Raw genomic sequence first — 56782 nt, 5'->3', positions numbered from 1 at the left:
GGTTCCGGCGCGAGCGCCCGCGCGATGGCCACCCGCTGCTGCTGACCCCCCGACAGCTGCCGTGGAGAGGCGTCGGCCTTGTCGCCCAGCCCCACCCGCTCCAGCAGCAGCCGCGCCGCCTCCACCGCCTGCTTCCGTGGCCGTTTCAGGGCGGACACCGGTGCCTCGACCACGTTCTCCAGGACGGTGAGGTGCGGAAAGAGGTTGAAGTTCTGGAAGACGAACCCGATCCGGGTGCGCTGCCGGAGCACCTCACGCTCGGGCAGCTCGTACAGCTTGTCCCCCACGCGCCGGTACCCCATCAGCGAGCCGTCGACGCTGATCTCGCCCCCGTCGACCTTCTCCAGATGGTTGATGGTGCGCAGCAGCGTGGACTTGCCGGAGCCGGAGGGGCCGAGCACGACGGTGACCTCGCCGGCGCGCACCTGGAGATCGATGCCCCGGAGGACGTGGAGCGGGCCGAAGTGCTTGTGCACCGACCTGATGTCGACCATGAAGCTCATCGCGTGGGTTCCTTTACGAGTGACGTGCCCAGAAAGGCCAGCACCGCCCGCGCGGTGGCGTCGTTCTGCCGGAACGCGGCCCCGCCGGTGCGCGGCCGGGTGAAGGCGCCGGGGGTACGGGCGTCGGTGTACGGGCCGAGCGCGAAGCGCCGGGGATGCGGGCGGCCGGCGCCGTCGAGGATCCGGCCGTCGCCGGGGTCGACCCGGAGCAGTCCGTCGGGGGTCTCGGCGGCACCGTCGGCGTGCAGTTCGCGCAGCAGGCTGTCGCGGGCCCGCCCCACGGTGGGCTCGGGCAGCCGGGCCTCGACCAGCGCCCGGGCCTCGATGCGGAAGCCCGGCACGGTGGGGCTGGTGGCCCGGAACACCCCGTCCTCGGCGGTGAGGCTCATGTCGGCGCCCACGAACGTGAGCAGTCCGGCCCGGGACAGCGCGAGCATCTGCCGCAGCCGGGGTCCCGGCGGCCCGGACGCCAGGTAGCTGAAGAACCCGTGCCACCAGGGGCCGATGTTCCCGAGCCGCACGAGCTGCCCGTAGACGGAGAGCAGCCCCAGGAAGACCCCCAGATCGGCACTGTGCGAGGAGTCGTGCCGGCGGATCAGGTCGCCGGCGATGTACGCCCGCATGCCCTCCTGGAAGTCCTCGTGGGAGGCATGACGCACCCCGTCGAGCGGGTGGTCGAGCGCGGCGAGGTCGAGCCGGTCGGCCGGAGCGGGCACGGCGGCGGCGACGAGCGCCCTGGTCTCGGCGGGGCCGTCGGCGGCCGCGTACTTCTCCTCGAAGTCGGTCCAGCTCATCGCCGTACGCTCGGCGTGGGCGGTGAACAGCCGGTGGTAGTGGGCGAAGCCCAGCTCCTTCTCCACCAGCGGCCACACATGGCGCCGGAAGTCGAAGCCTCCGGGTCTGGCCAGCAGGTCCTCCACCTGGGCCGGCCCGAGGAAGCGGGGCAACGGGGGCCGGTCGCCGGTCCAGCCGTAGCCGATCTTCGAGTGGTACGGCACTCCGCGCCGCGAGCCGACGTGGAGCACCGGCTCCCGCCCCGAGGGAACGTAGGTGCCGCCCTCGTACCGGCCGCCGCGGCCCTCGGTGAGCAGGACCATCAGGTCGACGAAGGCCAGGCCGAAGCCGCGCACGAGGACGGGTTCACCTGCCTTCAGCGGGGACAGGTCGCTGTCGGCGGTGAAGTCGGGCGGCAGGTGCACCAGGCCGTGCTCGCGGGCGTAGGCGGCCAACGCGGTCTGTTCTCGGTCGGGTTCGGCGTCCAGGTGGCCGATCGCGAGGATCACGAGGTCGGCGAGGAGAGGGCGGGACAGTCCCTCCAGCCACACCTGCTGACGGCCCTCGCACGGGCCGCTGATCCGCAGGGCGCGCCGGGGGTGGTGGTGGACGGTGACGCCGGGCGGCAGGTCGGCTCGGGCCCGCTCGTACACCCAGCGCAGATAGCGGCCTTGGAGCTGCCGGTCGGCGAAGGTGCCGCCGTCCACCGCGGCCCACTCGTGCAGGGTGGGGCCCTCGCGCACCGGGCCGGCCATGGTCACCGTCTCGTCGGTGAACATGGTGACGTCCTCGGCGTGCGAGTTCATCCACAGCAGCGGTGACTGCTCCTGGCGCCAGATGCGGCCGCCACCCGGCGGATGCGGGTCGACCAGATGGATGTCGAGGCCCGAACCGGCGTACAGTTCCGGGGCGTTGGCGGCGAGGCGCTCCAGGATTCCGGTCCCCCGCGGCCCGGCTCCCACGATCACCAGCTGCGGCCTCATCGGGCGTGCTCCGTGCCGCGGGCGTAGTACTTCTCGATGTAGTGCTGGCCGAAGCCGAGCACCGAGGTGACGACCGCGTACCAGAGGGTCGCGACCATGAGCAGCGGGATCACCTGGTAGGTGCGGTGGTAGATCAACTGGGCGGAGAACAGCAGGTCGTTGACGGCGATGACGCTGACGATCGAGGTGCCCTTGAGGGTGCCGACGAGCATGTTGCCGGCGGGCGGCACGATGGCGCGCATGGCCTGCGGCAGCACGATCCGCCACCAGCGCCGCGAGCGGCTGAGTCCCAGCGCCTGGGCGGCCTCGATCTGCCCCCGGTCCACGGAGAGGATGCCGGCCCGGACGACCTCGGCGGCGAAGGCCGCCTCGTGCAGGGTGAGTCCGACGATCGCGACGGCGACCGGGGGGAGCAGGTTGACGGTCTTCACGCCGAGGACCTGCGGGTACAGCGCCCCGATGTTGAACCACAGCAGCAGCTGCACCAGGATCGGGATCGACCGGAACAGCCAGACGTAGCCCCAGCCGACCGCCCTCAGCACCGGGTTGGCGGAGAGCCGGAACGCGGCGAGCAGGGTGCCGAGGGCGAAGCCGAGGACCATCACCACGACGGTCAGCCACAGCGTGAGCCACAGTCCGCGCAGGATGGAGTCGGAGGTGAAGTAGTCGGCGACCACGTCCCACTGGAACGCCGGGTTGCGCACCACGGAGGTGACGGCGAGTCCGAGCAGCACGAGGACGACGACGGCTGCCGCCCACTGCCCGTACCGGCGCTGCGGGACGATCCGCGGGACGTCAGCGGGCTCGGGTATCTCCGGCGCGGTGGGGACTTTGGCGAGGGTGTCGGATGACATGCGAAGGCTCCGTGACGTGACAAGTCAGGGTGGTGCCTTCACACGGCCGAGCCCCTCAGCAGGGCCGTCCATCGAGAGTACGCGGGCGTTTCGGTGCGTTGTCAAGGCTGTCCGAACTCCGAGCCGTACGTCTCACGTCAGTTGACGCGGAACCGGATGCCTGTTCCACTTGGCCCATGCATCCACAGCAGTGGCTGGTCACCCGCTCCCACATCGACTTCGGTCGCGTGTGGTCCTCTTCCTGTTGAGCTGACCCCCCTGCAGCGCCTGCCCTCCGGGCGGGCGTGCTCGCGTTCTTCCTCTTTCTCCACCTTCTTCCTCGCCTTCACACGCGCATCCCTCCCCTCGCGCTCTGCACCCTTTCTGCTCCCAGGAGACCGCTACCGATGCGTACGCGAAATTTCGCGGCTTTTGTCAGCATTACGTCCGCCGCTCTGCTCCTCACCGCCTGCGGCTCGGGCGGGTCGGCCGCGTCCGCGGTGGCGGCCAAGTCCGACGAAGTGCCCACCACCGACGTCGTATCCACCGAGAGGAAGGACGACGCCGCGGCCCGGTTGCTCCCCGCCGGCACGACTCACCTCACCGTCGCGATCAGTGTCGGCGGCACCCCGCCGGGCACCACCTACCTGTCCGACGGCAAGACGCCGACCGGCCAGGACGTCGACTTCACCAAGGCGGTCGCCAAGGTGCTGGGCGTCGGGCTCACGGTGGAGCAGGCGAGCTTCGAGGCGATCCTGCCCGCGCTGGACAGCGGCAAGTACGACTTCGGTGCGAGCAACTTCGGCGTCACGGACGAGCGCCGCAGGACCATCGACTTCGTCACCTACATCAACGACGGCCAGGGCTTCGCCGCCCGCAAGGACAGCAAGCTGACGAAGATCACGGACCTCGGTCAGCTCTGCGGGCTGAACGTGGCGACCGGCGCCGGCACGACCTTCGAGGCCACGCTGGAGGAGAACAAGCACGTCTGCACCGACGCCGGCAAGAAGCCGTACCAGGTGCAGACGTACTCCGAGCAGAGCGCGATCTGGTCCTCGGTGCAGCAGGGCCGCAGCGATGTGGTGATGTCGACGATCAACGGCCTGCGCTATGCCGTGGCGCACCAGCCGGGCCTGAGGTTCCTCAACGAGTACCACCGCCTGGACGTGGGCTTCGCCTTCAAGAAGGGCACCAGGCTGGCCCCCGCTTTCCAGGCGGCGGTGAACAGGCTGCTGGCCGACGGCACCTACGACAGGATCCTGAGGAAGTGGGGGACCACGGGTTCGGCGGTCCACACCTCGCGGATCTCCCCGCCCGAGCTGAGGAACTGAGCGGGACGGTCACAGCCCGCAGTCGCAGCACGAGCAGCATTCACAGCACTCGCAGACCTCGCAGCACGACGGGTCGCAGTCACAGTCGCAGTTGGCGCAGCAGCCCTCGCGCCTCTTCCGCGACCAGGGCCCCTCGAACTCGTCGGCGCAGCACACCTTGCAGGTGCAGCACAGGCCGAGGGCGGCGGCGCAGCCGGCCCAGAAGCCCCCCTTGTCCGGCAGCGGCGGCTGCCCGCCGAAGGGATTGCCGTGCGGGTGGCCCGGCGCCTCGGGTGCCTGGTGACCCGGCGGCGGTCCGAACGACCCCTCGGGCTCGTGTCCGCACGCGCGCGTGCCGAACGCGCGATCCACGGAGCGCCCCAGCTCGTGCACGAGGAGCAGGTGGACCAGCCTGCCGTCGGCGAACTCGGCCTCCCGCAGGGCGAGCCGGATGCCCCGCAGGGCGTCGTCGGCGAGCCTACGGGCCTCGGTCCGTGACGTCCCCGTGGCGGCGAGGGGGTTCCAGGCACCCGACAGGGCGTCGGCCTGCTGGTCCTCCACGGCGTCCAGCAGATGCGCGAGCCGGCCGAAGAGCCGTCCGGCCTCCGCGAGCGGAGTCGCGTTGCCCGGCCGTCCGGCCAGTACCGCGGTGTGGGCGAAGGCGGCGGCGGTCGCGGTCTCGGTCGGCTCGGTCACCGTCAGGATCGGGGTGCCGGGCCCGGCGAGGGTCTCCAGGCCGAGCTGCCGGTCGACGGCCTCGACGAGGACGCCGGTGTCGAAGCCGACCGTGGCGCCGCTGTGGGCGCCGGCCCTGCCCCAGCCGGCGGCGACCCGGCGCGCGGCGGCGGCCATGGACCTGCGGGCCAGCAGCCCGTCGCGGTCGGCGACATGGTCGCGCACCTTCGCCGCGGCGAGCACCAGCGAGACGGCGGCGGCGAGCCGCGCGCCCTCACCCCGGGCGACGGACGCGGTGCGCATCCCGCGCAGCGCGCACGGCCCGGCCGTACGGCGGCCGTCGGGGGTCCGTCCGGCCTGAGCCTCCGTCAGAACCGAGAGGAGAAGGCCGTCATAGTTCGTCACGATCCGCGCGAGCTGGCCGTGGTCGCGGCGCAGGGTGAGGCAGAGCCCGCACAAATGCGCCATCCACTCGGTCTTGAGACTCTCCCCGAGCCGATGAGAGCACGGTCTGACGATTCCGAACACGACGATCCCCCGTGATGTGGTACGACGTTGACGTTCACCCGTACGCAGTGATCTTCACCCATCCGCAGCTGACAATCATATTTCACTCTCAGTCAGCAGCCGTATGAGTCAGGACCCTTGGGGCACAAGGACTCTCGACGGATCGGCTGTGCACCAGTACCGTCACAAACCCCCCGCGCGGCGTCTATCCACTTGGCGCGCCGTCCGCATCATGGATGACCATAGAGACGCGGAAAGCAAGAAAGACCGCTGTGAGAGGAGGCGTCCATGGGATCGGTACGCAAGGCGAGTGCGTGGCTCGGCCTCGTCGACGACAACGATGACGAGCGTTACTACGACGACGAGTACTCCGAGGGCACCGAGTCCGAGGGCGCCTGGGTCACGGACCCCCGGGTGAAGGTGGCCACGGACACGGCCGAGGAGAAGGGCCGCCGGATCGGCACGGTCACCCCGGACAGCTTCCGGGACGCCCGCGCCATCGGCGAACTGTTCCGGGACGGTGTCCCGGTCATCATGAACCTCACCGCGATGGAGCCCGCCGACGCCAAGCGCGTGGTGGACTTCGCGGCGGGGCTCATCTTCGGTCTGCGCGGCTCGATCGACCGCGTGTCCAACCGGGTGTTCCTGCTGACGCCCGCCGACACGGAGATCATCAGCGGCGAGGCGTCAGGCCGCCGCGAGGACGGCTTCTTCAACCAGAGCTGAGGCAGGGCCGCTCACCGGCCCTGCCTCCTTGTGGGGCTCACCGGAAGGCGTCGAGCCCGGTGAGCGCCTTGCCCAGCACGAGCTGGTGCATCTCGACGGTGCCCTCGTAGGTGAGCACCGACTCGAGGTTGGTCGCGTGCCGCATCACGGGGTATTCGAGGGAGATCCCGTTGGCACCGAGGATCGTCCGCGCCGTACGGCAGATCTCGATGGCCTCGCGGACGTTGTTGAGCTTGCCGAAGCTGACCTGCTCGGGGCGCAGGCGGCCGGCGTCCATCCGCCGCCCCAGATGGTGGGCGAGCAGGATTCCCTTGTGCAGTTCGACCGCCATGTCGGCGAGCTTGGCCTGGGTGAGCTGGAAGCCGCCGATGGGCCGCCCGAACTGCTCCCTCGACCGCGCGTAGTCGAGGGCCGCCTCGAAGCTGCTGCGCGCCGCGCCCATCGCGCCCCAGACGATGCCGTACCGGGCGTGGGACAGACAGCTGAGCGGTCCGCGCAGCCCGGTGACCTCCGGAAGTACGGCGTCCGCGGGCAACCGTACGTCGTCCATCACCAGTTCGCTGGTGACGGAGGCGCGCAGGGACCACTTGTGCTTGATCTCGGGCGCCGAGAAGCCGGGACTGTCGGTGGGGACGACGAAGCCGCGGATGCCCTCCTCGGTCTGTGCCCAGACGACGGCCACCCCGGCGACCGACCCGTTGGTGATCCACATCTTGCGCCCGTTGAGGACCCAGTGGTCGCCGTCACGCTTGGCGTGCGTGCGCATGGAGGCGGGGTCCGAGCCGTGGTCCGGCTCGGTCAGCCCGAAGCAGCCTATGACCTCGCCGGCCGCCATCCGTGGCAGCCACTGCAGCTTCTGCTCCTCGCTGCCGAACCGGTGGATCGCGTACATGGCGAGGGAGCCCTGCACGGAGACCAGGGACCGGATGCCGGAGTCCGCCGCCTCCAGTTCCAGGCAGGCCAGGCCGTACTGCACGGCACTGGCCCCCGCACAGCCGTACCCGCTGAGCGACATCCCGAGCGCCCCGATCCCGCCGAGCTCCTTCGCGAGCTCACGGATGCCGGGCAGCTCCCCCTTCTCGTACCACTCGGCGACGTGCGGCAGCACCCGGTCCGCCGCCCAGGCCCGCACGGTGTCCCGTACGGCCAGGTCTTCCGGTTCCAGCAGGTCGTCGATCCCGAGCGGGTCGGCGGGATCAAAGGGGGGCAACTTCGAGGACGCGGACATGGAACACCCTCCGGCACACAAGAAAACTAGCACCGCTAGTCATTGTGAGGCCGACGTTACGGTGCGGTGTCCCCCACGTCCAGTGCGTCAGGCCGAGACGCGGGTCTGCGCCACTTCCCTCGGCGCGGGCAGCTCCACCGCCGCCGCGGGCTCCGCGCACTGCATGATCCGCGGCAGTCGCAGCGCGATCACCGCGCCCAGCAGCAACAGCCCCGCGCTCACCACCAGCGTGACATGCAGGCCGTGCACGAAGGAGTCCCGCGCGGCCCGGCGCAGCGCCGCCCCGGCGGATCCGCCGAGTCCGCCGGCGATGTCGTAGGCCTCGCCGAGCGAGCGGCCCGCACGGTCGGAGGCGTGGTGCGGAACGCCCGGCACCGAGCGCAGACGGGGGGTGTAGGCCGCGTTCATCACGCTGCCGAGCAGCGCGATGCCGATGCCCGCGCCGAGCTGGTACGACGTCTCACCGATCGCCGCCGCGCCACCGGCCTGGTCCGCGGAGCATTCGCTGAGCATCGACTCGTACGCCCCGAAGAGCGTGGTCTCCAGGCCGAAGCCGAGCAGCACGAAACCGGACAGCAGCAACGGCGCGTTGTCGGTGCCGCCCATCGCGGTGAGCGTCAGGACCGCGGCGGCGGTGAGACAGAAGCCGAAGGAGACCATCCGGCGCGGCCCGAAGCGGCGCAGCATCCGCGCGCCCGCCAGACCCGCCGCCATCGCCGCGACGGTCAGGGGCAGCAGCCTGAGGCCGGTCTGCAGCGGGGAGAGCCCGAGCACCAGTTGCAGGTACTGGGCGGCGATCAGCTCCAGGCCGACGAGCGCCAGCATCGCCAGCACGATGCAGCCCACCGAGGTGCTGAAGGCGGGCCGGCGGAACATCCGCAGGTCCACCAGCGGGTGCGCAAGGCGCCGTTGCCGCCGCACGAAGAAGAAGAGGAGGACCGCGCCGGCCAGCAGCGGCAGCACGGTGAAGGGCCTCGCCGGTGCCTCGTGGCCGCCCAGTTGCTTCACGCCGAGGACGACACCGAAGAGGCCGCCGGCCGCCATCAGGGCGCCTACGACGTCCCAGGGGCCGTCGCCGGCACCGCGGGACTCCGGCAGCAGGATCCGCCCGACCGGCAGGCTGACCAGCATCAGCGGGATGTTGACGAGGAAGACCGCGCCCCACCAGAAGTGCTCCAGCAGGAAGCCGCCCAGCAGCGGGCCGACGGCCGCGCCGACGGCGGCCACCGCGCTCCAGATGCCGATCGCCAGCGCGCGCTCGCGCCGGTCGGGGAAGACCTGACGGAGGATCGACAGGGTCGCCGGCATGATCATCGCACCGCCGACACCGAGCAGCGCGCGGGCCAGGATGAGCATCTCGGCCGTCTGCGCGAAGGCGGCCACGGCGGAGGCGACGCCGAACAGTCCGTAGCCGAGCAGCAGGACACGTCTGCGGCCGACCCGGTCGCCGAGCGTGCCGAAGAGGATCAGAAGCGAGGCGCAGACCAGTGGATAGACGTCGACGATCCAGAGCAGTTCCACGGCGCCGGGCCTGAGGTCCTCGGTGACGGCGGGGACCGCCACGTGCAGCACGGTCGCGTCCAGGGCGACCAGCAGCAGGCTGACGCAGAGGACGACGAGGACGACCCAGCGGCTCGCACCGGCTCCGGCCGCCCGAGGGCACGGCCGTGCGGCAGCCGTGGTCGTCCCGGACATGTACCTACCTCCCAGATGTGCCTCGCGCGGGGCGGACCGACGGGGTGGGGACTCCCTGTCGTACGGCCGGAGAGGAGCGGGGTCTCCGGCCCGCGCGAACCCACGCGGGTGACTCGTCAGCGTACGCGAGTTCGCCACCGGGGCACGTGGCGGACCTCTCACACGCATGACGGAACCCGTGTGGCGTACGCCACGCCGTTCTCTCTCGACCACGTCCCGGGGTCGGGTCCGGTTCCGCCGCCGGTCGATAATCGAGTCCGTGACCGATCTTGAAACGCGCGTGGCGCCCTCCCGCGCCCCCCTCCCGCGCCGGGCGGCGCCGGCCCTCCTGGGCTATGCGGCGGTCCGCGCCCTGGGGCTGGTCGTGCTGGCGGTGTGGAGCGCCGCGCGCGGCAAGAGCGCGTACACCGTGCTGACCGCGCGCTGGGACTCGCTGTGGTACACGCGGGTCGCCGAACTGGGGTACGGCTACGAGGTGCGGCTGCCGGACGGGGACGTCCACTCCGACCTGGCGTTCTTTCCGCTGCTGCCCTGGCTGGAGCGGCTGCTGCACGCGGTCCTGCCGCTGTCGTACGCGGACGCCGGTTTCGTCGTCAGCCTGCTCTCCTCGCTCGTCGCGGCCTGCGGGATCTTCGCCGTCGCCGACCGGGTGTACGGCCCCCGGGTGGGGGTCTGCGCGGTCCTGCTGTGGGCGGTGCTGCCGGTCGGGATCGTGCAGTCGATGGCGTACAGCGAGTCGCTGTTCACGGCGCTGGCGGCCTGGTCGCTGTACGCGCTGCTGACGGACCGGTGGCTCACCGCCGGCGCGCTGGCGGCACTGGCGGGGCTGACCCGGCCGGTGGGGGCGGCGGTGGTCGCGGCGGTGTGGGTGGCGGGTGTGACCTCGTTCGTGCAGGACCGGAGGGCGATGCGCACCCCCGGCGCGGAAGCCGACCCGCACGCCCCGGCGCACGCGCCTGGCGTATCTGACGGCACGCAAGCCCCGGCGCTCACTCCGGGCGCACCGTCCCCTTCCGCACCGTCTGCCCCACCAGCCCCCGCCTGGCGCCGGGGCCTGGGCATGCTCATCGCCCCCCTCGGGGCCGCCGGTTATGTGCTGTGGGTCGGTCACCGCACCGGCAAGGGCCCGCTCGGGTACCTGGACGTGCAGGCCGGATGGCGCAACGGGTTCGACGGCGGCTATGCATTCGCGCGCTTCGTGGCCGACAAGTTCACGTCATTTCCGTCCGCGCTCGCCGGCGTCGGCCTCATCGTCGGGGTCGCCCTGCTGCTGTGGCTGTACGTGACCGGGGTCCGCCGGCGCCAGCCCGTCGAACTGCTGGTGTACACGGGTGTCGTCCTGGCGCTTGCCCTGTGCGCGTCAAGCTACTTCGGCTCCAAGCCGCGGCTGCTGCTGCCCGCCTTCCCGGTGCTGCTGCCGCTCGCCTGCGCCCTCGCCCGGCTGCGCACCCCTCGATCCGTGCTGGTCACGGCCGTGTTGGCGGTCGCCTCGGCGATCTACGGCGCCTTCTGGCTGAACGGCTCCGGTCCCCCATGATCGACATCGACGGGCCGGTGACGCCCCGGAGAATTCCGCACCAGGACCGGGTTAACGCATTCATAAGCGCCATATAAACAACGCCCGGCATGATCAAAGGAATTGAACGGAACAGCCTCACAGGATTGCGGAATCCCTGGAATTCGGACCGTCCTTGAGAGGTTTGCCACATCACATCGTCATCACAAAGCCGCTGTTTCGACAGGGTTCACACCTCACTCGCTGTAACGTCGATTGGGTGCGTACCGAACGAAACCTCACCCGGCGTCTGGACCGGGTGTTCGCCAGACTCGACCGTGAGCCGGAACGACCGGCCCACATCGATGTGCCAAGGATGAGCCGGCACCGGGTCGTTCTGTTCACGGCGACCCTGGCTTTCTACCTGGCGATCGTGTGGGCCGTGGTGATCACGTCCTGGCTGGTCCGGCTCGACTGGCAGGTCATGTTCTTCCGGCCGTACCAGCAGTGGCCGCAGATCCACGCCTTCCTCGACTACTACGTGGTCCTCGGTCAGCGCGGTCCCACCGCGGTGATGGTCGCGGCGTGGCTCGGCTGGCGCTCCTGGCGGCAGCACACGCTCCGCCCGCTGCTCACCCTGGCCACCTCGCTGCTGCTGCTGAACATCACGGTCGGCGCCGCCAAGTACGGCATGGGGCGCCTCGGTCCGCACTACGCGACCGTGATCGGCTCGAACGAGATGATGCGGGGCGGCGATATATTTCCCAGCGGCCACACTGCCAACGCCGTCGTGACCTGGGGAATCCTGGCCTATCTGGCCTCCACCCCGAGAGCGCGCCGCTGGCTGTCGGCGCTGTCCGCGATCACGTCACTCGGCGTCGGCCTCACCACCGTCTACCTCGGTACGCACTGGCTGAGCGACGTGCTGCTGGGCTGGGCCGCGGGCCTGCTGATCCTGCTTGCCCTGCCCTGGTTCGAGCCGCTGATCGCCAAGACCGAGACCGCGCTGTTCGATCTGCGCGACCGCTGGCGCGCCCGCCGCGCCCGCCCCGTGCCCGAACCGGCCGTTCCGGTCACCCCGGTGGTGCTCAGGCCGCGCGGCGCGGCGGCCGAGCAGCCGACCCCGGCTCGCGAGCCGGTCGCCTCGACCCGCGCCTCCAGAGGGCCGGCGCATCTGGCCCCGGGACCGCACACGACCCGTTCGGAACGCACTCCGGTCACCCCGGTGGGCAGTCGCCGCCCGCCGCACACCGACCACCGCGTGCCGCGCGGCACGGCCCAGCCCGCCCGGCCCCTTGCGGGCGGCTGACGGCCGGCACGGCGGCGGAATCGGTACGCACAGCCGCTCCGCACCACGTCGAAGGCCCCGCTTCCCTCCTCCGGGAAGCGGGGCCTTCGGCGTGCCGAGCGCCGAAAGCGCCCCTTCGGGGGCGCGGGGCCGAGTCGAGAGCGGCCACCGCAGCGTGGGCGCGACAAGCCACGCCGGAGCCGCAGCCGAACGGGTCGGGCCCCGGCACGCCCCCTGCGGGCGGAATCCGGCGGAGCGTCACCCCTTCCAGGCGCGGACCACCAGACCGTCCCGCACCTCGAAGTTCAGCCGGCCCATCCGGTACTCCATGGTGATGATCGCGCCGGGCGGCAGCGACCGTACCGTGGACCACCCGCGTTGCCGGGCGAGTCGCTCGGCGTTCGCGGCGTCGAGGCCGACGTAGCCTTCCGGGCTGTCCTGGGGCTCCGCCGGCGGAGTGGGAATCGGTGCCATGCCGCCACGCTAGGCCCCCACGGGCGGCGACGGAAGCCGGGCACGGGCGGGTAAGAGCCGCATCCGGCTCCCGTCACACTTCTGTCACAGCTTCCCGGCGCCCGTTTCCTCGCCGCGTCATTAGCCGCTGTCGCGGCGGCCGTCACACGTACGAGGGTTTCCGTAGGGCCCTCCGGGGTAATCGAACGGAATTCACATACCCCGGTGCGGCCGTCCGAATTACCGGCGGAAAGGTCCGCCGTGGGGATCCGGATGGGCCCGGTGAAGTGATTACGCGCGCAATCCGGCACGATGCCCCGGCAGCTGACGCCGCATAGGAATTTCACGGATTCAGCACATGACGGCCGTTTGCCCCCTGTCGGAGCACCCGGCCCCGCGCGCGTCACGGCGCCGGCTCGCGGGTACGCGAGCCGGGGCGGGCCCGGCGCGAGGATGCGGAGGGGCGGGCGAGCGACGGGGACCGAGACCGCAGGAGCCACGGCAGGACCGGTGCGCCGCGGGAACCGGGCCGGCCGGCTGGCTCACCACCACGGACCACAAGAGAGCCGCCCCGGCGCGACTTCGTCACGCTGCCCCGGATCCGCTCGGAGCCCCCGGCGTACGACCCGCGTCACCCGGAGTACGCGGAGCGGGCGCGGCGGCCCGAGCCAGAGCCGTATCGAGCCGGTCCCGGACCGTCCTGATCGCCTCCGTCAGCTCGGCGGGCTCGATCACCTCGAACGGAAAGCCCAGCATCATGATGTGAACGACCATCACCTCGAGATTCGCCGCGCCGGAGCGCAGGATGCAGGTGTCCGCGCCGTCCGCCTCCAGCGTCCCGGCGGACGGTGAGATCCGCTCGGCGGCCTCGTGCAGCGGCACCAGCAGCCGTACGGCGGAGTGGGTGGCGTACGCGCGCGTGGAGACGCCCTTCGAGACATAGGCGGCCAGGTCCTCGGCGGGCGGCTCGCGCGGGGTGAAGCGGGGCCCGTGCGGGGGCCTGGGGGTGATGCGGTCGACGCGGAAGGTGCGCCAGTCCGCCCGCTCGACGTCCCAGGCGACCAGGTACCAGCGCCGCTCGGTGCACACCAGCCGGTGCGGCTCGACGGTACGGCGGCTGTCCGCACCGTCGTGGGCGCGGTACTCGAAGCGCAGCCGCTCGGTGTCGCGGCACAGGTTGGCCAGTTCGGTGAGGAGCGCCGGGTCGACGTCCGCGGCCGGCGGGCCGCCGCGCAGCATCGGCACGGTGAAGGCGCCCAGGGCGCTCACCCGGCGGCGCAGCCGGTTCGGCAGCACCTGCTCCAGCTTGGCGAGGGCGCGTACGGAGGTCTCCCCGATGCCCTCGATCCCCTGGCCCGCGGCGGTGCGCAGGCCGACCGCAACGGCGACGGCCTCGTCGTCGTCCAGCAGCAGCGGCGGGAGTTCGGCGCCCGCGCCCAACTGGTAGCCGCCGCCGGTGCCGGGGCTGGCGTTGACCGGGTAGCCGAGCTCGCGCAGCCGGTCGACGTCACGGCGGACGGTGCGCGCGGTGACGCCCAGCCGGTCGGCCAGTTCGGCTCCGGACCATTCGCGGTGGGCCTGGAGCAGCGAGAGCAGGCGCAGCAGGCGGGCCGAGGTCTCCAACATGGGGCCGAGTCTGCCAGGGGATGCGGACAGCCGCTGTCCTCGACGGACAGCGGCTGTCTGCGGGGGTGCTCGGCGGTCAGAGCGCGAGGCGCTGGCCGGGCACGATCAGGTTCGGGTCGTCGCCGATGACCTTCTTGTTGGCGGCGTAGATCCGCTGCCAGGTGGTCCCGTGCCGGGCGGCGATGACGCTCAGCGTGTCGCCCTCGCGGACGGTGTAGTCACCGCGGGAGTCGCTGCGTCCGGTGCGGACCGCGGGGCGTTCCGGCGCCTTCGCCGGGGCGGAGTTCGTCGGGGCGGACTTCGTCGTCACGCTGCCCTGGGAGGCCGCGGTTCCGGAGGAACCGGTGCGCTCCGCGGCCGGGGCGGCGCCGGAGGCCCCGGCGCGGCCCGAACAGACCGGCCAGGCGCCCCAGCCCTGGGCCTGCTGGACCTTGGTGGCGACGGCGATCTGCGCGCTTCTGGAGGCCTGGTCGGCCGTCGCGGCGTAGGCGGTGCCGCCGTACGCGCGCCAGGTCGAGGCGGAGAACTGCAGCCCGCCGTAGTAGCCGTTGCCGGTGTTGATGTGCCAGTTGCCGCCGCTCTCGCACTGGGCGATGCGGTCCCACACTCCGTTGTCCGCGGCGGCGGCGTTGCCGGTGGCGGCCAGCAGGCCCAGCGGGGCCAGCAGGGCGGCTCCGGCGAGCACGGCCTTCGTGCGGCCCTTGCGGGCGCTGTCGGTACGGGCGGTGGTACGGCTGATATCGGCACACTCGGACATGTAATTCCCTCTCCACGAACCCGGGCTCCCCCGGGCGGAGCACGCCTCCCCGCGCTTGAGCGCGGCTGCTCGTGCCCGCCCCGTCCGTGTGGCCGGTGCCGGCGTCGGTGCTCTGCCGGTGCCGGCCGTCGGACGTACCCGAGCGGTGCTCGTTGCACACGGCGGAGGAATGTAGGGAGAAGGAGCGGCCGGAATCAACCAACTCCCCGTCATTCCAGGCCAGTTGCCTGTTACCCCGGGTATCGGCGATTTTCGGCCACCCACTACATCCCCTGATTTCGTGATTTGTCGACCAACGACTGAAGTGATCTGTGACCCACTTCACCGCCTCAAGTTCCTTGACACCACAACGAGTTGACGGGGAGTGCCCGGTTCCGCACTCCTGGTGACCGTGTGCGCCGGTTGGTTCGAACCGGTTGTCGTCGGGGCGTGACTCCCACCACAGGACGCCCGTTGTCTTCTTCATGAGCCCGGAACCCCGCCGGCTCATCGGCCGGGAGCCACCCGTCCGACCCAGCACCGCATCCCGAGGGAGCCACCGTGCCGCGCATGCTCGACGTCAGTGACGCCGTACGCGCCGAGATCGGCGACGAAGAAGCCGACCGGCTGCTCGCCGGAGAGAACGCCCCGGGCAGTTACGACTGCACGTCCTGCCGCACCCCGGGCGACTCCGAGCAGGAGCGCACCAGCACCGTTCTGTTCGTCGGTGACGAGACCGCCGTCCTCGCCTTCGCCCACGCCAGCTGCCTGCCCTCGCAGGTCGTCCAGGTCACCGAGGAGCAGTTGCAGGGCGCCGTCCGGTCCATCAGCGGCGTCGGCGGTGGCGAGGCCGCCGCACCGGGTGCGCCGCAGAAGGCCGTGCCCGAGCAGGCGGTGCTCGGCGTGACCAGCGGACTCGTCCTGATCGAGGGCGAGTTGCACCCCGGACTCGTCGTCGAGCCGACCTCGCCGATCGTGCGCCCGGGCTCCACCGGGGCCGGCGACGACTTCCTTCCGCTCCTCATCGAGCAGGGGTTCATGCCGGTGACCGAGCTGACGTCCGTGCCGCCGGTGCTGCACGGCTGGTCGGTGCTGCTCGCCATGGGCCAGCTGCACGCGGTGCTGCAGCCGTCGGCCCAGGGCGGGCAGCCGGTCGCCTGGTGGCAGGCGCACCAGCCGCTGCAGGTGACGGACAGCTGGCGGGCCGCCGCCAACAAGCACCAGCAGGTGCTGATGTACGCGGCGCCGGTGGGGTCCATCGGGCGCCAGCCCCGGGAGGATCTGCTGCGGGAGTCCCTCGACAGGGCGGCGGCGCAGGGCAAGCTGGTCGCCGCGGCGCTTCCGCTCGCGGGTACGTGATCCTTTCGCCACCTCCCTTCGACGGCGCCCGTATCTCTTCAAAGGCACCGTCGTTTGGACATACGTGCACGCATACGACGCTCCCTCTCCCCGCCGGTCCACCTTCGTCTCCGTCCCGTCCGCCCGGTTGACGCAGGACGGGGTCGTGGCCTCCGCCACGCCCATCTACGACATGCTCTACGCGGAATGGGTCAAGACCTTCCGCACACTGCCGGGGGACCGCAGCGGGGAGGAGGGGCTGAGGTTCAGCCCCTTCGGGGAGCTTCCCGGCGGCACGGGCTCGTACGGAGGCCACCGGGCGGGGTCGTTCAGCAGCTCGTACAGCGCCTACAGCGCCGGGGCGTACAGCGCGCGGCAGCAGTCGCAGTGGCAGCGGATCGGCACGCTCGGGCGGCAGCAGGACACCGGGATGCTGCACGTTCCGGCGGCGCTGCCGCCGGGGCCGCGTCAGGGGATGTGACCGGCGCACGGTGAAGGGCGGCTCCCGGATCTCCGGGGGCCGCCCTCCGCGTCGTGGAGCCGTTACTTCTTCTTCGCGCCGCGCTTCTCGCGTACCCGCACCGAGATGTGGATCGGGGTGCCCTCGAAGCCGAACTCCTCGCGCAGACGGCGCTCGATGAAGCGCCGGTAGCCGGCCTCGATGAAGCCGGAGGCGAACAGGACGAACCGCGGGGGCTTGGTGCCGGCCTGGGTGCCGAACAGGATGCGCGGCTGCTTGCCGCCCCGGATCGGGTGCGGGTGGGCGGAGACCAGCTCGCCGAGGAAGGCGTTCAGCCGGCCGGTGGGGACGCGGGTCTCCCAGCCGGCGAGGGCGGTCTCGATGGCCGGGACCAGCTTCTCCATATGCCGGCCGGTGCGCGCCGAGACGTTCACGCGCGGGGCCCAGGCGACCTGGCCCAGCTCCGTCTCGATCTCCCGCTCCAGGTAGTAGCGGCGCTCCTCGTCGAGGGTGTCCCACTTGTTGTAGGCGATGACCACCGCGCGGCCCGCCTCGACGGCCATGGTGACGATCCGCTGGTCCTGCACGGAGATGTTCTCGGAGGCGTCGATCAGGATGACCGCGACCTCCGCCTTCTCCACGGCGGCCGCGGTGCGCAGGGAGGCGTAGTAGTCGGCGCCCTGTTGCAGGTGGACGCGCTTGCGGATACCCGCCGTGTCGACGAACTTCCAGGTCACACCGCCCAGTTCGATCAGCTCGTCGACCGGGTCGCGGGTGGTGCCCGCGAGCTCGTTGACGACGACGCGCTCCTCGCCGGCCACCTTGTTCAGCAGGGAGGACTTGCCGACGTTCGGGCGGCCGATCAGGGCGATCCGGCGCGGGCCGCCGATGCCGCCCCCTCCGAAGGTCTCGCGCGGCGCGTCCGGCAGCACCTCCAGCACGGCGTCCAGCATGTCGCCGGTGCCGCGGCCGTGCAGGGCCGAGACGGGGTGCGGCTCGCCGAGGCCGAGGCTCCACAGGTAGGCCGCGTCGGCCTCGCCGCTCGGGCCGTCGACCTTGTTGGCGCACAGCACGACCGGCTTGCCGGCCTTGCGCAGCAGCCGTACGACCGCCTCGTCGGTGTCGGTCGCGCCGACCTTGGCGTCGACGACGAAGACGACCGCGTCGGCCGCCTCGATCGCGTACTCGGCCTGGGCGGCCACGGAGGCGTCGATGCCGAGGACGTCCTGCTCCCAGCCGCCGGTGTCGACGACCTTGAAGCGGCGACCGGCCCACTCGGCCTCGTAGGTGACGCGGTCGCGGGTGACGCCCGGCCGGTCCTCCACGACCGCCTCGCGGCGGCCGATGATCCGGTTCACCAGGGTCGACTTGCCGACATTCGGTCGGCCGACGACGGCGAGCACGGGCAGCGGACCGTGGCCCGCCGCCTCGATGGCGCCCTCGACGTCCTCGATGTCGAAGCCCTCTTCGGCGGCGAGCTCCATGAACTCCGCGTACTCGGCGTCGCCGAGAGCCCCGTGCTCGTACTCGTGCTCAGCCGAGTCGCCGGGCTGGATGTCGTCGTTCATGAAGTCCGTACCTCGTCGTTCATTCGTGGTGATCGGTGGAAAAGCCCCGCATGGGCTGATCCACTACTCAAGTGTCGCCTAGCGCCCGGTCAGGCGCCTGGCGTTTTCCAGGTGGCTGGTGAGCTGCTTCTGGATGCGCTCGGTCGCCTCGTCCAGCGCCTTGCGCGTACGCCGCCCGCTGCCGTCGCCCGCGTCGAAGGGGTCGCCGAAGACGACGTCGACGCGGGAGCGCAGCGGGGGCAGTGCCTTTATCAACCGTCCCGGCCGCTCCGCGCTTCCCAGTACCGCGACGGGCACGATCGGCGCCCCGCTGCGGACCGCGAAGTAGGCGAGCCCGGCGCGCAGCGAGGCGAAGTCGCCCTCGCCCCGGGTGCCCTCCGGGAAGATGCCCAGCACTCCCCCGGCCTCCAGCACGCCGAGGGCCTGGGTGATCGCGGTGCGGTCGGCCGAGGCGCGGTCCACCTTCAGCTGGCCGATGCCGGTCAGGAAGGGGCCCAGGAGGCCGACGAACGCCTCCTGCTTGATCAGGAAGTGCGTCGGCCGGGGTGCCACGCCCATGACCATCGGACCGTCGATGTTGTGCGAGTGGTTCACCGCGAAGATCACCGGGCCGGCGGCCGGCACCTTCCAGGCGCCGAGCACGCGCGGCCTCCACAGGCCGTGCATGAGGCCGACGCCGATGCGCCGCCCGACCTCGGCCCCCCTGAGGGAGGGAACGGACGGCTGGGTCACTTCCCGGCCCGCTTCTCCTCGACCAGGGTGACGACGCACTCGATGACCTGGGCGAGAGTGAGCTCCGTGGTGTCCACCTCGACCGCGTCGCCGGCCTTGGCGAGGGGCGAGGTCTTGCGGGAGGAGTCGGCCGCGTCCCGCTTGATCAGCGCCTCGCGGGTGGCGTGGACGTCCGCGCCCTTCAGCTCACCGCTGCGCCGGGCCGCGCGGGCCTCCGGGGAGGCGGTGAGGAAGATCTTCAGGTCGGCGTCCGGGAGGACGGTCGTACCGATGTCCCGGCCCTCGACCACGATGCCGTTCTCCGCGTCGGCGGCCAGCGAGCGCTGCAGCTCGGTGATCCGGGCGCGCACCTCGGGCACCGCGCTGACCGCGCTGACCTTGGAGGTGACCTCCTGGGTGCGGATGGGACCGGCCACGTCGACGCTGTCGACCGTGATGGTCGGCTTGTCGGGGTCGGTGCCGGAGACGATGTGCGGCTTGCCGGCGACGGCGGCGACGGCGGTCGGGTCCTCCAGGTCGATGCCGTTGTTCACCATCCACCAGGTGATCGCCCGGTACTGGGCGCCGGTGTCCAGGTAGCTCAGGCCGAGCTGGGCGGCGACGGCCTTCGACGTGCTCGACTTGCCGGTGCCGGAGGGGCCGTCGATCGCGACGATCACGGGCCTGGCGGTCGGGGCGGCGCCGTTTTCCACGGAGGGACACCTTCCTGGTGCGGTGTGGGCGGGTGCGGGGGGCGGGAGCGCCCCGCACAAGGTTACTGGGTGCGGGTCACTCGTCCGGACGCCCGCGGGTGCTCTACTGCCGCAGCGCCCAGCCCCGGTCCCGCAACGCCTCCTTCAGTACCGGTGCCGCCTTCGGCTCCACGCTGAGCTGGACCAGCCCGGCCTGCTGCCCCGTCGCGTGCTCGATGCGCACGTCCTCGATGTTGACCCCGGCCCGTCCCGCGTCGGCGAAGATGCGGGCGAGCTGGCCGGGCTGGTCGTCGATGAGCACGACGACGTTCTCGTACACACGCGGGGCGCTGCCGTGCTTTCCGGGTACCCGCACCTGGCCCGCGTTCCCGCGGCGCAGCACGTCCTCGATGCCGGTGGTGCCCTCGCGCCGCTTGGCCTCGTCGGAGGACTGCAGGGCGCGCAGGGCCTCGACGGTCTCGCCCAGATCGGCGGCGACGTCGGAGAGCAGGTCGGCGACCGGGCCCGGGTTCGCGGACAGGATGTCGATCCACATCCGCGGGTCGGACGCGGCGATCCGGGTCACGTCCCGGATGCCCTGCCCGCACAGCCGTACGGCGGCCTCCTCGGCGTGCTCCAGGCGCGCGGCGACCATGCTGGAGACCAGGTGGGGCATGTGCGAGACGAGGGCGACGGCGCGGTCGTGGGCGTCGGCGTCCATGACGACCGGTACGGCCCGGCAGTGCGAGACCAGCTCCAGCGCGAGGTTGAGCACCTCGGTGTCGGTGTCCCGGGTCGGGGTGAGCACCCAGGGGCGGCCCTCGAAGAGGTCACCGGTCGCGGCCAGCGGTCCGGACTTCTCGCGGCCGGACATCGGGTGCGTGCCGATGTACGCGGACAGGTCCAGGCCGAGCGCCTCCAGCTCACGGCGCGGGCCGCCCTTGACGCTGGCCACGTCGACATAGCCGCGGGCCACGCCACGGCGCATGGCGTCGGCGAGGACACCGGCCACATGGGCGGGCGGGGCGGCCACGATCGCCAGGTCGACCGGGCCGCCGGGGGCCTCGTCGGTGCCGGCGCCGAGCGCGGCGGCGGTACGGGCCTGCTCCGGGTCGTGGTCGGCGAGATGGACGGTGACGCCGCGCTGGACGAGGGAGAGGGCGGCGGAGGTGCCGATGAGGCCGGTGCCGATGACGAGTGCGGTTCTCACTGGGCGATGTCCTTGCGCAGAGCGGCCGCGGCACCGAGGTAGACGTGGTTGATGTCGGCACGGGACTTGTCCGACTCGATGTGCGCGAGGATCCGTACGACCCGGGGCATGGCGCCCTCGATGTCGAGTTCCTGGGCGCAGATCAGCGGCACGTCGACGATGCCGAGCTTGCGGGCGGCGGCCGCCGGGAAGTCGCTGTGCAGGTCGGGGGTGGCCGTGAACCAGATACTGATCAGGTCGTCGGCGCTCAGCCCGTTCCGCTCCAGGACGGCGGTGAGCAGTGCCCCCACCTGCTCGTCCATGTGCCCGGCCTCGTCCCGCTCGAGTTGGACGGCCCCCCGGACCGCTCGTACCGCCACGGCGCTGCTCCCTGCTGACATGCGGATCTGTTGTTGGTCCGTCCAGCGTAGTCAGCCCGCGCGGACACGGCGCACGGCGCCCGATCGCTGAGACGATGCGGAGAATCCGGTATTCACCGAATCCGACGTGTTGTACGGAGGGCGGCATGGCTGAGGGCGCGACGCGGCGCACGGTTCTGGCGACGGGCGCGGCGGCGATCGTCGCACCTGTGGCGGCATGCGGCGGCAACGCCGGCGGAACGGGCGGGGATCTGGGCAAGACCAGCGACATCCCGGAGGGCGGCGGCAAGGTCTTCAAGGACCAGAAGGTCGTCGTCACCCAGCCCCAGAAGGGCGACTTCAAGGCCTTCTCGGCGATCTGCACGCACGAGGGCTGCACGGTCAACAAGGTCGCGAACGGCACGATCGACTGTCCCTGTCACGGCAGCAAGTTCCACATCGCCGACGGGGCGGTGGCCCACGGTCCCGCGAAACGGCCGCTCCCCAAGAAGTCGATCAAGGTGGAGGGAAATTCGATCAAACTGGCGTGACGGTCGGCGTACGCTCCCGGCATGCAGCCCGAGACCCTGGTCCGCGACCACACCGTCTACACCTGTGTCATGGGTTCCCGGGCCTTCGGGCTGGCGACGGACGCGAGCGACACCGACCGGCGGGGCGTGTTCCTCGCCCCCACTCCCCTGTTCTGGCGTTTCGAGAAGCCGCCCACGCATGTGGAGGGGCCGGGCGAGGAGCAGTTCTCCTGGGAGCTGGAACGGTTCTGCGAACTGGCGCTGCGGGGCAACCCGAACATCCTGGAGTGCCTGCACTCCCCGCTGGTGGAGCACCTGGACGACACGGGGCGGGAGCTGTTGTCCCTGCGCGCCGCCTTCCTCTCCCGCCATGCTTACGGCACCTTCACCCGCTACGCCCTCGGCCAGCGCAAGAAGCTCGACGCCGACGTCCGCGCGACCGGCGCCCCGCGCTGGAAGCACGCCATGCACCTGCTGCGCCTGCTGACGGCCGCCCGCGACCTGCTGCGCACCGGGGAGCTGCGGATCGACGTCGGCGACCAGCGCGAGCCGCTGCTCGCGGTGAAGCGGGGCGAGGTCTCCTGGGCCGAGGTCGAGCGGTGGATGACCCGTTTGGGCACGGAGACGGAACAGGCGCTGCACCGCACTCCGCTGCCCCCGGATCCGGATCACGCGCGCGTGGCCGACTTCCTGTTCCGGGTGCGCCGCGCCTCAGCTCTGCAGGCGGACGCGGACCACGAAGTCGTGCAGGGCGTCGTACGCGCTGGGCGCGTCGGGCAGGGCTGACGCGGCCTGGGCATCGTCGAGGACGGCGTGCAGTCGGTCCACGTCGGCCTCCACTCGGGCGTGAGGGACATGCGCCGCGCCGTGCTCCCGCTCGGCCTTGGCGGCTATCAGCTCCGGCAGGTAGCCGGGGGCGTGGCGCTGCTCCAGGAGCGTGGGCAGGTGCGCCTGGACCTCGCCGGTGCGCATGAGGTGGATGCCGGTGAGCAGCACCCGGAACGTGTAGAGCAGCGGCTTGAGTTCGCCGGTCTTCTCGAACAGCCGCCACTGGGTCACCGCGAACCCCCGGTAGTGGTGGGCGTGATGGCCGGTGAGGACCCCGGGGGCGAGCGCGGCCAGCTCCCGGTGCGTGTCCCCGGTGTGCACGACCAGCGGCGAGAGCAGCTGCTCCAGCACATAGCCGTTGCGGCGCAGCATGAGCCGGACGAACTTGCGCAGGTCGTGGGTGACGAGGTCCAGCTCGACGCCGTAGCGCACCCAGGTCCGCGAGCGGGTCTCGTCCGGCTCGCGCAGCCCGACGAGGTCGGCCGCCGGGAGCAGATGGACGCCCCGCAGGTCCACGTCCGAGTCCTGCGAGGGGAAGCCGTACAGGTGGGCTCCGGAGACGGTCGCGAACAGCAGGGGGTCGGGCTGCTCCGCGACCACGGGCTTCAGGTCGATGTCGAGGTCGTCGATCATGGCCTAAGCGTCCCAGAGTGCTCCCAGGGCCAACAGACCGTCCCGGTACTCGATCCGGTCGGCCCAGTCGGCCGGCCAGGCCTCCGCGCCCAGCCAGGCGCCCGCGAACGCGCCGGTGAGGCAGGCGATGGAGTCGGAGTCGCCGGAGGAGCAGGCGGCCCGGCGCAGGGCCGTGACGGGCTCGTCGGGGAAGAGCAGGAAGCACAGCAGCCCCGTGGCGAAGGCCTCCTCGGCGATCCAGCCCGCGCCGGTGGCCAGACACGGGTCGGTCTCCGGGGAGACGGTCCGCACGGCCTCCTGGAGACGGTCGAGGACGGCGAGGCACTCGTCCCAGCCGCGTGCGATGAAGTGCTCGGCGCCCGGGTCCTGGGAGCGCGTCCACAGGTCGCCGAGCCAGGTGTGGTCGTAGTGGGTGCGGTGGTCCAGGGCGTAGGACCGCAGCCGGCCGACGAGTCCCGTCGGGTCGGCGCCCTGGGCGAGCAGGTGGACGGCGTGGGCGGTGAGGTCGGAGGCGGCGAGCGCGGTGGGGTGGCCGTGGGTGAGCGCGGACTGCAACTGGGCGGCGCCGGAGCGCTGTTCGTCGCTCAGACCGGGCGCGAGCCCGATCGGGGCGACCCGCATGTTGGCGCCGCAGCCCTTGGAGCCGATCCGGCTGGCGTCCTGCCAGGCCCGCCGGTCCTCCTCGAGCAGACTGCACGCGGTCAGACAGGTGTTGCCCGGGGCGCGGTTGTTGTCCGGCGAGTGGTACCAGTCCACGAACTCCTCGCGCACCGGCCGCTCCAGCCGCCTGGGCGCGAGGTACCCGCGCTCCATGGCCGTGGCGAGCGCGCGGCCGAGGGCCAGGGTCATCTGGGTGTCGTCGGAGACGAAGGCGCGCTTCGGCAGCTCCATCTCCCGCCAGGGCCCGCACTTGGCGAGGATCGAGGGCACGTCGTTGAACTCGGTCGGGAAGCCGAGGGCGTCCCCGAGGGCGAGGCCGAGCAGTGCTCCGGTGGCAGCGCGCTTGGACATAGGATCACCGTCCCCCTTTTATCGTCACCTTGACCGTAAAGGGGGACGGTGATCACGGCAAGGCCTTTTAGAGGTCGACTTCCTTCATCAGCATCCCGACCTCGGTGTTGGACAGGCGCCGCAGCCAGCCCGACTTCTGGTCGCCGAGGGTGATGGGGCCGAAGGAGGTGCGCACCAGCTTCTCGACCGGGAAGCCGGCCTCGGCGAGCATGCGCCGCACGATGTGCTTGCGGCCCTCGTGCAGGGTCACCTCGACCAGGTAGTTCTTGCCGGTCTGCTCCACGACCCGGAAGTGGTCCGCACGGGCGTAGCCGTCCTCCAGCTGGATGCCGTCCTTCAGGCGCTTGCCGAGGTCGCGCGGGATCGGACCCACGATGGCGGCGAGGTAGGTCTTCTTCACGCCGTACTTGGGGTGGGTGAGGCGGTGCGCCAGCTCACCGTGGTTGGTGAGCAGGATGACACCCTCGGTCTCGGTGTCGAGCCGGCCGACGTGGAAGAGCCGGGTCTCGCGGTTGGTGACGTAGTCACCGAGGCACTGCCGGCCCTCCGGGTCCTCCATGGTGGAGACGACACCGGCGGGCTTGTTCAGCGAGAAGAACTGGTACGACTGCGTCGCCACCGTCAGGCCGTCGACCTTGACCTCGTCCTTCTCCGGGTCGACGCGCCTGCCCTGCTCCAGGACGATCTCGCCGTTGACCTCGACCCGCGCCTGCTCGATCAGTTCCTCGCAGGCCCGCCGGGAGCCGTAGCCCGCGCGCGCGAGGACCTTCTGCAGCCGCTCGCCCTCCTGCTCGGCACCCGGGAACGTCTTGGGGAGCTTCACGTCCTTCTTCCCGGCGTACCGCTCACGGTTGCGCTCCTCGGTCCGGGCCTCGTACTCACGCGAGCGCGCGGGGGCCGTACGGCCGTGCCCGCCGCCCTGCTGGGGCTGCTTGGGGCCGCCCTTCGCGCCGCCGCGGGCCGCGCCGCCCCGGCCGGACTTGGGGCCGTCCTTCGTGGCCCCGGGGCCGACGTCGTAGCGGCGCTCCTCGGGACGGGGCTTGCGGGGACGGCCCTGCCCCTGCCGCTCGTCCCGGTTGTTGCCGGCGCCGCGGTGGTTACCGCGCCCGCTGTTCCTGCCGCTGCCGCTGCTTCGCATCAAGGTTTCCGTCTTAGTCGTCTGCGTCCTGAACACCGGGCGCGTCGGGCGCGTCCGGGTCGAACGACGGAACCCCTTCCTGGGTCTCGGCCTCGATCGCCTCCGCCTCCGGGAGGAAGGGCGCGAGCTCCGGAAGCTCGTCCAGGCCACGCAGGCCCATCCGCTCCAGGAAGTAGTTCGTCGTCCTGTACAGGATCGCACCTGTTTCGGGTTCCGTGCCCGCCTCCTCGACCAGACCCCGCTGGAGCAGGGTGCGCATCACGCCGTCGCAGTTGACCCCGCGTACGGCGGACACGCGGCTGCGGCTGACCGGCTGGCGGTAGGCGACGACCGCGAGGGTCTCCAGCGCGGCCTGGGTGAGCCGGGCGGTCTGGCCGTCCAGGACGAGCCGCTCCACGGCCGGCGCGTACGCGGCTCGGGTGTAGAAGCGCCAGCCGCCCGCGACGAACCGCAGCTCGAAGCCCCGGCCCTGCACGGTGTACTCGTCGGCCAGCTCCCGCAGCGCGTCCGCGACCTGCCGCTTCGGCCGCTCCAGCAGCTTCGCCAGGTGCTCCTCGGTCGCGGGCTCGTCCACGACCATCAGCATGGCCTCCAGGGCGGGCTTGAGGTCGAGGTCGGTCACGGCCCGCAGCCCGGCCGGCACCTCCGTGGTCTGCTCACTCATGGCTTGTTCTCCTCCTTGGGCAGCTCGGCCGGCCGGTCGAACTCGTCGGTGACCATCGGCGCGGAGTCGGTGTCCCCGCCGGTCCAGCGGACCAGCAGCTCCCCGAGCGCGGCCTCCTGCTCCAGGGCGACGGCCTTCTCGCGGTACAGCTCCAGCAGGGCGAGGAACCTGGCCACCACGGTGAGGGTGTCGTCGGTGTCCTCGACCAGGGCCCGGAAGCTGGCCTCACCCAGCTCCTTCAGCCGGGCGACCACGATCCCCGCCTGCTCCTGCACGCTGACCAGCGGGGCGTGGATGTGGTCGACGTACACCTGCGGTTTGGGCTTGGGCTGCATCGCCTTGACCGCGAGCTTGGCGAAGCCCTCGGGACCGATGCGGATCACGACCTCGGGCAGCAGCTCGGCGTGGTGCGGTTCCAGGCCGACGGTACGGGGCCAACGGCGGGCCTCCTCGTCCAGGCGCGCGTTGAAGATGTCCGCGATCTGTTTGTACGCGCGGTACTGCAGCAGCCGCGCGAACAGCAGGTCCCGCGCCTCCAGCAGCGCCAGGTCGGCCTCGTCCTCGACCTCGGCGGCGGGCAGCAGCCTGGCCGCCTTCAGGTCCAGCAGGGTGGCCGCCACGACGAGGAACTCCGTCGTCTGATCCAGGTCCCAGTCGGGTCCCATGGCCCGGATGTGTGCCATGAACTCGTCGGTGACCTTGGAGAGGGCCACTTCGGTGACGTCCAGCTTGTGCTTGGAGATCAGCTGGAGAAGCAGGTCGAAGGGGCCCTCGAAGTTCGACAGACGGACCTTGAAGACACCGTCGGAAACCGGCCCGCTCTCGACGGGTTCGGGTTGCGCACGCTCGGACCGAGGCCGAGCGGGTTCGGCCTCCGGCTGCGAAGCACCGGGCTCGGGCTGAGGGATCTCCGGCTGCGAAGCCCCGGGCTCGGGCTGAGGGGCCTCCGGCTCCGGCTGCGGAGGTTGCGGCTCGGGCAGCTCCTGCTCGGGGACCTCCACGGGCGCCGAGGCCGGCGCGCTCCCCGGCCCCCGCCCCAGCGCACGCCGCCGCCCCGGAGCCGGGCCGGGAGCGGGGACGGGAACGTCGGACGAGGTCATAGCCCCCGCAGGCTACCCCTACCGTCCCCGCAGCCGTCGTACGAGGATGCTCGCGTCCCCGCGGGACTCCAGGTCGGCCAGGACCACGGCCACCGCCTCGCGCACGATGCGCCCGCGGTCCACCGCCAGTCCGTGCTCGCCCCGCAGCACCAGACGCGCGTGCTCCAGGTCCATCAGCTCCTCGGCGGACACATACACCGTGATCTTCTCGTCGTGCCGCTCGCGCCCGCTGGGCCGCCGGTTCGCCGCCCGCCCCCGCTTGCGGGGCTGGGCGGCGGCGCCGGAACCGTCCTGAGCCGCCTGCCGACGCGCCGGGCGGGTGCGGGACTCGCCGGCCTCGGTCTGCTCGGCCTCCGCGGCGACGTGCTCCGCACCCTCGCCGTCGCCGCCCTGGACCGGCACCGACTGCGGTGCGTCCTCGGCGGCGGCCGCGTCGTCGCTCTCCCCGGCGGGAGCCGGCACCCGGGCCTCACCGTTGGCCGCGCGTCGGGGAGTCGACGGCTGGAGTGCCGTCCCCCCTGTCGTACGGAAGAGTTCGTCGGCCCCCGGCAGACTCACTCGGCGTGACACCGGGCGAGCACCTCCCTGGCGAGCTGGCGGTAGGCGGCGGCACCGACGGAGTTGGAGGCGTAGGTGGTGATCGGCTCACCGGCGACCGTGGTCTCCGGGAAGCGGACCGTGCGGCCGATGACCGTGTGGTAGACGTGGTCGTCGAACGCCTCGACGACACGGGCCAGCACCTCGCGGCTGTGTACCGTGCGCGAGTCGTACATCGTGGCGAGGATGCCGTCCAGTTCGAGCTCGGGGTTGAGCCGCTCCTGGACCTTCTCGATGGTCTCGGTCAGCAGGGCCACACCACGCAGGGCGAAGAACTCGCACTCCAGCGGCACGATCACCTTGTGGGCGGCCGTCAGGGCGTTGACGGTGAGCAGGCCGAGCGAGGGCTGACAGTCGATCACGATGTAGTCGTAGTCGGACATCAGCGGCTTGAGCGCCCGCTGGAGGGTCGACTCGCGCGCGACCTCCGACACCAGCTGGACCTCTGCCGCCGACAGGTCGATGTTGGAGGGCAGCAGGTCCATGTTGGGGACCGCCGTCTTCAGCAGGACCTCGTCGGCGGACATGCCCCGCTCCATGAGCAGGTTGTAGACCGTCAGGTCGAGTTCCATCGGGTTGACGCCGAGTCCCACCGACAGCGCGCCCTGCGGGTCGAAGTCCACGAGCAGCACGCGCCGGCCGTACTCGGCGAGCGCCGCCCCCAGGTTGATGGTCGACGTCGTCTTGCCGACGCCGCCCTTCTGGTTGCACATCGCGATGATCTTCGCGGGGCCGTGGTCGGTCAGCGGGCCCGGGATCGGGAAGTACGGCAGCGGGCGTCCGGTCGGGCCGATGCGCTCACGGCGCTGGCGGGCCGCGTCGGGCGCGAGCGTGGCCGCGTACTCCGGGTCGGGCTCGTACTCGGCGTCGGGGTCGTAGAAGTGCCCCTCGGGCAGTTCGTCGTAGTCGGCGAAGTGGTTGTGGGGCGCGCCACTTCCGTCGCCGGCCATGGCGTTCACGTGATGGCCATCCATGCTCTGGTGTGCTGTCCCGGCCGCCTGCGGACCGGAACTCTGGTGGGCTGCGAAGGTGCGCACAGCTACGGAGCCGACAGCCTCGAATCCCGCGGAGCCCTGGCCCCGTGCAGGCATTCCTGGTTGACCACCCCCGGGAGAAAATGTCGACTCATTCACAAGTCGTCTTACCTCCTTGGTGACCAGGAAACTTCTAGACAAGGTCAGCGTGGCACCATGCCGACGGTTGGCGACTCTATGGCGTGTCGGCGGTCCGCAGCAACACAATCCGCCGGACCCGGCAGGATGTGTCGGCAATGAAACATCTCGCTGTCAAGGGCGTACGGCCGTCGCACAGCAGGTTTCACCGGTGTACGAATCGGTCGAAGGGTTGCGTTCGAGGCGAGTTGACCAAGAGTCGCCAAGTGACCATACACACATCCGGCCGGACCTTGTCTGGCAAGGTCCGGCCGGGTGCGCGGGGTTGACGAGACGTGTTGACGTATCGCCTTTTACCTGTTGGTGACTTAATGACTCACCAGGTCACGGGGTCAGCCGAGCAGGGACTCCAGCTCGACGTGCTCCAGGCCGTGGGCCTCGGCGACCTCCCTGTAAACGACCTTGCCGTCATGGGTGTTGAGCCCCTTGGCCAGCGCGGGGTCGCGGCGCAGCGCCTCGACCCAGCCGTTGTTGGCCAGGGAGACGATGTAGGGCAGCGTCGCGTTGGTGAGGGCGTTGGTGGAGGTGTTGGGCACCCCGCCGGGCATGTTGGCGACGCAGTAGAAGACCGAGTTGTGCACCTGGAAGGTCGGCTCGGCGTGCGTGGTCGGGCGGGAGTCCTCGAAGCAGCCGCCCTGGTCGATGGCGATGTCGACAAGGACACTTCCGGGCTTCATGCGGGCCACCAGCTCGTTGGTGACCAGCTTCGGGGCCTTGGCGCCCGGGATGAGGACCGCGCCGATGACGAGGTCGGCGTCGAGGACGGCCTTCTCCAGCTCGAAGGAGTTGGACATGATCGCCTTGACCTTCGTACCGAAGATCTTGTCGGCCTCGCGCAGCTTGTTGATGTCGCGGTCGAGCAGGGTCACGTCGAAGCCCATGCCGACGGCGACCTGGGTGGCGTTCCAGCCGGAGACACCGCCGCCGATGACGACCGCCTTGGCCGGGGTGACGCCCGGGACACCGCCGGGCAGCACGCCACGGCCGCCGGCCGCGCGCATCAGTTGGTAGGCGCCGACCTGCGGGGCCAGGCGGCCCGCGACCTCGGACATCGGGGCGAGCAGCGGCAGCGCCCGGTTCGGCAGCTCGACGGTCTCGTAGGCGATGGCCGTGGTGCCGGACTCGATGAGCGCGTCCGTGCACTCCTTGGAGGCGGCCAGGTGCAGGTAGGTGAACAGGATCTGGTCCTTGCGGAGGCGGTGGTACTCCTCCGCGATGGGCTCCTTGACCTTCAACAGCAGGTCGGCGGTGGCCCACACCTCGTCGGCGGTGTCCAGGATCTGGGCACCGGCGGCCACGTACTCGTCGTCCGTGATCGAGGAGCCGACGCCGGCGCCCCGCTCGATGACGACCTGGTGGCCGCTGCGCACCAGCTCGTGCACACCGGCGGGGGTGATGGCCACCCGGAACTCGTTGTTCTTGACCTCGCGGGGGATGCCGACCTTCACGTCGATCACGGTCCTTGGCTCAGAGGGTATGGGGGGTGCATTACAAGACATACCCAGGCATGCAGGGCACACCGGGAGACACCGCAGGAGAACGTGCGGCAGAGCCAGTTTAATGAAGGCGTTCCGCGTGTCTAGCCTTTCATTGCATCAATCTTCGCTGGGTGTACTGCGGATTTCGCAGGCGTTGGCGTCCTGTTTCCGGCTCGCGCCGTCCTCCGCGGCCTCCTCGTCCAGCATGCGCTCCGCCGCCACGCGGTGCAGACGGGCGGCGGCGCCGTCGCCCAGACGCTCCAGCGTGTCGGCCAGCCTGAGCTGCAGCGCGGCCTGCAGCCGGACGTCGTCGGCGCGCCGTGCCCACTCCGCCGCCTCCTGGCACGTGCGCAGCGACTCCGCGAACCGCCCCGCGTACTCCTGCACCCGGGCCAGCTCGCTCAACGCCCGTGCCTGGGCGGCGACATCACCGCTCCTGCGGTAGCCCGCGACGGCGGCCCGCCAGTTCCGCAGGGCCTCGCCGTAGCGGCCCGCATAGGTGTGGGCGGTGGCGATCCGGCCGTACAGCCGGGCGGCGTGGTCGCGCTCGCCCCGGGCCAGCCGCTCGGCCAGGGCCCGGCCGAACCAGTCGGCGGCCCGGTCGTGGTCCTCGAGTTCCTGGTAGGCACCACCTACGGATTCCATTGCGCGGCCCGTGGCATACGGGTCATTGGCTCTGCGTCCCGCGTCCAATGCCAACCGATATCGCGCGAGCGCGTCCTGGGTACGGCCGGTCTGAGCGTCGACGTCGCCGAGGTTCAGCAGCGCCGCCGCCTCCTCGCGGGCGAGCCCGCGCCGCCTGGCGACATCGAGGACCAGGCCGTGCACGTCGTACAGGTCGGCGGCCGCGGCCTGGGTGCCCTCGTGCGCCACCATGGCCCTGACCAGCTGGGACATCAGCCGCCGTGCGAGGTTGTCCAGCTCGCCGTCGGCCACCGCCAGACGCGCGCACGCCAGCAGCGCCGGGCGCCGGATGCGCAGCCAGTCGGCGGCCGCCCGGGGGTTGGGGAAGCGCACCTCGCGGGGCATCGCGCTCAGCTTCTCCCGGGCCTGCGGGCTGTCCGTCTCGGTGATCGCCCGGCACGACTGCAGCAGCCGTACGGTCCGCTCCAGCATCCGGGCCCGGGCCAGCTGCAGCTCCGCCGGCCGCTCCTGGCTCTCGGCGCAGGCGCGCAGCAGCGGGTGCAGGCAGCCGGGGACGTCGTACTGGGGCAGCGGGGAGTCGACAGCGTGCAGCAGGCCGAGGGCGACGAGGTCGTCCAGGATGGCCCGGGCGGTGCCGACCGAGCAGCCGGCGAGCGCCGAGGCGGTGTGCGGGTCGATCAGGCCGGCCGGGGCGAGGGAGAGCAGGCGCAGCATCCGGGCGGCCGGGCCGGGCAGGTCACTGCGGACGTGCCGGAAGACGCGGGCCAGCGGGGTGCCGTCCATGCCGTCCTCGGCGGCGGTGTGCAGTCGTTTGGCCAGGTCGGAGACGGCGGCCTTGGGCCGGGCGGCGAGCCAGCCGCCGGCCAGGACGAGCGTGGCCGGGTGTCCCTGGCAGGCCTCGACCAGGCTCTCGGCGGCGCGCGGGTCGACCGTGATGCGCACGGTGCCGGTGTAGCGGGTGAGGAGTGCCACCGCGGACTTGGTGTCCAGGCCGCCCAGGGTGCAGGGGCGGACGTCCGCGATCCCGGTGAGGGGACCCGAGGAGACGGCCAGCACCAGGCAGTCCGGGGCCTCGGGGAGCAGCGCGTCGACCTGCTCGGCGCCCGCCGCGTCGTCCAGGAGCAGCAAGATGCGCCGGTCGGCGAGGGCGGTGCGCAGCGCCTCGGTCAGCTCGTCCTCGCCGGCGCCGGCCGGGGCCGGCAGCTCGAGCGCGGTGAGCAGCTCGCGGGCGGTGCGCTCCAGGGGGACGGGGGTGCCGTCGGGCTCACTGAGCCGGGCCCGCAGCACCCCGTCGGGGTAGCGGTCCCCGACCTGTCGCACGAGTTCCTCGGCGAGGGCGGTGCGGCCGGAGCCGGGGCGGCCGGCGATCAGGAGGACGCGCGCGCGGGGTGCCTTGCGGCCGGAGAGGGTGTCCAGGCCGGCGCGCTCGATGTCGGCGCGAAGCTCCTTCAACTCCCGTGTACGGCCCAGGAAATGGCCTTCCGCGCTCTCGTGTGCCGAGAGCCGCACCCCGCCTGTGTCCACCGCCTGATCCGTCACGGGCCACACTCCCGTCCCACCGCACGCGCAAGCCCGCCGGATCTTCCGCTACGGGCGTGCAAGAGCCTAGTTCACGCTCTGCGACGCGCCGGGAGGAGCGCGGCGGACAGGTCCCCTGATCGGATCAGGCGATCGTCACACCGGACACCCGAACGGGTGCGGTCCGGGACGACGGGTGCGGCTCAGGACTCGGCGGCTCAGGACTCGAAGGGGCGGGCCGGCCACGGTGCGTCGGCCGGGCGGAGGGCGTCGAGGCCGTCGCCGCCGCGGGCGGCCACCAAGGAGAGGACCCCGACGACCAGGCAGTTGTTGTGCACGTCGCCGGCCAGGACGCGGCGCACCAGCTCCTCGACCGGCACACGCGCGTGCTGCATGTCGGTCTCCTCGTGCTCCGCCGCGAACCGCTCGCCCTCGATGTCGGACAGATCGCGGGCGAGGAAGATCCGTACGGCCTCGTCGCAGCCGCCGGGCGTGGTGTACACATCGGTCAGCACCCGCCAGTCCCCGGCCTTGACGTGCGCCTCCTCGTACAGCTCGCGCTGGGCGGCGTGCAGCGGGTTCTCCCCGGGGATGTCGAGCAGGCCGGCCGGGATCTCCCACAGCTTGTGCCGCACCGGGTGGCGGTACTGCTTGATGAGCAGCACCCGGTCGTCCTCGTCCAGGGCGAGGACGGCGACCGATCCGGGGTGGACCTGGTAGTCGCGGCGGGCCACCGAGCCGTCGGGCATGACCACGTCGTCCGTGCGGACGGAGGTCTTGTTGCCCACGAAGGGGGTCTCCGTCGCCCGGATCTCCCACTCCTCGGGGGTGTCCTTGATCGTCATGCCTGTCCTTCCACACGTGCACAAGCGGCCGGGGCGCGATCCTCTTGAACGAGCGCGCCCCGGCCACCGTACAACTCCTGTGTTACTTCGCGATCTTCCGCTCGACGGCGGCCTTCACCAGGCCGGCGAACAGCGGGTGCGGGCGGGTCGGCCGCGAGCGCAGCTCGGGGTGCGCCTGCGTGGCGACCAGGTAAGGGTGCACGTCGCGCGGGTACTCGACGTACTCGACGAGCTTGCCGTCGGGCGACGTCCCGGAGAACAGGATGCCGGCCTTCTTCTCCAGCTCCGCGCGGTAGCCGTTGTTCACCTCGTAGCGGTGGCGGTGCCGCTCCTCGATGTACTCCTTGCCGTCGTAGACCTCGCGCACGATCGAGCCCTCGGCCAGCTTGGCCGGGTACATGCCCAGGCGCATCGTTCCCCCCATGTCACCCTCGCCGGCGACGATGTCGAGCTGCTCGGCCATGGTGGAGATGACCGGGTGGGCGGTGGCCGGGTCGAACTCGGTGGAGTTGGCGTCCGGGATGTCGGCCAGGTTGCGCGCGGCCTCGATCACGATGCACTGCAGGCCGAGGCAGAGGCCGAGCAGCGGGATCCTGTTCTCGCGCGCGAAGCGGATCGCGCCGACCTTGCCGAGCACCCCGCGGTCGCCGAAGCCGCCGGGGATGCAGATGCCGTCGACGTCGGACAGCTGGGCCGCCGCGCCGGCCGGGGTCTTGCAGTCGTCGGAGGTGACCCACTTGATCTTCACGCGGGCCCGGTTGGCGAAGCCGCCGGCGCGCAGCGCCTCGGTGACCGACAGGTAGGCGTCGGGCAGGTCGATGTACTTGCCGACCAGGGCGAGGGTGATCTCGTGGTCGGGGTTGTGGACGCGGTCGAGCAGGTCGTCCCACGTCGTCCAGTCGACGTCCCGGAAGGGCAGGTCGAGCTTGCGCACCACGTAGGCGTCCAGGCCCTCGCCGTGCACGGTCTTCGGGATGTCGTAGATCGAGCGGGCGTCGGGGCAGGCCACCACGGCGGCCTCGTCGACGTCGCACATCAGCGAGATCTTGCGCTTGATGGCGGTCGGGACCTCGCGGTCGCAGCGCAGCACGATCGCGTCGGGCTGGATACCGATGTTGCGCAGCGCGGCGACGGAGTGCTGGGTCGGCTTGGTCTTCAGCTCGCCGGACGGGCCGATGTACGGAAGGAGCGAGATGTGGACGACGAAGACGTTGTCGCGGCCGACCTCGTGGCGGACCTGGCGGACGGTCTCCAGGAACGGCAGCGACTCGATGTCGCCGACCGTGCCGCCGACCTCGGTGATGACGACGTCCACCTCGTCCGTCGCCATGCGCCGGATGCGGTGCTTGATCTCGTTGGTGATGTGCGGGATGACCTGCACGGTGTCGCCCAGGTACTCGCCGCGCCGCTCCTTGGCGATCACCGTCGAGTACACCTGGCCGGTGGTGACGTTGGCCGAGCCGTCCAGGTCGCGGTCGAGGAAACGCTCGTAGTGGCCGATGTCCAGGTCGGTCTCGGCGCCGTCGTTGGTGACGAACACCTCACCGTGCTGGAAGGGGTTCATCGTGCCCGGGTCGACGTTCAGGTACGGGTCGAGCTTCTGCATCACGACGCGCAGGCCGCGGGCCTTGAGCAGCATGCCCAGGCTGGAGGCGGTCAGGCCCTTGCCGAGCGAGGAGGCGACACCCCCGGTGACGAAGATGTGCTTGGTCGTCGTGGATTTGGGCGGCATGGCCAAGAGGGGGCTCCCGTGGTCGCTGTCTGTGATGCGGTGCGGCTGCCCGGCCGGAGACCTCCGGGGGTGCCGTCGCTGCGGTTCGGGGGTTTCGGGCCCACCGGTCCACGGGCTACCAGGGTATCAGCGCCTGGACGAGATGGCTTCCGGCCACGCTCCGCACTCGCCCGAGCACAGACACGCACAGGTCACATGGTCATCACCTGCTGCTCACCCGTTCGGCCCACACAGGTTGCCCGGAGCGGCACGCAGATCATCTACGTGCGTCGTATCCTGCTCGGACATTCGCTGCCGAGCCCGGCCGGAACGACGGCACACCCCCGCCACCATCACCCGGAACAACGTGAGCGCGGCAGTTCGTTGAGCAAAGACTGTCGTGTTGCCTCAGGGCTCGGCGGACTGCTTTGCTTCACCGCTCAACGACGCACAACAACGACCCCTTGACCGCACTAGCGACAGCCCCCCTGCGCGGGGGTGACGTGGCCGTTCGACTGGAGTTGCACGTGGCCGGGCGCATCGAAGACTACGCACTCATCGGAGACATGCAGACCGCAGCCCTGGTCTGCCGGGACGGCACGGTGGACTGGCTGTGCCTGCCCCGCTTCGACTCGCATGCCATCTTCGCCGGCCTGCTGGGCACCGAGGAGCACGGCTTCTGGCGGCTGGGCCCGGCCCACGCCGCCGACTGCCCGCCGCCCGCGGCCGCCCGGCGCAGCTACCGGGGCGACTCGCTGGTCCTGGAGTCCGAGTGGGACACCCCGCGCGGCACGGTCCGCGTGACCGATTTCATGCCCCCGCGTGCGGGCGCGCCGCAGCTGATCAGGATCGTGGAGGGCGTCACCGGCCGGGTACCGATGCGCTCGGCGCTGCGGATGCGGTTCTCCTACGGCCGTGTCGTGCCCTGGGTGCACAAGCACGAGGGCCGAACGGTGGCGGTCGCGGGGCCGGACTCGGTGTGGTTCGACACGGAGGCGGAGACCTACGGAAAGTCACTGACGACGTACTCCGACTTCACGGTCGCCCCGGGGGACCGGATCGCGTTCACCATCTCGTGGCGGGCCTCGCACAAGGAGCCGCCGCCGCTGCCGGAGCCCGAGGCCTCGCTGGAGGCGACGGAGGACTTCTGGCGCGAGTGGGTCGAGCACTGCACGTACCACGGGCCGTACCGCGAGGCGGTCGTCCGCTCCCTGATCACCCTCAAGGCGCTGACGTACGCCCCCACGGGCGGCATCGTCGCGGCCCCCACGACCTCCCTGCCGGAGGACATCGGCGGCGTCCGCAACTGGGACTACCGCTACACGTGGCTGCGCGACGCCGCGATCACCCTGTCGTCGCTGCTGCGCACCGGCTACCGCGAGGAGGCCCGCGCCTGGCGCGAGTGGCTGCTGCGCGCGGTCGCCGGCGACCCGGAGAACCTGCAGATCATGTACGGCATCGCCGGCGAGCGCGAACTGGGCGAGGCCGAGCTGGACTGGCTGCCGGGCTACGAGCACTCGGCCCCGGTCCGGGTGGGCAACGGCGCCGCCCACCAGCTGCAGCTGGACGTGTACGGCGAGGTCACCGAGGCGCTGCACCTGGCGCACATGACGGGTCTGGCGCGCAGCGACTACGCCTCCCTCCTCCAGCTGAAGCTGATCCGCTACCTGGAGGACCACTGGCAGGAGCCCGACGAGGGCATCTGGGAGGTGCGCGGACCGCGCCGGCACTTCGTGCACTCGAAGGTGATGGCCTGGGTGGCCGTGGACCGCACGATCAAGCTGATCGAGTCCGGGGACGTGGACGGCCCGCTGGAGCGCTGGAAGGAACTGCGCGAGGACATCCACCGGGACGTGTGCGAGAAGGGCTACGACAAGGAGCGCAACACCTTCACGCAGTCCTACGGCTCCCAGGAGCTGGACGCCTCGCTGCTGCTCATCCCGCAGATGGGCTTCCTGCCGCCGGACGACAAGCGGGTGATCGGCACGATCGAGGCGATCCAGCGCGAGCTGTCCACCCCGGACGGGTTCATCCTGCGCTACCCGACGGAGGGCGACCACGCGGGCGTCGACGGCCTGCCCGGCGACGAGGGCGCCTTCCTGGCCTGCTCCTTCTGGATGGCCGACGACCTGGCGATGATCGGCCGCGTGGACGAGGCCCGCAGGCTGTTCGAGAAGCTCCTCGCGCTGCGCAACGACCTCGGTCTGCTCGCCGAGGAGTGGGACCCGCGCCTGCAGCGCCAGGTCGGCAACTTCCCGCAGGCCTTCAGCCACGTGCCCCTGATCGACACCGCCCTGCGGCTGACGGCTTCGGGGGCGTACGGGGGCTGAGCCCGGCGGTTCGCAGGGCGCTCGTGGCCCTCGGGACGGCGATGCGCCCGCAGTCATGTGCGGGCGCATCGGTCTGCTCAGCGGATGCCGGCGAACGGCTTACCGGGGCCGTGTCCCGCGCGGCGAGCAACGGAACGAGAAGCCTGCTCCCTTGACACGTCTTGCCGAGCAGGCGTCCCTCGCGCACATGTCTAAGCTGTAACCGGACGAAACCCCTTTCCGGAAAGGGGGCGGCCATGGCTCCCCCTTCGAAGGCGCGCACGGCCCTCGCCGCGCTGCGGGAGGATCTGGCCGGCGAGGTGTTCGCCCCGGGGGACGCGGGCTACGACGAAGCCCGTACGGTCTTGAACGCGATGATCGACCGACACCCGGCGGTGATCGCCGAGTGCGCGAACGCGACGGATGTCGTCCGGGCGGTGCGCTTCGCGCGGGAGCTGGATCTGAAGGTCGCGGTGCGTGGCGGCGGGCACGGCGGGGCCGGGGCGGCGCTCGGCCACGGCGTGCTCGTGGTGGACCTGCGCCGGATGCACGCGGTGACCGTCGACCCGGCGGCCGAGGCGGTCCGGGTCGAGGGCGGCGCCACCGTGAGCCATCTGGACCGGGCCGGCCAGCCGTACGGCCTCGCGACCACCGGCGGCCGGACCTCGGCGGTCGGGGTCGCCGGGTATGTCCTGGGCGGCGGCACCGGCTGGCTGGACCGCGCCTTCGGGCTCGCCGTCGACAACCTCATCGGGGTCGAGCTGGTGACCGCCGACGCCGAGCAGGTGCACGCCAACGCCGACGAGAACCCGGAGCTGTTCTGGGCGCTGCACGGCGGGGGCGGCAACTTCGGCATCGCCACCGCGCTCACCCTGGAGCTGCACGAGCTGCCGGAGTTCTCCGCCGCACTGCTGCTGTGCCCGTCCGAGTCCGGCCCCGACGTGGTCCGCGCCTTCCGCGAGATCATCCGTACCGCTCCGGACGAGGCGGGCGGCGCCGTGCTGTACCTGACCGGTCCGCAGGCGGAGTCCGAGCTGCGGTGCGGTGCCCTGCTGACGTACGCGGGCGGCGAGAGCGGCCTGCGCAAGCTCGCCGAGCCCCTGCTGGCCCTGCCCCATGAGGCGGAGGTCGTCGGCCCCCTGCCGTACGCGGATGTGCAGTGCATGCTGGACCCCCCGTCCGGCCTGCGCAGGGACTGCTCGGCCGAGTGCCTGTCGGACCTGCCCGACGAGATGGTGGGCCGCTTCGGCGCCCGCGCGGACAGCATGCCCGTGTCGGACGGCAGCGGGCACATGCTCTTCCCGCTGGGCGGCGCGGTCGCCACCGGACCCCGTGCGTACCCGGTGGCGTACCGGGACGCCTCCTGGACGGTGCACCCTTGCGCCTGCTGGACGGACCCGGCCGAGGACGAGCGGGCGAAGGGATGGGTGCGGGACGCGTGCGCCGACGCACGGCCGTGGAGCACCGGTGCCGTCTGCCTCGACTTCGTCGGCGACGAGGGCCCCGAGCGCGTCCGTGCGGGCCTGGGCGCCGGGAAGCTGCTGCGGCTGGAGAAGGTGAAGCGGCGCTACGACCCCGACAACGTCTTCCGCTTCAACCACAACGTCGAACCGGTGTGACCCGGAGCTGTCCCGCGGGCGTTCACGCAGGTAGCGTCCGCTGCATGGACAGCCGTACCGACAGCCGATTCGACACCCAGGGCGCCGGGATCACCGTTCAGCGGGCGCTGGAACTGCCCGGCCTGCGCAGCGGGCTGCCGGAGATCCTGGCGGGTGCCGACCGGCTGGGCCGCACGGTGCGCTGGGTGCACGCCGGCGAGGTGCCGAACATCGCCTCGCTGCTCAAGGGCGGCGAACTGCTTCTCACCACCGGCTACGGCCTCGGCACCCGCCCGGCCGAACAGCGGGCGTTCGTGCGCACCCTCGCCGAGCGCGGGATCGCCGCCCTGGTGGTGGAGCTGGGCCCGCGGTTCGCCCGGCTGCCCGCCGCACTCGTGGACACCGCCCGCGCCGCCGGGCTGCCGCTGGTGCAGCTGCACCGCGAGGTGCCGTTCGTGACGGTGACCGAGGAGATCCACACCGAGATCGTCAACGGCCATTACGCCCTGCTCCAGCGGGCCGAGGAGGTGCACCGGCGCTGCACCGAGGCGCTGCTGGGCGGCGGCGGGGTGCCGCAGGTGCTGGGCATCCTGGCGGACTTCAGCGGCAACCCGGTGTTCCTGGAGACGGCCGACGGCCGCCTGCTGTACGCCGCCGGGGAGGGGCCCGAGGGCGCCGACCCGCTTCAGGTGTGGGAGGGGCTGCGCGGCCCGCACAAGGACGCGCCGCCGCCCGCCGGTTCAGTGCTGGTGGACGTGCCGGGCGGCGGCCCCGGGACGGCCGGTGCCGTACGCGCCCGCCTCGTCCTGTTGCCCGTCCGCTCACCGCTGGCCCCGGTGCACCGGATCGCCGCCGACCGGGCCGCGGGCATCCTGGCCGTGGTGCTGATGCAGGCCCGGCAGGAGGAGGAGCTGGCGGCCCGCGGGCGCGGCGACTTCCTCACCGATCTCGCCGAGGGCCGGATCACCGCCGAGGACGCCCCGGCGCAGGCCCGCGTGCTCGGGTTCAAGCCCGGTGACAGCCCGCTGCTGCCGGTGGTGATGCGCGTCGGGGACAGCCTCTCCCCCGGCGGGGGCTGGGCGGTGCTGGCACGGGCGGTCTCCGAGGAGCTGGCGGCTGTGGGGGTGCCGGTGCTGCTGGGCGTACGGCCGGTTGAGGGCCGGGTGCTGGTGCTGCTCGGGCTGCGCTCGGAGTCGGAGCGCTCGGCGGTCGCGGACCGGGTGGCCGCGGCGCTCAGGGCGGGCGTGGAGCGGGCAGGGATGCGCCGGCCGGGCTCCCCGCCGCCGGTCGTGGTCGTCGGCGTGGCGGGGGGCTGGGCGGCGGCGTCGGCCGGGCTGCGGCACGCGGCGGAGACGGCGACGGCGGCCCAGGGCCTGACCGACCGGCCCTGGTACGACGCCCGCCGGCTCGACATCGACCTGTTGCTGTGGCGGCTGCGCGACCACCCGGACCTCGCCGCGTTCGTGGACCGGGCGATCGGCCCGCTCCGCGACCACGACCGCCGCTCCAGGCCGCCGCTGCTGCCGACCCTGGAGACCTATCTGGCGCACGCCGGCCGCAAGGCGGAGACGGCCCGCGAGCTGCACCTCAACCGGCAGACCCTCTACAACCGGCTCGGCCGCATCGGCGAGTTGCTCGGCACCGACCTCGACGACCCGCAGACGGTCCTGGCGTTGAGCCTGGCGCTACGGGCCCGTCGGCACGTGCCCTGAGAGATCGTCTCAACTGGTGTGATCACTGCGCCGGCTGTGCAAATACGAGCCGAGTTCCCAGGTCGGCCCACCGCCCGCGAGCGAGAGTCCGGCCAGGGTGACGGACATGTGCCGCCGGCTCACCAGCATCAGGTGGGAGGCTCTCGGCCGCGATGAACGACCCGGCGGGACGGCCTGGCTGCGCTCCGGCATGGACGCCGCCTCGCCCCTGACGTCCGTGGAACTCGACGACCACCTGGCCGCCGTCGCGCGCAGCACCTCGGTGCCTCGCCCTGCTGAAGCCGGGAGGCGTCTACATGGTCGACGACATGCTCCCCCAGGAGGACCGGCCCGCCGCTCACCACCCGCTGGCCGCCGGCCTGGTCGACGGTCTGGCCGCACTGGACGGCGTGCGCTCGGTCGGCCTCACCCGGTCCAGCGGCCCGGCCCTTTTCACCGTCGCCCGGCAGCTCCCTGCGACGGCTTCCCGGGCCGCGTTAGGCGAGCGGCCGGGGCTGGGTCAACTCGTCGTAGATGCTGAGGACTTGGGCGACCGTCTCGTCCTCGGTCGGCCAGGAGGCGGCCTGCCGGGCCCCCGCCTCGCGCAGCTCCTGCCGGCGCGCCGGATCCGCGAGGAGCCGTACGACGGTCCGCGCGAGCGCCTCCGGATCGCCGTACGGGACGAGTTCGGCCGCGTCGCCGACGAGGTCGGGGATGCCGCCGACCCGGGTCGCGACGAGCGGCACCCGCGCGTGCAGCGCCTCCTGGGCGAGGACGGAACGGGACTCCCAACTGCTCGTCAGCAGCGCCGCATCGGCGGCGGCGAGCAGCTCGGGCACGTCCTCGCGGCGGCCGATGAGCCGCACCGGCAGTTCCTCGTCCTCGATCCGCCGCTGCAGCGCCGCCCGCAGCGGCCCTTCCCCGGCGATGACGACGAAGGGCGCGGGGGTCATGTCCCGCCAGACGCGGGCCGCGTCGAGCAGGACCTCGTAGCCGCGGTGCCGGTCGAGGGAGCCGACCGCGATGAGCAACGGGCGGTCGGTGGCACCGAGTTCTGCGCGGACCTTGGGGCGCAGCCGGTCGGGGTCGTCGAGGACGACGGGCCGCCGCTGCCCGGGCAGGCCGACGGCGGCGAGCCGGGCGTCGCGCGCCCCGGTGTCCCGGGCCCGGTCCACCAGGTCGGAGCTGGTGCCGAGGACCACGGCGGCCGTCCGCACCACCCGCCGCTCCAGCATCCGCAGCAGATGCGCCCGCGGGCCCTCCGCCCGGGCCCGGTCGTGCCAGGTGACCAGCAGCGGGGTGCGCCGGCCGCTGAGGGCGAGGACGGCGCGGAAGGAGGCGTGCAGCCCGTGCGCGTGCACCAGATCGGCGTGGGCGCAGGCGGCGCGCAGCGCGGCCACCGAGACGGGGTCGCTGCTGCGTGGCACGTGCACGTGCTCGGCACCGGTGCCGGTGAAGTCGTAGGCGCGGTCGGCCTCGACGGGGGCGCACACCGTGACCCGCACGCCCCTCGCCACGAGTCCCTCGGCCAGCGAGCGCACATGGGCGCTGCTGCCGGCGTTGCCTCCGCCCAGCACCTGCACGGTGCGCAGCGGCGACTGGCCGTGCGGTGCGTTGCTGCTCAGGGGGCTCACGGGGCCGGGGCTCCTGGTTCGGCGTGGGCGGTCACGAGGAAACGTACAGAAGGTAGCGGGCTCAGGGTGGCGGAAGGACGTACCCCGCGCGCGCCTGCCGCGCGGACCGCGTGCCCTCAAGCATGCCAGGGGGAACCGGCGTTACGGGAAATCCGCCAGGGCGCACGCTGCGGCGGCCCGGGGCAATGCGCCGGTGCATGTCACCCACACGGGTGAGGGGAGCCTGGTGCCACCGCATGCCATGTGCCGCGTCCGGCGAGGTCAGGCGCCCACAGCGAGCGCCCCCACGCGGTCCCGTACACGGCGCCGGCCACGACCGCGACGGCGTGCGCGAGCGGCCCCGCGCCGGTTGCCCGCCACGACGGCCGCCCCCAGCGCGGCACCGAGCGCGTGCGCCCCCGTCCCCATCATCACGCGCTCCCCGACGTCGCCGGGCAGGACGGCCGCGGCGGCGCCCATCGCGGCGGCCGACAGCCCCGCGCCGGCGGCCCGGCCGGGCCGTACGTCCAGGAGGTCGACGAAGTGTGCGTGCCGGCGATCACGACCGCGGCGAGCAGTTCGTCCGGCACCCGCTCCTTCAGCGGGGCCCCGGCGACCGGCCCGGCGGCCGAGATCCCGACCAGCTTCACGATGCCGCTGGTGACGTCACCGTCCCGCAACCCCCGCAGATGCGCCCGGAATCCCGGCCGGTCGGCCCCGGCGACGGGACGCACCCGGGCGGCGGCGGCGGCCGTACCGAGCGTCGAGGCAGGCCCGGCGTAAAGCTCCACGGTCCGCCCGGGGTGGTTCTCCCGCTCCCAGCGCTCCCGCCCAGCGGGTGCCGCCCTGCGCAGCACGGCCGTGCCGGCCCGCGTCAGCCCGGCCCCGAGACCGAATCCGGTCTTCCTTCCGCCACAGTCGATCACCCCCGCCCGGTGCCCCCGGGCGGGAGCCACGGCGGCGGCCGCCCCGCCCGGCCTGCTACTGGTCCGCCCGGGCCGTCGCCAGCAGTTCCTCCGCGTGCGCGCGGGCCGTCTCGGAGTCCTCCTGGCCGGCCAGCATCCGGGAGAGTTCGCGGATGCGCTCCTCGCCCTCCAGGACCTTGACCCCGGACCTGGTGACCGACCCGTCGTTGGTCTTCTCCACCAGCAGCTGCCGGTCGGCGAACGCGGCGACCTGGGGCAGGTGGGTGACCACGACGACCTGCGCGGTCTTCGCGAGCTTCGCCAGCCGCCGCCCGATCTCGACCGCGGCCTTGCCGCCGACTCCGGCGTCGACCTCGTCGAAGAGGTACGTCGGCACGGGGTCCGTCCCCGCGAACACGACCTCGACGGCCAGCATCACGCGGGACAGCTCACCGCCGGACGCGCCCTTGGCGATGGGCCGCGGCGGGGCACCCGGGTGCGGGGCGAGCAGCAGCTCGACCTCGTCCACGCCCGACGGCCCGTACGCGACCGTACGACCGCCGACCTCGACGCCCTCCGGGTCCTCGGACTGCCGGATGTCGAAGGACACGCGCGCGTGAGGCATCGCCAGCGAGGCGAGCTCGGCGGTCACGGCGGCGGCGAACCGCTCGGCGGCCTCCGTCCGCGCGTCCGTCAGCGCCTGGGCCAGGCCGCCCAGTCCGGTGCGCAGGGCGTCCCGCTCGGCGGTCAGCTCCGCGATCCGCTCGTCGTCGCCGTCCAGCTCGGTGAGGCGCGCGGCGCTCTGCTCGGCCCACGCGAGGACGGCGCTCACGTCCGCGCCGTACTTGCGCGTCAACGCGGTCAGCGCGGCCCGCCGCTCCTCGACGGCCGCCAGCCGCAGCGGGTCGGCGTCCAGGTCGTCGGCGTACCCCGCCAACTCACCGGCCACGTCGCCGAGCAGGATGCCGATCTCCCCGATCCGGTCGGCGAGCGAGGCGAGGGCCGGGTCGTGCGATCGCACGGCCTCCAGCGCCCGGTGGGCGCCCGCGACGAGGGTCGAGGCGTCGATGCCCTCGGGGTCCTCGGGATTGCCGGCGAGAGCGGCGTGCGCGGCCGTCGCGGCGGACGACAGCGCCTCGGCGTGCCCCAGCCGCTCGGCCTCCTCGGCCAGCTCGACGTCCTCCCCGGCGCGCGGCTCGACGGCGGCGATCTCCTCGAGCCCGTACCGCAGCATGTCGGCTTCCTGGGCCCGCTCACGCGCGCGTGTGACGATCTCCTCCAGCTCGGCGGAGACGGCCCGCAGTCTCCGGTAGGCCTCGGAGTACTTGGCGAGCGGCACGGCGACCGCGTCGCCGGCGTACCGGTCCAGGGCCTGTCGCTGCCGGGACAGCTTCAGCAGCCCCTGCTGGTCGGTCTGACCGTGCACGGCCACCAGGTCGTCGGCCAGCTCGGCGAGCAGCCCGACGGGGACGCTGCGCCCGCCGAGGTGCGCCCGCGAGCGTCCCTCGGCGGAAACGGTACGGCTGATCAGCAGGGCCCCGTCGTCCAGCTCGGCCCCGGCCTCCTCGGCGCGTACGACGGCGGAGGCGCCCGCGGGAACGGTGACCCGCCCCTCCACGACCGCCTTCTCGGCCCCGATCCGCACGAGCGCCGGGTCCGCCCGCCCGCCGAGCAGCAGCCCCAGGCTGGTGACCACCATGGTCTTGCCCGCACCCGTCTCACCGGTGACGGCGGTGAACCCCGGCGACAGCTCGACGACGGCATCGTCGATGACCCCGAGCGACCGTATCCGCATCTCCTCCAACACGGAGAAGACCTTACGAGGTCGGGGGCCGGGATCGCGACGGACCCCGGCCCGGTTGTGTGAAGGTGCAGGTGACGGATGCGGATCGATGCCGCATTGTCACCCGGGCGAGTGCAGCGCCCTCGGCGCGGGGCCCTCAGCGCGGCAGCCTCAATGCAGCCCCTTGAGCAGGGCGACGCCGTCGGGCGTGCCCCAGCCGGTGGAGGCGTCGTACCCGGGCAGCACCGGGTAGCCCACCGCGGGCGGGAGCGAGGCGTTGTCGTGGCCGACGGCGATGTCGCGGCAGGCGACCTCGCCGAGCGGCCGGCCGTTGGTGCCGCTGTCGTAGAGGAACGGCGTGAGGAAGCGCTGCTGCTTGTCCGTCGGCAGCAGCGCGTTGATGCGGGCGATCAGAGAGGCCCACAGGGGGGCGGAGGCGCTGGTGCCTCCGGCGGGGAACGGAGCGCCCTGGAAGAGCAGGTCGTATCCCGGGCTGCCGGCGAGCGCCGCGACGTCCGGTACGACCCGTCCCTGGATGCTGCCCGGGTTCAGGGAGTCCACCTTGATGTGCTTCTGGTAGTCCGGGCGGTCGAACTTGGTGGACACGCCTCCTCCGGTCGCGCCCCCGCCGGTCCGGGTCCGGTGACCGGGCGCCTCCCACCAGGACACTTCCCGGCCGGAGGAGTCGATCATCGTCCCGCCGACACTCAGCACGAAGGGACTGGTGCTCGGGAAGTCGACATGGCACCGGCCGTCCACCATCTGGTCGCCCGAGCCGTCGTCGCCCGACGCGACACAGACCGTGATGCCCAGGTCCGCCGCGCCCTGCAGGCGCTTGTTGATCTGGTCGAGCGCGGTCTGCGACCAGTTCGGATCGTCCTCGGAGAGGCCCCAGCTGACCGACAGGGTCACCGGCTTGTCCGCGATCGCCTGGTCGAGCACCTCGATCCAGCCGCGCTGGTCGAAGTTCGCGAAGTAGACCGAGATCTCGGCCGCCGGACAGAACCCGGCGACGATCTCCACGTCCATCATCACTTCACGTGCCGCCCCGACCGCGAACTTCTGCTCCGCGGGCGGCAGCTGCTTGACCTCCTGCATCGTCCGCGGCGGAGCGAAGTCCAGGGGGACGATCTGGACCTGCTGCCCCTGTACGTCGTGCGCGGCGCGGAAGGCCTGCAGGTCGTCGTCGAAGTAGCAGCCGCCGAACTCGGCGATCGCGATCTTCTGCCCGGCTCCGTCACCGGCCGGGAAGTTGTACTGCCGCTCCAGGTCGGCCGGGGTGAGCGACCCCGCGAAGCCCGAGCCGCCGGCGTCCCTGCGCCGAGCCACCTGCCGCTGGTCCAGTCCGAAGACGCCGGTCACCTTGCCCTCGAGGCCTGCCGGGATGTGCAGCTCGCCCTCGCGGCCGCGGAACTCGCCGTGTTCGGGGGTGTGGTAGATGCCGAGGTTCGTCTTGAAGGCGGCGTTCATCGCGGACACGGGACCGGTCGCCACGATGCTGCCCGGTTCGAGCCGGACATCGTCGACCGTGAGGCCGTACCGCTCCAGTGCGGCCTTCGTCTCCTCGGCGTCCTGGCGTCGCTCGTCCGGGATCTGACCGGCGGGGGCCACCTTCCCGCGCAGGGTGAGGGTCACCTTCACCGGGTCTTCGGGGTGGGCATCCCTCAGCCGGGTCGCGCCGGCCATGGCCGGCCGGGTACTCCCGGCCAGCGCGACGTGCTGTTCGTTCATCCTCGTCTCCTTGCTGCCGGCAGACTCCTTGCCTGAAATCTGCTGACTCGCACCGGAATGCTCTGCTCAGGGAGACATATCCTGGGATGCCGAGTACATATGCCAGATGCACCTCGGGCCACTCGGACAGGGCCACCGCCTGCCCGGCATGGAGTACGCGCGAACGAGACGCTAGTGCGGCGCCCCCCGCCACCCGGTCGTAGGCAGCGCGAACTTGGCCACCAGCCGGTCGGTGAACGACGAATGGTGCAGCCGGGCGAGCCGCACCGGCACCGCCCCGCGCCGCACCTCCACCCGTGCCCCCGGCGGCAGCTCGACGGTCCGCCGCCCGTCACACCACAAGACCCCCGGAGGGATGTGCGGCAGGACCTCCACGGCGAGGACCGAATCCGGAGAGGTGACCAGCGGCTTGGCGAACAGCGCGTGCGCGCTGATCGGCACCATCAGCAGGGCCTCCACCTCGGGCCACACCACAGGCCCGCCGGCGGAGAAGGCGTACGCCGTGGACCCGGTCGGCGTGGACAGCACGACACCGTCGCAGCCGAACCCCGTCACCGGGCGCCCGTCGATCTCCAGCACGACTTCCAGCAGCTTCTCGGCGCCGGCCTTCTGCACCGCCGCCTCGTTCAGTGCCCAGTCGGTGTGCACGATGTCGCCGTTGCGGTGCACCACGACATCGACGGTCATCCGCTCCTCGACCTCGTACGACCGCGCCACCACCCGGTCGACCACCCGATCGAGGTCGTCGCGCTCGGCCTCCGCGAGGAACCCCACCCGTCCGAGGTTGACGCCGAGCATCGGCACTCCGGAGGCCCGGGCGAACTCGGCCCCCCGCAGCAGCGTGCCGTCGCCGCCGAGCACGATCAGCAGCTCGCACCCGTCGAGGCACTGCGGAGTGGCCTCCTTGACCAGCTGCACCTCGTCCGGCAGCGGCAGGTCACGCGCCTCCTCCTCCAGTACCCGCACCCCGATGTCATGCCGCAGCAGGCCCTTCACGACGAGTTCCGCACTGCGGATCGCCGCGGGCCGCCCGGTGTGGGCGAGCAGGAAAACAGTACGCGCCAGGTTCTGTGTCAACGCGGCCCCTCCGCCACTGCACGGTCGACGTCGGCCGGGTCCACCTGAGGTGCGCCCGCCCGCAACCAGAGAAAGTACTCGACGTTCCCCGAGGGCCCGGGCAGCGGACTGGCGGTGACTGCCTGCACCCCGAGCCCCAGCTCCCAGGCCTTCTCGGCCACTTTCCGCACGGCCTCCGCCCGCAGCTGCGGACTCCGTACGACACCCCCGCTGCCGAGCCGCTCCTTCCCCACCTCGAACTGCGGCTTGACCATCATCACCAGGTCGGCGTCCGGCTTCACGCACCGCTTCAGGGCCGGCAGCACCAGCCCGAGCGGGATGAAGGACAGATCGCCCACGACAAGATCCACAGGTTCCCCATCGATCGCCTCGAGCGTCAACTCGCGTACGTTCGTACGGTCCTTGACGGTGACGCGTTCATCGTTCCGGAGTGACCAGGCGAGCTGTCCGTACCCCACGTCCACGGCGACGACGTGGGCGGCACCCGCGCGCAGCAGGACGTCGGTGAAGCCGCCGGTGGACGCGCCGGCGTCCAGCGCGCGCCGGCCCTCGACCACGAGCCCCTGGGGGACGAACGCCTCCAGCGCGCCGGCGAGCTTGTGGCCGCCGCGGGAGACGTAGTCGGGGTCGCCGGCGTCGGACTGGACCACGATCGCCGCGGCGGTCTCCACCTGGGTGGCCGGCTTGGTCGCCACGGCCTTGCCGACGGTGACCCGCCCCGCGGCGATCAGCTGGCTGGCGTGCTCACGCGAGCGCGCGAGCTTCCGGCGGACCAGCTCCGCGTCCAGACGGCGACGTGCGACTCCTGCCACGTTCGGTTCAGCTCCTGTGTCGGTACGCCGGTGAGGGCGCCTGTGGGTGCGAGATCAAAAGGTGTGCCCCGGAGGGTCTCATCCAGGGGCGGCGGTCGGGTGACGGGTGGGCACGGGAGGCCCCGGGCGGCCGTCGAGCGCGGTGAGCGCGTCGCGCAGCCCCCGGTGTACATCCTCGTACACCTCGAGGTGTCCGTCGGTGGCGAGGTGGTCGGCGTCGGCCAGCCGCTCCAGCTGGGCGTCGACCTCGGCGTTGCCGGTGGGGGTGCGCGGGACGTTCAGGGGGGCGGGCGCGGCGGGGTCGTACGCCTCCGGTGCCTCCGCCGCCTCCACCGGGATCTCCGTCTCCGGAACCGAGTCGCTCATGCCCCGACGCTACCCCGAACCGCTGGGGTACCGTCGGGGGCGATGGCCACGATCGAGGAGTGCCGCGCCGCACTGGGGAAGCTTTCGGACAACATGCAGGGCGCCGAGGGCGATGTCCGCGCGGCCGCCGAGCTGGACCGCTCGGTGAGCTGCCACATCACCGACCTGGACGTCACCTTCGCCGGCCGGATGACGGGCGGCCGGATCGCGGTGGACGACACCCACCCCGGGCCGCCGCGCGAGAAGGCGCAGATCAGGCTGGCCATGGCCGGGGACGACCTGGTGGCCCTGGTGGACGGCGAACTGACCTTCGCGACCGCCTGGGGCAAGGGCCGGGTCAGGCTGGAGGCGAGCCTGCTGGACCTGTTCCGGCTCAGGAAGCTGTTGTGATCCGCTCGGCCCGTGCCTTCCTGGCCGCCGGTACGACCAGCGGGGTGCCGGTCTCGGGGTCGTCGATCACCTGACACCGCAGCCCGAAGACCTGCTTCACCAGCCCGGCCGTGACGATGTCGTTCGGGGCGCCCTCGGCGATCACCTCGCCGCCGCGCAGGGCGATGAGGTGGGTGGCGTAGCGGGCCGCGTGGTTGAGGTCGTGCAGGACGGCCACCAGGGTGCGGCCCCGGGTCTCGTGCAGCTCGGCGCACAGGTCGAGGACGTCGATCTGGTGCTGGATGTCGAGGTAGGTGGTCGGCTCGTCCAGGAGCAGCAGCGGGGTCTGCTGCGCGAGCGCCATCGCGATCCACACCCGCTGCCGCTGCCCGCCGGACAGCTCGTCGACGTACCGGTCGGCGAGCTCCGCGACCCCGGTCTGCCGCATCGACTCCCGGACGACCCGCTCGTCCTCGGCCGACCACTGGCGCAGCAGGCCCTGGTGCGGGTAGCGGCCGCGGCCGACGAGATCGGCGACGGTGATGCCGTCCGGCGCGATGGACGACTGCGGCAGCAGGCCGAGGGTGCGGGCGACCTTCTTCGCGGGCATCGACTGGATGACCTGCCCGTCGAGCAGCACCCGGCCCTCGGCCGGCCTGAGCATCCGCGACAGCGCCCGCAGCAACGTCGACTTGCCGCACGCGTTCGGGCCGACGATCACCGTGAAGGAGTTGTCGGGGATCTCCACCGACAGCCGCTCGGCGATCACACGCTGGTCGTAGGCGAGGGTGACGTTCTCGGCGCAGAGGCGGTTCACAGTGCTCCTAGGGGTGTTCGGGTTCGTGCCGCGCGCGTCCGGTCCGCCGCAAGTGGGGTTCATATCCGGCCCGCCCTGCGCTCGGTGACCAGCAGCCACAGCAGATAGCCGCCGCCGAGGACGCCGGTGACCACGCCGACGGGCAGCTGGTCGGCGCCGAAGGCGCGTTGCGAGGCCCAGTCGGCGGCGACCAGCAGGACGGCGCCCATGCAGAGGGAGGGCACCAGGTTGGGGCCCGGTGAGCGGGTCAGCCGGCGGGCGAGCTGGGGCGCGGTGAGCGCGACGAAGCTGACGGGTCCGGCGGCCGCGGTGGCGGCCGCGACGAGCAGGACGGCGCAGACCATCAGCACCAGCCGGACGCGCTGCACACGCACCCCGAGGGCGCCTGCGACGTCGTCGCCCATCTCCATCATCCCGAGGCCGCGCGCATGGGCGAGGACCAGCGGTACGAGGACCGCGCACAGGGCGAGCAGGGGCCAGACCTGGTCCCAGTCACGGCCGTTGAGCGAGCCGGTCATCCAGACCACCGCACGGGCCGCGTCGACCAGGTCGGCCTTGGTGAGCAGATAGCCGTTGACCGCGGTGGCGATCGCGGAGACGCCGATGCCGACCAGGACGAGCCGGTATCCGTGCACGCCCTGCTTCCAGGCGAGCAGATAGATGCCGAGTCCGGTCACCAGGCCGCCGACCAGGGCACCGGCGGTGACCTGCGCGGTGCTGCCGGACATCAGGACGATGACGACCAGTGCGCCGGCCGTCGAACCCTGCGACAACCCCAGCACGTCCGGGCTGCCGAGCGGGTTGCGCGAGACGGACTGGAACAGGGCGCCGCCGAGGCCGAGCGAGGCGCCGACCAGCAGGCCGACCAGCACCCGCGGCAGCCGCAACTCGTTGACGATGAAGTCCTGGTACGCGTTGCCGTTGCCGGCGAGGGACCTGAGCACGTCGGCGGCCGGGATCCTCGCATCGCCGGTGCCGATCAGCGCGACGCCGGCGGCGCAGGCGGCGGCCAGCAGCAGGACGACGACGACCAGGGCCCGCAGGTCCAGGCGCAGGGAGAGCCCGCCGGGAGCGCGTACGGCCCGGTTCACGGTGCGGGTCTTCACAGCTGGGCCGTCCTCCGCCGTCGTACGAGAAAGATGAAGACCGGACCACCGATGATCGCGGTGACGATGCCGACCTGCAGTTCCGACGGGCGCGCCACGACCCGGCCGATGACGTCGGCGCCGAGCAGCAGCACCGGTGACAGCACCGTGGCGTACGGGAGGACCCAGCGCAGGTCGGGGCCGGTGAAGGAGCGCACGACATGCGGGACCATCAGGCCGACGAACACGATCGGGCCGCAGGCGGCGGTCGCGGCACCGCACAGCATGGTGGCGGCCACCATGGCCAGTGCCCGCGTGCGGCCCAGGTCGGCGCCGAGGGCGCGGGCGGTGTCGTCGCCCATTGCCACGGCGTTCAGCGGCCGGGCCAGCGTGAGCGCCAGGACCAGGCCGACCCCGATGAACGGCAGCACCTGCAGGACGGTCGAGTCGGTGGCCGAGGCCAGCGAACCCACCGTCCAGAAGCGCATCTTGCTCAGCGCCGCGTCGTCCATGATCATCGCGGCCTGGAGATAGCCGTAGAGGGCCGCGCTGACGGCCGTACCGGCGAGCGCGAGCCGGACCGGGGTGGCGCCCCGGCCGCCGCCGAGGAACCACACGAAGGCGCCTACGGCCGCCGCCCCGAGGAAGGCGAACCACACATAGCCGGTGAGGCTGGTGACGCCGAAGTAGGTGATGGCCGTGACGACGGCGGCCGAGGCACCGGCGTTGATGCCGAGCAGCCCGGGGTCGGCGAGGGGATTGCGGGTGAGCGCCTGGAGCACCGCGCCGGCCAGGCCGAGCGCGGCACCGGCGAGCAGGCCCAGGAACGTGCGGGCGAGCCGCTCGTCCACCACGACGTCGCCGTAGGTCCCCGTGTCGTGGAACAGGCCGTGCCAGACCTGGTCCGGTGAGAGCGATTTCGCCCCGATCGCGATGCTCGCCAGGGCGACGAGCACCAGGACCACGGCGGAGAGCAGGAGCCCAAGGGCCCTTGCCGCCCGGCGGGTTGGGGGCGCGGGGGCGGTCTCCGCGCGCTGTTCCGGAGGACTGTCGACCAACACGAGGTTAGGTTAGCCTACCCTCGCTCTCGAACTCGATGCCCGGGGTGCGTACGCGTCACAGCCCGAGACGCGCCAGCACCTTGCCTCCGTCCAGTCCGCACGAGCCCTCCCCGGCCGCCGTCCAGGCCGCAGCGCACAGCGCCCGCAGCCCGTCCAGCGCCTCACCGTCGCCCTCCAGCTCCAGCCGGTCCGCCCCGGCCGTCGCCGTGAAACCGCCGCAGCGGAAACCGCCGCCCGCCGCGGTCACCTCCGGCTGACCGGTGAGCAACCCGCGCAGATCCGCGTCCACGTACGTCGGCCGGTGCCGCGGAGGTGCCGCGAGCAGTTGGGGTGCGTCGGTGACACCGGTGAGCACCAGCAGCGAGTCGACCTCGCCGTTGAAGGCACCCTCGATGTCCGTGTCCAGCCGGTCCCCGACCACCAGCGGCCGCTTCGCGCCCGTCCGGATGATCGTCTCGCGGTGCATCGGCGGCAACGGCTTGCCCGCCACCTGCGGCTCCGCGCCCGTCGCGATCCGCACGACCTCCACGGCCGCCCCGTTGCCCGGCGCGATGCCCCGCCCGCCGGGAATCGTCAGATCGGTGTTGGACGCGAACCACGGCACCCCGCGCGCGACCGCGTACGACGCCTCCGCGAACCGCCCCCAGGTCAGGTCGGGCCCGCCGTACCCCTGCACGACCGCCGCCGGATCGTCCTCCGCCGACTCCACCGGCGTGAGCCCCCGCTCGCGCAGCGCCACCCGCAGCCCCTCGCCGCCGATCACCAGCACCCGCGCCCCGGCCGGCACCTGCTCACTGATCAGCCGCGCGACGGCCTGCGCGGACGTGACGACGTCGTCCGCGCCCGTCGGTATGCCCAGCTCCGTCAGATGCTCGGCCACCGCGTCGGGCGTCCGCAGCGCGTTGTTCGTGACATACGCCAGATGCATCCCGCCCGAGCGGGCCGACGCCAGCGAGTCGACGGCGTGCGCGATCGCGCTCCCGCCCGCATACACCACCCCGTCCAGATCGAGCAGCGCCGTGTCGTACGCCTCGCTCAGGGGCTGCCCACTGCCCTCGGGCCTCGTCCTGACAGCCTGGCTCATTCCACATCGCTCCTCGTTCGACCGTCTTTCCCCCGATCATCCCGCACGCCACTGACACACGTACGATGCCGGGATGAACACTGCAGGTCACTCGGAAGCAACGGCGCGCCGAGGCCTGGAACTCACCCCGTTCCGCGGCCTTCGCTACGACCCCGACCGGGTCGGCAGCCTCGCCGCCGTCACCTCCCCGCCGTACGACGTCGTCGTGCGGCCCGACGGGGTGCACCACCTCCAGTCCGCCGACCCGCACAACATCGTCCGGCTGATCCTGCCCGAGGCCGGCACACCCAGCGCCCGCACCGAGCAGGCGGCCGACACCCTGCGCCGCTGGCTGGCCGAGGGCATCCTCGCCGCGGACCCCGAACCCGGACTGTACGTCTACGAGCAGCACGACGGCGACGGCATGCTCCAGCGCGGTGTCATCGGCGCGCTGCGGGTCTCGGAGCCGGCCGAGGGCGTGGTACTGCCGCACGAGGACGTCATGCCGCCCGTGGTCGCCGACCGCGCGGCCCTGATGCGCGCCACGCGCGCGAACCTGGAACCGCTGCTGCTGACCTACCGCGGCGACGGCACGGCGGCCGAGGTCGTCGAACGCACTGCGGAGAAGCCCCCGTTGCTGGCCACCACCACCGAGGACGGCTTCCGGCACCGCCTCTGGTCCGTCACCGACCCCGCCGACGTGGCCCGCATCCAGTCCGACCTCGCCCGCCAGCAGGCCCTGATCGCCGACGGCCACCACCGCTGGGCCACCTATCTGCGCCTACGTGCGGAGCATCCCTCCCCGAGCCCGTGGGACCACGGTCTCGTCCTGCTCGTCGACACCGCCCGCTATCCGTTGCGCGTCCGCGCCATCCACCGTCTGCTGCACGGCCTGCCGGTCGCCGACGCGCTCGCGGCGGTGGAGGGCCATTTCCGGGTGCGGCACCTCGACACGCCCCTCGCCGAGGCCCTGGAGGCCCTGGCGGACGCGTCCTGCGCGGGCAACGCCTTCCTGCTGGCCGGCGACGGCGCCTTCCACCTGCTCGACCGCCCCGACCCGGACCTGCTGGCCCGGACGGTTCCGGTCGACCGCCCGGCCGCCTGGCGCTCCCTGGACGCCACGGTCCTGCACTCCACGCTCCTCGGGCACGTCTGGCACATCCCCGAGGACTCCCCGGCCCACATCGCGTACATCCACGACACGGCCGCGACGGTCGCCAAGGCGGAACGCCACGGCGGTACGGCCGTCCTGATGCACCCCGTACGCGAGGACGTCGTACGCGACCTGGCCCGCCTGGGCGTGACGATGCCCCGCAAGTCGACGTCGTTCGGCCCGAAGCCGGCGTCGGGGCTGGTGCTGCGGGCGCTGGAGATCTGAGCCCTTCCCGGCCCCGGAACGCGAAAGAGGGCAGGCCCCACGGGGAGCCTGCCCTCTTCTCGTTCTCTCTCGGCGACTGGGGGTCAGTCCTCGTCGCCGTCCTCCTGCGACGGCTTCTCCGGCTCCCCCTCGCTGTCGTCCAGCGCGTCCACGAACTCCACGCCGTCCAGCTCGGCGAGCCGGTCCGAGGCGTCCGTGCTGCCGTCCCGGTCGGCCTCCACGGCCTTCGCGAACCACTCCCGCGCCTCGCCCTCCCGGCCGGCGGCCAGCAGGGCGTCGGCGTAGGCGTAGCGCAGGCGCGCGGTCCACGGCTGGACCGAGTTGGACGCCAGCTCCGGGCTCTGCAGGGTCACGATGGCGGCGTCCAGCTGGCCCATGTCGCGCCGGGCACCGGCCGCGACGAGCCGCATCTCGACCTGACCGGCCTTGTCCAGCTTGTGCACCTCCGGAGCACCGGCCATGTCCAGCGCCTTCTCCGGCCGCCCGAGCCCCCGCTCGCAGTCGGCCATCACCGGCCACAGCTCCACGGTGCCGGTCATCCGCCGGGCGGCCCGGAACTCGGCGAGCGCTTCGCCGAACTTCTGGTTGGCGTACGCCGCGAACCCGGCGGCCTCGCGCACGGCGGCCACGCGGGACGCCAGGCGCAGGGCCACCCTGGAGTAGCCGTAGGCGCCCTCGGGGTCCTCGTCGATGAGCCGGGCGACCATCACCAGGTTCTTGGCGACATCCTCCGCGAGCGTCTTGGGCAGGCTCTGGAGCTCCTGCCGGACGTCCTTGTCGATCTCGTCGCCGGTGACGTCCTCCGGGATCGGCAGCCGCTTGATCGGCTCGCGGTCCCGGTCGCGGTCGCGCTCGTCACGGAAGCGGCCTCCGCCCCGGCGGTCGTCGCGCCTGTCGTCGCGGCGGTCGTCACGGCCGCGGAAGCCGGCGGGGCCACCGGGGCGCCCGCCACGGTCGTCGCGACGGGGGCCACGGCCACGGCTGTCGTCACGGCCCCGGAACCCACCGCGGTCGCCACGGTTGTCGTCCCGACGGAAGCCTCCACGGTCGCCGCGGTCGCCGTCGCGCCGATCATCGCGACGGTCGCCGTAGCCGCCGCCACGGCTGTCGTCGCGCCGGCCGTAGCCGCCTCGGTCGTCGTCCCGCCGGAAGGACGGCCGGTCGCCACCACGGTCGTCGCGCCGGAATCCGCGGTCGTCACGGCGGTCGTCACGGCGCGGCCCACGGTCACGGTCGTCCCGCTGGAACGAGGGACGGGGACCCCGGTCACCCTCACGACGATCGTCCCTACGACCGTGACCACCACGGTCATCACGCCGACCGTAACCACCCCGGTCGTCACGGCCCCGGAACCCACCGCGGTCGCCACGGTTGTCGTCCCGACGGAAGCCTCCACGGTCGCCGCGGTCGCCGTCGCGCCGATCATCGCGACGGTCGCCGTAGCCGCCGCCACGGCTGTCGTCGCGCCGGCCGTAGCCGCCTCGGTCGTCGTCCCGCCGGAAGGACGGCCGGTCGCCACCACGGTCGTCGCGCCGGAAGCCGCGGTCGTCACGGCGGTCGTCACGGCGCGGCCCACGGTCACGGTCGTCCCGCTGGAACGAGGGACGCGGACCCCGGTCACCCTCACGACGATCGTCCCTACGACCGTGACCACCACGGTCATCACGCCGACCGTAACCACCCCGGTCGTCACGACGGTCGCCACCGCGGTCGTCACGGCGGTCGCCGCGGCTGTCGTCACGGCCCCGGTAACCGCCGCGGTCGCCACGGCTGTCGTCGCGCCGGCCATAACCGCCTCGGTCGTTGTCGCGGCGGTAGCCGCCGCGATCGCCCCGGTAGCCGCCGCGGTCACCGCGGTCACCACTGTCCCGTCGCCGCTGGTCGCGCTCCGGTCGCTCGTCGGGAGAGTTGGTGGACATGGTGACTCCTGTCTTCGGTACCGCAAGCATTGTAAAAACGAAAGGACCCCTGGTCCCAGCTGAACGCTGGTGACCAGGGGTCCTTCCAAAGATTGTTCGGCGGCGTCCTACTCTCCCACAGGGTCCCCCCTGCAGTACCATCGGCGCTGTGAGGCTTAGCTTCCGGGTTCGGAATGTAACCGGGCG

50 protein-coding genes, 1 rRNA gene and 1 pseudogene (1 of these 52 cut by a window edge) are annotated in these 56782 nt (G+C 72.2%); 13 read left to right on the top strand and 39 right to left on the bottom strand.

Going from position 1 to position 56782, the window contains the following annotated elements; translation table 11 throughout:
• The 3 genes in view from AB0L59_RS33065 to AB0L59_RS33055 are tightly spaced (each overlapping or abutting the next) and all read right to left on the bottom strand, a layout consistent with a single transcriptional unit that may run on beyond the window.
• Positions 1 to 503: the 5' portion of an amino acid ABC transporter ATP-binding protein gene (locus AB0L59_RS33065; protein ID WP_365590329.1), read on the bottom strand. 259 nt of this gene lie to the left of the window's left edge; only the first 503 of its 762 coding nucleotides appear in the window; its start codon is at positions 501 to 503; its stop codon lies off the left edge, out of view.
• Positions 500 to 2260 (bottom strand): FAD/NAD(P)-binding protein, encoded by a 1761-nt coding sequence (locus AB0L59_RS33060; RefSeq protein ID WP_365590328.1) that lies wholly within the window; start codon positions 2258 to 2260, stop codon positions 500 to 502. Before AB0L59_RS33060 ends, AB0L59_RS33065 begins: the two co-directional genes overlap by 4 nt.
• A complete protein-coding gene (locus tag AB0L59_RS33055; RefSeq protein ID WP_365590327.1) occupies positions 2257 to 3114 on the bottom strand; it encodes an amino acid ABC transporter permease in 858 nt (285 codons plus the stop codon). The genes AB0L59_RS33060 and AB0L59_RS33055 overlap by 4 nt, the downstream gene beginning before the upstream one ends.
• Positions 3115 to 3500: 386 nt before the next feature.
• Here AB0L59_RS33055 and AB0L59_RS33050 point away from each other — a divergent pair, with 386 nt between their 5' ends.
• Positions 3501 to 4424, top strand: coding sequence for an ABC transporter substrate-binding protein (locus AB0L59_RS33050; RefSeq protein WP_365590326.1), 924 nt, complete (start codon positions 3501 to 3503; stop codon positions 4422 to 4424).
• A gap of 9 nt (positions 4425 to 4433) precedes the next feature.
• On the opposite strand, the gene AB0L59_RS33045 is transcribed toward AB0L59_RS33050, so the two are convergent.
• The gene (locus AB0L59_RS33045) at positions 4434 to 5606 is read right to left on the bottom strand and encodes a DUF5685 family protein (RefSeq protein WP_365590325.1); all 1173 of its coding nucleotides are present in this window, start codon (positions 5604 to 5606) and stop codon (positions 4434 to 4436) included.
• A gap of 267 nt (positions 5607 to 5873) precedes the next feature.
• Here AB0L59_RS33045 and AB0L59_RS33040 point away from each other — a divergent pair, with 267 nt between their 5' ends.
• Positions 5874 to 6311, top strand: a complete 438-nt coding sequence (locus tag AB0L59_RS33040; RefSeq protein ID WP_365590324.1) for a cell division protein SepF — start codon at positions 5874 to 5876, stop codon at positions 6309 to 6311.
• 37 nt (positions 6312 to 6348) lie between these two features.
• Here the strand turns inward: AB0L59_RS33040 and AB0L59_RS33035 are convergent, their stop codons facing one another.
• Together AB0L59_RS33035 and AB0L59_RS33030 are read right to left on the bottom strand one after the other, a co-directional pair.
• A complete protein-coding gene (locus tag AB0L59_RS33035; RefSeq protein WP_365590323.1) occupies positions 6349 to 7539 on the bottom strand; it encodes an acyl-CoA dehydrogenase family protein in 1191 nt (396 codons plus the stop codon).
• Between the two features lie 87 nt (positions 7540 to 7626).
• Positions 7627 to 9234: an MFS transporter gene (locus tag AB0L59_RS33030; protein ID WP_365590322.1), complete on the bottom strand. Its 1608-nt coding sequence runs from the start codon at positions 9232 to 9234 to the stop codon at positions 7627 to 7629.
• Positions 9235 to 9493: 259 nt separating this feature from the next.
• Between AB0L59_RS33030 and AB0L59_RS33025 the strand changes: the two genes are divergently transcribed.
• On the top strand, positions 9494 to 10771 hold the full coding sequence (locus tag AB0L59_RS33025; protein WP_365590321.1) for a glycosyltransferase family 39 protein: 1278 nt from the start codon (positions 9494 to 9496) through the stop codon (positions 10769 to 10771).
• Between the two features lie 238 nt (positions 10772 to 11009).
• Positions 11010 to 12038, top strand: a complete 1029-nt coding sequence (locus tag AB0L59_RS33020; RefSeq protein WP_365590320.1) for a phosphatase PAP2 family protein — start codon at positions 11010 to 11012, stop codon at positions 12036 to 12038.
• A 237-nt stretch (positions 12039 to 12275) separates the two neighbouring features.
• On the opposite strand, the gene AB0L59_RS33015 is transcribed toward AB0L59_RS33020, so the two are convergent.
• The 3 genes from AB0L59_RS33015 to AB0L59_RS33005 all read right to left on the bottom strand — a co-directional run bounded on the left by AB0L59_RS33015 (position 12276) and on the right by AB0L59_RS33005 (position 14853).
• Complete coding sequence (locus AB0L59_RS33015) at positions 12276 to 12491, bottom strand: I78 family peptidase inhibitor (RefSeq protein WP_365590319.1); 216 nt, start codon at positions 12489 to 12491, stop codon at positions 12276 to 12278.
• Between the two features lie 564 nt (positions 12492 to 13055).
• Positions 13056 to 14096: a YafY family protein gene (locus tag AB0L59_RS33010; protein WP_365590318.1), complete on the bottom strand. Its 1041-nt coding sequence runs from the start codon at positions 14094 to 14096 to the stop codon at positions 13056 to 13058.
• A gap of 76 nt (positions 14097 to 14172) precedes the next feature.
• A complete protein-coding gene (locus tag AB0L59_RS33005) occupies positions 14173 to 14853 on the bottom strand; it encodes a transglycosylase family protein (RefSeq protein ID WP_365590317.1) in 681 nt (226 codons plus the stop codon).
• Positions 14854 to 15393: 540 nt separating this feature from the next.
• Here AB0L59_RS33005 and AB0L59_RS33000 point away from each other — a divergent pair.
• Positions 15394 to 16191, top strand: coding sequence for a hypothetical protein (locus AB0L59_RS33000; protein ID WP_365590316.1), 798 nt, complete (start codon positions 15394 to 15396; stop codon positions 16189 to 16191).
• Positions 16192 to 16255: 64 nt separating this feature from the next.
• Positions 16256 to 16651: a hypothetical protein gene (locus AB0L59_RS32995; protein WP_365590315.1), complete on the top strand. Its 396-nt coding sequence runs from the start codon at positions 16256 to 16258 to the stop codon at positions 16649 to 16651.
• Positions 16652 to 16713: 62 nt separating this feature from the next.
• On the opposite strand, the gene der is transcribed toward AB0L59_RS32995, so the two are convergent.
• The 5 genes from der to aroH form a co-directional block, all read right to left on the bottom strand.
• Positions 16714 to 18198: a ribosome biogenesis GTPase Der gene (gene der / locus AB0L59_RS32990; RefSeq protein WP_365590314.1), complete on the bottom strand. Its 1485-nt coding sequence runs from the start codon at positions 18196 to 18198 to the stop codon at positions 16714 to 16716.
• Positions 18199 to 18276: 78 nt separating this feature from the next.
• Positions 18277 to 18864, bottom strand: a complete 588-nt coding sequence (locus AB0L59_RS32985; protein WP_365590420.1) for a lysophospholipid acyltransferase family protein — start codon at positions 18862 to 18864, stop codon at positions 18277 to 18279.
• 62 nt (positions 18865 to 18926) lie between these two features.
• Positions 18927 to 19622 (bottom strand): (d)CMP kinase, encoded by a 696-nt coding sequence (gene cmk, locus AB0L59_RS32980; protein WP_365590313.1) that lies wholly within the window; start codon positions 19620 to 19622, stop codon positions 18927 to 18929.
• Between the two features lie 103 nt (positions 19623 to 19725).
• Complete coding sequence (locus tag AB0L59_RS32975) at positions 19726 to 20811, bottom strand: prephenate dehydrogenase (protein ID WP_365590312.1); 1086 nt, start codon at positions 20809 to 20811, stop codon at positions 19726 to 19728.
• A complete protein-coding gene (gene aroH, locus AB0L59_RS32970; RefSeq protein ID WP_365590311.1) occupies positions 20808 to 21170 on the bottom strand; it encodes a chorismate mutase in 363 nt (120 codons plus the stop codon). Before aroH ends, AB0L59_RS32975 begins: the two co-directional genes overlap by 4 nt.
• 146 nt (positions 21171 to 21316) lie before the next feature.
• On the opposite strand from aroH, the gene AB0L59_RS32965 reads away from it, so the two are divergent.
• Together AB0L59_RS32965 and AB0L59_RS32960 are read left to right on the top strand one after the other, a co-directional pair.
• Complete coding sequence (locus AB0L59_RS32965; protein ID WP_365590310.1) at positions 21317 to 21700, top strand: Rieske (2Fe-2S) protein; 384 nt, start codon at positions 21317 to 21319, stop codon at positions 21698 to 21700.
• A gap of 21 nt (positions 21701 to 21721) precedes the next feature.
• Entirely contained in the window at positions 21722 to 22465 is a 744-nt protein-coding gene (locus AB0L59_RS32960) for a nucleotidyltransferase domain-containing protein (RefSeq protein ID WP_365590309.1), read from the top strand.
• Here AB0L59_RS32960 and AB0L59_RS32955 read toward each other — a convergent pair.
• The 11 genes from AB0L59_RS32955 to AB0L59_RS32905 form a co-directional block, all read right to left on the bottom strand.
• Positions 22391 to 23140: a nucleotidyltransferase domain-containing protein gene (locus AB0L59_RS32955; protein ID WP_365590308.1), complete on the bottom strand. Its 750-nt coding sequence runs from the start codon at positions 23138 to 23140 to the stop codon at positions 22391 to 22393. The genes AB0L59_RS32960 and AB0L59_RS32955 overlap by 75 nt on opposite strands.
• A 3-nt stretch (positions 23141 to 23143) precedes the next feature.
• The gene (locus AB0L59_RS32950; RefSeq protein WP_365590307.1) at positions 23144 to 24151 is read right to left on the bottom strand and encodes an ADP-ribosylglycohydrolase family protein; all 1008 of its coding nucleotides are present in this window, start codon (positions 24149 to 24151) and stop codon (positions 23144 to 23146) included.
• Between the two features lie 67 nt (positions 24152 to 24218).
• Positions 24219 to 25289 carry a pseudouridine synthase gene (locus AB0L59_RS32945; protein WP_365590306.1) on the bottom strand — a complete coding sequence of 357 codons (1071 nt, stop codon included), beginning with the start codon at positions 25287 to 25289 and terminating at the stop codon, positions 24219 to 24221.
• Positions 25290 to 25302: 13 nt separating this feature from the next.
• On the bottom strand, positions 25303 to 25953 hold the full coding sequence (gene scpB, locus AB0L59_RS32940) for an SMC-Scp complex subunit ScpB (RefSeq protein ID WP_365590305.1): 651 nt from the start codon (positions 25951 to 25953) through the stop codon (positions 25303 to 25305).
• The gene (locus AB0L59_RS32935) at positions 25950 to 27053 is read right to left on the bottom strand and encodes a segregation/condensation protein A (protein WP_365590304.1); all 1104 of its coding nucleotides are present in this window, start codon (positions 27051 to 27053) and stop codon (positions 25950 to 25952) included. Before AB0L59_RS32935 ends, scpB begins: the two co-directional genes overlap by 4 nt.
• An 18-nt stretch (positions 27054 to 27071) precedes the next feature.
• The gene (locus AB0L59_RS32930) at positions 27072 to 27623 is read right to left on the bottom strand and encodes a hypothetical protein (RefSeq protein ID WP_365590303.1); all 552 of its coding nucleotides are present in this window, start codon (positions 27621 to 27623) and stop codon (positions 27072 to 27074) included.
• Positions 27608 to 28741, bottom strand: a complete 1134-nt coding sequence (locus AB0L59_RS32925; protein WP_365590302.1) for a ParA family protein — start codon at positions 28739 to 28741, stop codon at positions 27608 to 27610. Before AB0L59_RS32925 ends, AB0L59_RS32930 begins: the two co-directional genes overlap by 16 nt.
• 413 nt (positions 28742 to 29154) lie before the next feature.
• Positions 29155 to 30270 (bottom strand): alanine dehydrogenase, encoded by a 1116-nt coding sequence (ald, locus tag AB0L59_RS32920; protein WP_365590419.1) that lies wholly within the window; start codon positions 30268 to 30270, stop codon positions 29155 to 29157.
• A gap of 147 nt (positions 30271 to 30417) precedes the next feature.
• Positions 30418 to 32484, bottom strand: coding sequence for a tetratricopeptide repeat protein (locus AB0L59_RS32915; RefSeq protein ID WP_365590301.1), 2067 nt, complete (start codon positions 32482 to 32484; stop codon positions 30418 to 30420).
• A gap of 197 nt (positions 32485 to 32681) precedes the next feature.
• A complete protein-coding gene (locus tag AB0L59_RS32910; RefSeq protein WP_365590300.1) occupies positions 32682 to 33308 on the bottom strand; it encodes an NUDIX hydrolase in 627 nt (208 codons plus the stop codon).
• Between the two features lie 82 nt (positions 33309 to 33390).
• A complete protein-coding gene (locus AB0L59_RS32905; protein ID WP_365590299.1) occupies positions 33391 to 35040 on the bottom strand; it encodes a CTP synthase in 1650 nt (549 codons plus the stop codon).
• A 506-nt stretch (positions 35041 to 35546) separates the two neighbouring features.
• Between AB0L59_RS32905 and AB0L59_RS32900 the strand changes: the two genes are divergently transcribed.
• The 3 genes from AB0L59_RS32900 (at position 35547) to AB0L59_RS32890 (ending at position 40638) form a co-directional block, all read left to right on the top strand.
• Positions 35547 to 37349: a glycoside hydrolase family 15 protein gene (locus AB0L59_RS32900; protein WP_365590418.1), complete on the top strand. Its 1803-nt coding sequence runs from the start codon at positions 35547 to 35549 to the stop codon at positions 37347 to 37349.
• Positions 37350 to 37585: 236 nt separating this feature from the next.
• On the top strand, positions 37586 to 38947 hold the full coding sequence (locus AB0L59_RS32895) for an FAD-binding oxidoreductase (RefSeq protein WP_365590298.1): 1362 nt from the start codon (positions 37586 to 37588) through the stop codon (positions 38945 to 38947).
• 44 nt (positions 38948 to 38991) lie between these two features.
• On the top strand, positions 38992 to 40638 hold the full coding sequence (locus tag AB0L59_RS32890; protein ID WP_365590297.1) for a PucR family transcriptional regulator: 1647 nt from the start codon (positions 38992 to 38994) through the stop codon (positions 40636 to 40638).
• Positions 40639 to 41114: 476 nt separating this feature from the next.
• Here AB0L59_RS32890 and AB0L59_RS32885 read toward each other — a convergent pair whose 3' ends face one another.
• The 7 genes and pseudogenes from AB0L59_RS32885 to AB0L59_RS32855 all read right to left on the bottom strand — a co-directional run bounded on the left by AB0L59_RS32885 (position 41115) and on the right by AB0L59_RS32855 (position 48904).
• Positions 41115 to 42251, bottom strand: a complete 1137-nt coding sequence (locus AB0L59_RS32885; protein ID WP_365590296.1) for a glycosyltransferase family 4 protein — start codon at positions 42249 to 42251, stop codon at positions 41115 to 41117.
• A gap of 200 nt (positions 42252 to 42451) precedes the next feature.
• Positions 42452 to 43108, bottom strand: a pseudogene (locus tag AB0L59_RS32880) (hypothetical protein).
• Between the two features lie 103 nt (positions 43109 to 43211).
• A complete protein-coding gene (gene recN, locus AB0L59_RS32875; protein ID WP_365590417.1) occupies positions 43212 to 44930 on the bottom strand; it encodes a DNA repair protein RecN in 1719 nt (572 codons plus the stop codon).
• 159 nt (positions 44931 to 45089) lie between these two features.
• On the bottom strand, positions 45090 to 46649 hold the full coding sequence (locus AB0L59_RS32870; protein WP_365590295.1) for a S53 family peptidase: 1560 nt from the start codon (positions 46647 to 46649) through the stop codon (positions 45090 to 45092).
• Positions 46650 to 46820: 171 nt separating this feature from the next.
• Positions 46821 to 47726 carry an NAD kinase gene (locus tag AB0L59_RS32865; protein ID WP_365590294.1) on the bottom strand — a complete coding sequence of 302 codons (906 nt, stop codon included), beginning with the start codon at positions 47724 to 47726 and terminating at the stop codon, positions 46821 to 46823.
• Positions 47723 to 48538, bottom strand: a complete 816-nt coding sequence (locus AB0L59_RS32860; RefSeq protein WP_365590293.1) for a TlyA family RNA methyltransferase — start codon at positions 48536 to 48538, stop codon at positions 47723 to 47725. Before AB0L59_RS32860 ends, AB0L59_RS32865 begins: the two co-directional genes overlap by 4 nt.
• 78 nt (positions 48539 to 48616) lie before the next feature.
• A complete protein-coding gene (locus AB0L59_RS32855; RefSeq protein ID WP_365590292.1) occupies positions 48617 to 48904 on the bottom strand; it encodes a hypothetical protein in 288 nt (95 codons plus the stop codon).
• Positions 48905 to 48946: 42 nt separating this feature from the next.
• On the opposite strand from AB0L59_RS32855, the gene AB0L59_RS32850 reads away from it, so the two are divergent.
• Positions 48947 to 49294: a sterol-binding protein gene (locus AB0L59_RS32850; protein ID WP_365590291.1), complete on the top strand. Its 348-nt coding sequence runs from the start codon at positions 48947 to 48949 to the stop codon at positions 49292 to 49294.
• Here AB0L59_RS32850 and AB0L59_RS32845 read toward each other — a convergent pair.
• Genes AB0L59_RS32845 through AB0L59_RS32830 form a run of 4 tightly spaced genes read right to left on the bottom strand, consistent with a single transcriptional unit; the run spans position 49278 to position 53320 of the window.
• Positions 49278 to 50090, bottom strand: a complete 813-nt coding sequence (locus AB0L59_RS32845; protein WP_365590290.1) for an ABC transporter ATP-binding protein — start codon at positions 50088 to 50090, stop codon at positions 49278 to 49280. The genes AB0L59_RS32850 and AB0L59_RS32845 overlap by 17 nt on opposite strands.
• A 59-nt stretch (positions 50091 to 50149) precedes the next feature.
• A complete protein-coding gene (locus tag AB0L59_RS32840; protein ID WP_365590289.1) occupies positions 50150 to 51196 on the bottom strand; it encodes an iron chelate uptake ABC transporter family permease subunit in 1047 nt (348 codons plus the stop codon).
• Positions 51193 to 52236, bottom strand: coding sequence for an iron chelate uptake ABC transporter family permease subunit (locus AB0L59_RS32835; RefSeq protein ID WP_365590288.1), 1044 nt, complete (start codon positions 52234 to 52236; stop codon positions 51193 to 51195). Before AB0L59_RS32835 ends, AB0L59_RS32840 begins: the two co-directional genes overlap by 4 nt.
• Before the next feature lie 55 nt (positions 52237 to 52291).
• Complete coding sequence (locus tag AB0L59_RS32830; protein ID WP_365590287.1) at positions 52292 to 53320, bottom strand: HAD hydrolase-like protein; 1029 nt, start codon at positions 53318 to 53320, stop codon at positions 52292 to 52294.
• 73 nt (positions 53321 to 53393) lie between these two features.
• On the opposite strand from AB0L59_RS32830, the gene AB0L59_RS32825 reads away from it, so the two are divergent.
• Entirely contained in the window at positions 53394 to 54677 is a 1284-nt protein-coding gene (locus AB0L59_RS32825; RefSeq protein WP_365590286.1) for a DUF1015 domain-containing protein, read from the top strand.
• Between the two features lie 83 nt (positions 54678 to 54760).
• On the opposite strand, the gene AB0L59_RS32820 is transcribed toward AB0L59_RS32825, so the two are convergent.
• The 3 genes from AB0L59_RS32820 to rrf all read right to left on the bottom strand — a co-directional run.
• Positions 54761 to 55492: a hypothetical protein gene (locus tag AB0L59_RS32820; RefSeq protein ID WP_365590416.1), complete on the bottom strand. Its 732-nt coding sequence runs from the start codon at positions 55490 to 55492 to the stop codon at positions 54761 to 54763.
• A complete protein-coding gene (locus tag AB0L59_RS32815; protein ID WP_365590415.1) occupies positions 55384 to 56538 on the bottom strand; it encodes a hypothetical protein in 1155 nt (384 codons plus the stop codon). Before AB0L59_RS32815 ends, AB0L59_RS32820 begins: the two co-directional genes overlap by 109 nt.
• Positions 56539 to 56690: 152 nt before the next feature.
• Positions 56691 to 56782 (bottom strand): 5S ribosomal RNA (rrf, locus tag AB0L59_RS32810); the annotation flags it as partial.

This window comes from Streptomyces sp. NPDC052109 (assembly GCF_040680195.1).
In the GTDB taxonomy this organism is placed as follows: domain Bacteria; phylum Actinomycetota; class Actinomycetes; order Streptomycetales; family Streptomycetaceae; genus Streptomyces.
This window is presented reverse-complemented; position numbering and strand designations above follow the sequence as displayed.

Excerpts from the sequence above, each read along its gene's own strand:
- AB0L59_RS33060 (WP_365590328.1), bottom strand. The coding sequence starts at position 2,260 with ATGAGGCCGCAGCTGGTGATCGTGGGAGCCGGGCCGCGGGGGACCGGA.
- AB0L59_RS33055 (WP_365590327.1), bottom strand. The coding sequence starts at position 3,114 with ATGTCATCCGACACCCTCGCCAAAGTCCCCACCGCGCCGGAGATACCC.
- AB0L59_RS33050 (WP_365590326.1), top strand. The coding sequence starts at position 3,501 with ATGCGTACGCGAAATTTCGCGGCTTTTGTCAGCATTACGTCCGCCGCT.
- AB0L59_RS33040 (WP_365590324.1), top strand. The coding sequence starts at position 5,874 with ATGGGATCGGTACGCAAGGCGAGTGCGTGGCTCGGCCTCGTCGACGAC.
- AB0L59_RS33035 (WP_365590323.1), bottom strand. The coding sequence starts at position 7,539 with ATGTCCGCGTCCTCGAAGTTGCCCCCCTTTGATCCCGCCGACCCGCTC.
- AB0L59_RS33030 (WP_365590322.1), bottom strand. The coding sequence starts at position 9,234 with ATGTCCGGGACGACCACGGCTGCCGCACGGCCGTGCCCTCGGGCGGCC.
- AB0L59_RS33015 (WP_365590319.1), bottom strand. The coding sequence starts at position 12,491 with ATGGCACCGATTCCCACTCCGCCGGCGGAGCCCCAGGACAGCCCGGAA.
- AB0L59_RS33010 (WP_365590318.1), bottom strand. The coding sequence starts at position 14,096 with ATGTTGGAGACCTCGGCCCGCCTGCTGCGCCTGCTCTCGCTGCTCCAG.
- AB0L59_RS33005 (WP_365590317.1), bottom strand. The coding sequence starts at position 14,853 with ATGTCCGAGTGTGCCGATATCAGCCGTACCACCGCCCGTACCGACAGC.
- der (WP_365590314.1), bottom strand. The coding sequence starts at position 18,198 with ATGAACGACGACATCCAGCCCGGCGACTCGGCTGAGCACGAGTACGAG.
- AB0L59_RS32985 (WP_365590420.1), bottom strand. The coding sequence starts at position 18,864 with ATGCACGGCCTGTGGAGGCCGCGCGTGCTCGGCGCCTGGAAGGTGCCG.
- AB0L59_RS32965 (WP_365590310.1), top strand. The coding sequence starts at position 21,317 with ATGGCTGAGGGCGCGACGCGGCGCACGGTTCTGGCGACGGGCGCGGCG.
- AB0L59_RS32960 (WP_365590309.1), top strand. The coding sequence starts at position 21,722 with ATGCAGCCCGAGACCCTGGTCCGCGACCACACCGTCTACACCTGTGTC.
- AB0L59_RS32955 (WP_365590308.1), bottom strand. The coding sequence starts at position 23,140 with ATGATCGACGACCTCGACATCGACCTGAAGCCCGTGGTCGCGGAGCAG.
- AB0L59_RS32950 (WP_365590307.1), bottom strand. The coding sequence starts at position 24,151 with ATGTCCAAGCGCGCTGCCACCGGAGCACTGCTCGGCCTCGCCCTCGGG.
- AB0L59_RS32945 (WP_365590306.1), bottom strand. The coding sequence starts at position 25,289 with ATGCGAAGCAGCGGCAGCGGCAGGAACAGCGGGCGCGGTAACCACCGC.
- scpB (WP_365590305.1), bottom strand. The coding sequence starts at position 25,953 with ATGAGTGAGCAGACCACGGAGGTGCCGGCCGGGCTGCGGGCCGTGACC.
- AB0L59_RS32935 (WP_365590304.1), bottom strand. The coding sequence starts at position 27,053 with ATGACCTCGTCCGACGTTCCCGTCCCCGCTCCCGGCCCGGCTCCGGGG.
- AB0L59_RS32925 (WP_365590302.1), bottom strand. The coding sequence starts at position 28,741 with ATGCCTGCACGGGGCCAGGGCTCCGCGGGATTCGAGGCTGTCGGCTCC.
- AB0L59_RS32910 (WP_365590300.1), bottom strand. The coding sequence starts at position 33,308 with ATGACGATCAAGGACACCCCCGAGGAGTGGGAGATCCGGGCGACGGAG.
- AB0L59_RS32905 (WP_365590299.1), bottom strand. The coding sequence starts at position 35,040 with ATGCCGCCCAAATCCACGACGACCAAGCACATCTTCGTCACCGGGGGT.
- AB0L59_RS32895 (WP_365590298.1), top strand. The coding sequence starts at position 37,586 with ATGGCTCCCCCTTCGAAGGCGCGCACGGCCCTCGCCGCGCTGCGGGAG.
- AB0L59_RS32890 (WP_365590297.1), top strand. The coding sequence starts at position 38,992 with ATGGACAGCCGTACCGACAGCCGATTCGACACCCAGGGCGCCGGGATC.
- recN (WP_365590417.1), bottom strand. The coding sequence starts at position 44,930 with ATGCGGATACGGTCGCTCGGGGTCATCGACGATGCCGTCGTCGAGCTG.
- AB0L59_RS32870 (WP_365590295.1), bottom strand. The coding sequence starts at position 46,649 with ATGAACGAACAGCACGTCGCGCTGGCCGGGAGTACCCGGCCGGCCATG.
- AB0L59_RS32855 (WP_365590292.1), bottom strand. The coding sequence starts at position 48,904 with ATGAGCGACTCGGTTCCGGAGACGGAGATCCCGGTGGAGGCGGCGGAG.
- AB0L59_RS32850 (WP_365590291.1), top strand. The coding sequence starts at position 48,947 with ATGGCCACGATCGAGGAGTGCCGCGCCGCACTGGGGAAGCTTTCGGAC.
- AB0L59_RS32830 (WP_365590287.1), bottom strand. The coding sequence starts at position 53,320 with ATGAGCCAGGCTGTCAGGACGAGGCCCGAGGGCAGTGGGCAGCCCCTG.
- AB0L59_RS32825 (WP_365590286.1), top strand. The coding sequence starts at position 53,394 with ATGAACACTGCAGGTCACTCGGAAGCAACGGCGCGCCGAGGCCTGGAA.